Origin of the sequence: Hydrogenophaga sp. NFH-34, from assembly GCF_021401345.1 — a bacterium.
Lineage (GTDB): Bacteria > Pseudomonadota > Gammaproteobacteria > Burkholderiales > Burkholderiaceae_C > Hydrogenophaga > Hydrogenophaga electricum.
This window is the reverse complement of the sequence record NZ_JACBGE010000012.1, coordinates 1-57146: the sequence shown is the minus strand read 5'-3', so window position 1 is coordinate 57146 and position 57146 is coordinate 1. Positions and strand designations below refer to the sequence as shown.

At 65.9% G+C, this 57146-nt stretch carries 51 protein-coding genes, 1 tRNA gene and 1 pseudogene (1 of these 53 running past the window's edge); 38 read left to right on the top strand and 15 right to left on the bottom strand.

Annotated elements, in window-relative coordinates; all coding sequences use genetic code 11:
• Nucleotides 1–577: the 3' portion of a porin gene (locus L0977_RS13020; protein WP_234265286.1), read on the top strand. It extends 311 nt beyond the left edge of the window; the window shows 577 of its 888 coding nt (coding positions 312–888); its start codon lies off the left edge, out of view; it ends in the stop codon at nt 575–577.
• A gap of 304 nt (nt 578–881) precedes the next feature.
• Nucleotides 882–1790: a porin gene (locus tag L0977_RS13015; RefSeq protein WP_234265285.1), complete on the top strand. Its 909-nt coding sequence runs from the start codon at nt 882–884 to the stop codon at nt 1788–1790.
• Between the two features lie 92 nt (nt 1791–1882).
• Here L0977_RS13015 and L0977_RS13010 read toward each other — a convergent pair whose 3' ends face one another.
• Entirely contained in the window at nt 1883–2215 is a 333-nt protein-coding gene (locus L0977_RS13010; protein ID WP_234265284.1) for a ComEA family DNA-binding protein, read from the bottom strand.
• 251 nt (nt 2216–2466) lie between these two features.
• On the opposite strand from L0977_RS13010, the gene L0977_RS13005 reads away from it, so the two are divergent.
• The 8 genes from L0977_RS13005 (at nt 2467) to L0977_RS12970 (ending at nt 11774) form a co-directional block, all read left to right on the top strand.
• A complete protein-coding gene (locus tag L0977_RS13005; protein ID WP_234265283.1) occupies nt 2467–3183 on the top strand; it encodes a DUF3047 domain-containing protein in 717 nt (238 codons plus the stop codon).
• Between the two features lie 136 nt (nt 3184–3319).
• Nucleotides 3320–4891 carry an ABC transporter substrate-binding protein gene (locus L0977_RS13000; RefSeq protein ID WP_234265282.1) on the top strand — a complete coding sequence of 524 codons (1572 nt, stop codon included), beginning with the start codon at nt 3320–3322 and terminating at the stop codon, nt 4889–4891.
• Nucleotides 4892–4956: 65 nt separating this feature from the next.
• A complete protein-coding gene (locus L0977_RS12995) occupies nt 4957–5937 on the top strand; it encodes an ABC transporter permease (RefSeq protein ID WP_234265281.1) in 981 nt (326 codons plus the stop codon).
• A gap of 54 nt (nt 5938–5991) precedes the next feature.
• The gene (locus L0977_RS12990; protein ID WP_442786635.1) at nt 5992–7203 is read left to right on the top strand and encodes a M20 aminoacylase family protein; all 1212 of its coding nucleotides are present in this window, start codon (nt 5992–5994) and stop codon (nt 7201–7203) included.
• Between the two features lie 33 nt (nt 7204–7236).
• Complete coding sequence (locus L0977_RS12985) at nt 7237–8808, top strand: ABC transporter substrate-binding protein (protein ID WP_234265279.1); 1572 nt, start codon at nt 7237–7239, stop codon at nt 8806–8808.
• A gap of 62 nt (nt 8809–8870) precedes the next feature.
• A complete protein-coding gene (locus tag L0977_RS12980) occupies nt 8871–9782 on the top strand; it encodes an ABC transporter permease (protein ID WP_234265278.1) in 912 nt (303 codons plus the stop codon).
• Nucleotides 9783–9786: 4 nt separating this feature from the next.
• Entirely contained in the window at nt 9787–10776 is a 990-nt protein-coding gene (locus L0977_RS12975) for an ABC transporter ATP-binding protein (protein ID WP_234265277.1), read from the top strand.
• Nucleotides 10773–11774 carry an ABC transporter ATP-binding protein gene (locus tag L0977_RS12970; RefSeq protein ID WP_234265276.1) on the top strand — a complete coding sequence of 334 codons (1002 nt, stop codon included), beginning with the start codon at nt 10773–10775 and terminating at the stop codon, nt 11772–11774. Before L0977_RS12975 ends, L0977_RS12970 begins: the two co-directional genes overlap by 4 nt.
• 264 nt (nt 11775–12038) lie before the next feature.
• Here L0977_RS12970 and L0977_RS12965 read toward each other — a convergent pair whose 3' ends face one another.
• On the bottom strand, nt 12039–12887 hold the full coding sequence (locus tag L0977_RS12965) for a MurR/RpiR family transcriptional regulator (RefSeq protein WP_234265275.1): 849 nt from the start codon (nt 12885–12887) through the stop codon (nt 12039–12041).
• A gap of 64 nt (nt 12888–12951) precedes the next feature.
• On the opposite strand from L0977_RS12965, the gene tal reads away from it, so the two are divergent.
• Nucleotides 12952–13899, top strand: a complete 948-nt coding sequence (gene tal, locus L0977_RS12960; protein WP_234265274.1) for a transaldolase — start codon at nt 12952–12954, stop codon at nt 13897–13899.
• Between the two features lie 9 nt (nt 13900–13908).
• Here the strand turns inward: tal and mnmD are convergent, their stop codons facing one another.
• The 3 genes from mnmD to groES form a co-directional block, all read right to left on the bottom strand.
• On the bottom strand, nt 13909–14484 hold the full coding sequence (gene mnmD / locus L0977_RS12955) for a tRNA (5-methylaminomethyl-2-thiouridine)(34)-methyltransferase MnmD (protein ID WP_234265273.1): 576 nt from the start codon (nt 14482–14484) through the stop codon (nt 13909–13911).
• Between the two features lie 305 nt (nt 14485–14789).
• Nucleotides 14790–16427: a chaperonin GroEL gene (gene groL, locus L0977_RS12950; RefSeq protein WP_234265272.1), complete on the bottom strand. Its 1638-nt coding sequence runs from the start codon at nt 16425–16427 to the stop codon at nt 14790–14792.
• 45 nt (nt 16428–16472) lie between these two features.
• Nucleotides 16473–16763 carry a co-chaperone GroES gene (groES, locus tag L0977_RS12945; RefSeq protein WP_234265271.1) on the bottom strand — a complete coding sequence of 97 codons (291 nt, stop codon included), beginning with the start codon at nt 16761–16763 and terminating at the stop codon, nt 16473–16475.
• Between the two features lie 386 nt (nt 16764–17149).
• Here groES and petA point away from each other — a divergent pair, with 386 nt between their 5' ends.
• The 5 genes from petA to L0977_RS12920 all read left to right on the top strand — a co-directional run bounded on the left by petA (nt 17150) and on the right by L0977_RS12920 (nt 24606).
• Nucleotides 17150–17764: a ubiquinol-cytochrome c reductase iron-sulfur subunit gene (gene petA / locus L0977_RS12940; protein ID WP_234265270.1), complete on the top strand. Its 615-nt coding sequence runs from the start codon at nt 17150–17152 to the stop codon at nt 17762–17764.
• 87 nt (nt 17765–17851) lie between these two features.
• Nucleotides 17852–19282: a cytochrome c oxidase accessory protein CcoG gene (gene ccoG / locus L0977_RS12935; protein WP_234265269.1), complete on the top strand. Its 1431-nt coding sequence runs from the start codon at nt 17852–17854 to the stop codon at nt 19280–19282.
• A 168-nt stretch (nt 19283–19450) separates the two neighbouring features.
• Nucleotides 19451–20227 carry a translesion DNA synthesis-associated protein ImuA gene (gene imuA, locus L0977_RS12930; protein WP_234265268.1) on the top strand — a complete coding sequence of 259 codons (777 nt, stop codon included), beginning with the start codon at nt 19451–19453 and terminating at the stop codon, nt 20225–20227.
• Nucleotides 20178–21470 carry a Y-family DNA polymerase gene (locus L0977_RS12925; RefSeq protein ID WP_234265267.1) on the top strand — a complete coding sequence of 431 codons (1293 nt, stop codon included), beginning with the start codon at nt 20178–20180 and terminating at the stop codon, nt 21468–21470. The genes imuA and L0977_RS12925 overlap by 50 nt, the downstream gene beginning before the upstream one ends.
• Nucleotides 21454–24606: an error-prone DNA polymerase gene (locus L0977_RS12920; protein WP_234265266.1), complete on the top strand. Its 3153-nt coding sequence runs from the start codon at nt 21454–21456 to the stop codon at nt 24604–24606. The genes L0977_RS12925 and L0977_RS12920 overlap by 17 nt, the downstream gene beginning before the upstream one ends.
• Here the strand turns inward: L0977_RS12920 and L0977_RS12915 are convergent.
• Nucleotides 24557–25276 carry a Crp/Fnr family transcriptional regulator gene (locus L0977_RS12915; protein ID WP_234265265.1) on the bottom strand — a complete coding sequence of 240 codons (720 nt, stop codon included), beginning with the start codon at nt 25274–25276 and terminating at the stop codon, nt 24557–24559. The two genes, L0977_RS12920 and L0977_RS12915, sit on opposite strands and share 50 nt — an antisense overlap.
• Nucleotides 25277–25404: 128 nt before the next feature.
• Between L0977_RS12915 and L0977_RS12910 the strand changes: the two genes are divergently transcribed.
• The gene (locus tag L0977_RS12910) at nt 25405–25896 is read left to right on the top strand and encodes an Mpo1 family 2-hydroxy fatty acid dioxygenase (RefSeq protein WP_234265264.1); all 492 of its coding nucleotides are present in this window, start codon (nt 25405–25407) and stop codon (nt 25894–25896) included.
• Nucleotides 25893–26552, top strand: a complete 660-nt coding sequence (locus tag L0977_RS12905) for a hypothetical protein (RefSeq protein WP_234265263.1) — start codon at nt 25893–25895, stop codon at nt 26550–26552. Before L0977_RS12910 ends, L0977_RS12905 begins: the two co-directional genes overlap by 4 nt.
• Here L0977_RS12905 and L0977_RS12900 read toward each other — a convergent pair.
• Nucleotides 26527–27000 (bottom strand): EVE domain-containing protein, encoded by a 474-nt coding sequence (locus L0977_RS12900; protein ID WP_234265262.1) that lies wholly within the window; start codon nt 26998–27000, stop codon nt 26527–26529. The two genes, L0977_RS12905 and L0977_RS12900, sit on opposite strands and share 26 nt — an antisense overlap.
• Nucleotides 27001–27091: 91 nt before the next feature.
• Between L0977_RS12900 and L0977_RS12895 the strand changes: the two genes are divergently transcribed.
• A complete protein-coding gene (locus tag L0977_RS12895; RefSeq protein ID WP_234265261.1) occupies nt 27092–28288 on the top strand; it encodes a Bcr/CflA family efflux MFS transporter in 1197 nt (398 codons plus the stop codon).
• Nucleotides 28289–28444: 156 nt separating this feature from the next.
• Nucleotides 28445–29023 (top strand): DUF2889 domain-containing protein, encoded by a 579-nt coding sequence (locus L0977_RS12890; RefSeq protein ID WP_234265260.1) that lies wholly within the window; start codon nt 28445–28447, stop codon nt 29021–29023.
• Between the two features lie 52 nt (nt 29024–29075).
• On the opposite strand, the gene L0977_RS12885 is transcribed toward L0977_RS12890, so the two are convergent.
• Together L0977_RS12885 and L0977_RS12880 are read right to left on the bottom strand one after the other, a co-directional pair.
• A tRNA-Pro gene (locus L0977_RS12885) sits at nt 29076–29152 on the bottom strand.
• A gap of 64 nt (nt 29153–29216) precedes the next feature.
• Nucleotides 29217–30146, bottom strand: coding sequence for a polyprenyl synthetase family protein (locus tag L0977_RS12880; protein WP_234265392.1), 930 nt, complete (start codon nt 30144–30146; stop codon nt 29217–29219).
• Between the two features lie 329 nt (nt 30147–30475).
• Between L0977_RS12880 and rplU the strand changes: the two genes are divergently transcribed.
• From rplU to proB, 4 genes are all read left to right on the top strand, one after another.
• Nucleotides 30476–30787, top strand: a complete 312-nt coding sequence (gene rplU / locus L0977_RS12875) for a 50S ribosomal protein L21 (RefSeq protein ID WP_234265259.1) — start codon at nt 30476–30478, stop codon at nt 30785–30787.
• Between the two features lie 13 nt (nt 30788–30800).
• A complete protein-coding gene (gene rpmA / locus L0977_RS12870) occupies nt 30801–31061 on the top strand; it encodes a 50S ribosomal protein L27 (RefSeq protein WP_234265258.1) in 261 nt (86 codons plus the stop codon).
• A gap of 120 nt (nt 31062–31181) precedes the next feature.
• Entirely contained in the window at nt 31182–32246 is a 1065-nt protein-coding gene (gene cgtA / locus L0977_RS12865) for an Obg family GTPase CgtA (RefSeq protein WP_234265257.1), read from the top strand.
• Nucleotides 32247–32274: 28 nt separating this feature from the next.
• A complete protein-coding gene (proB, locus tag L0977_RS12860) occupies nt 32275–33438 on the top strand; it encodes a glutamate 5-kinase (RefSeq protein WP_234265256.1) in 1164 nt (387 codons plus the stop codon).
• 58 nt (nt 33439–33496) lie between these two features.
• Here proB and L0977_RS12855 read toward each other — a convergent pair whose 3' ends face one another.
• Nucleotides 33497–34165: an RNA pyrophosphohydrolase gene (locus L0977_RS12855; RefSeq protein WP_234265255.1), complete on the bottom strand. Its 669-nt coding sequence runs from the start codon at nt 34163–34165 to the stop codon at nt 33497–33499.
• 188 nt (nt 34166–34353) lie between these two features.
• Here L0977_RS12855 and L0977_RS12850 point away from each other — a divergent pair, with 188 nt between their 5' ends.
• Together L0977_RS12850 and L0977_RS12845 are read left to right on the top strand one after the other, a co-directional pair.
• Complete coding sequence (locus L0977_RS12850) at nt 34354–36099, top strand: proline--tRNA ligase (protein WP_234265254.1); 1746 nt, start codon at nt 34354–34356, stop codon at nt 36097–36099.
• Nucleotides 36100–36119: 20 nt separating this feature from the next.
• Nucleotides 36120–36776: a lytic transglycosylase domain-containing protein gene (locus tag L0977_RS12845; protein ID WP_442786634.1), complete on the top strand. Its 657-nt coding sequence runs from the start codon at nt 36120–36122 to the stop codon at nt 36774–36776.
• A gap of 24 nt (nt 36777–36800) precedes the next feature.
• Here L0977_RS12845 and L0977_RS12840 read toward each other — a convergent pair whose 3' ends face one another.
• The 5 genes from L0977_RS12840 to hemA all read right to left on the bottom strand — a co-directional run bounded on the left by L0977_RS12840 (nt 36801) and on the right by hemA (nt 41655).
• Nucleotides 36801–37808: an AAA family ATPase gene (locus L0977_RS12840; protein WP_234265253.1), complete on the bottom strand. Its 1008-nt coding sequence runs from the start codon at nt 37806–37808 to the stop codon at nt 36801–36803.
• A 177-nt stretch (nt 37809–37985) separates the two neighbouring features.
• The gene (gene grxD, locus L0977_RS12835) at nt 37986–38309 is read right to left on the bottom strand and encodes a Grx4 family monothiol glutaredoxin (RefSeq protein WP_234265252.1); all 324 of its coding nucleotides are present in this window, start codon (nt 38307–38309) and stop codon (nt 37986–37988) included.
• Between the two features lie 61 nt (nt 38310–38370).
• Entirely contained in the window at nt 38371–39216 is an 846-nt protein-coding gene (gene prmC / locus L0977_RS12830) for a peptide chain release factor N(5)-glutamine methyltransferase (RefSeq protein ID WP_234265251.1), read from the bottom strand.
• Nucleotides 39213–40310, bottom strand: coding sequence for a peptide chain release factor 1 (gene prfA, locus L0977_RS12825; RefSeq protein WP_234265250.1), 1098 nt, complete (start codon nt 40308–40310; stop codon nt 39213–39215). The genes prmC and prfA overlap by 4 nt, the downstream gene beginning before the upstream one ends.
• Before the next feature lie 73 nt (nt 40311–40383).
• On the bottom strand, nt 40384–41655 hold the full coding sequence (hemA, locus tag L0977_RS12820; protein WP_234265249.1) for a glutamyl-tRNA reductase: 1272 nt from the start codon (nt 41653–41655) through the stop codon (nt 40384–40386).
• Between the two features lie 147 nt (nt 41656–41802).
• Between hemA and L0977_RS12815 the strand changes: the two genes are divergently transcribed.
• The 12 genes and pseudogenes from L0977_RS12815 to L0977_RS12760 form a co-directional block, all read left to right on the top strand.
• Nucleotides 41803–42057, top strand: coding sequence for a hypothetical protein (locus tag L0977_RS12815; RefSeq protein ID WP_234265248.1), 255 nt, complete (start codon nt 41803–41805; stop codon nt 42055–42057).
• A 90-nt stretch (nt 42058–42147) separates the two neighbouring features.
• Nucleotides 42148–46038: a DUF3683 domain-containing protein gene (locus L0977_RS12810; protein WP_234265247.1), complete on the top strand. Its 3891-nt coding sequence runs from the start codon at nt 42148–42150 to the stop codon at nt 46036–46038.
• 13 nt (nt 46039–46051) lie between these two features.
• Nucleotides 46052–46468, top strand: coding sequence for a gamma-butyrobetaine hydroxylase-like domain-containing protein (locus L0977_RS12805; RefSeq protein WP_234265246.1), 417 nt, complete (start codon nt 46052–46054; stop codon nt 46466–46468).
• Nucleotides 46469–46502: 34 nt separating this feature from the next.
• Nucleotides 46503–47234 carry a bifunctional demethylmenaquinone methyltransferase/2-methoxy-6-polyprenyl-1,4-benzoquinol methylase UbiE gene (ubiE, locus tag L0977_RS12800; RefSeq protein ID WP_234265245.1) on the top strand — a complete coding sequence of 244 codons (732 nt, stop codon included), beginning with the start codon at nt 46503–46505 and terminating at the stop codon, nt 47232–47234.
• A 343-nt stretch (nt 47235–47577) separates the two neighbouring features.
• Nucleotides 47578–47988 (top strand): annotated as a pseudogene (locus L0977_RS25695) (Tim44 domain-containing protein); the annotation flags it as partial.
• 31 nt (nt 47989–48019) lie between these two features.
• The gene (locus tag L0977_RS12790) at nt 48020–48634 is read left to right on the top strand and encodes a ubiquinone biosynthesis accessory factor UbiJ (RefSeq protein ID WP_234265243.1); all 615 of its coding nucleotides are present in this window, start codon (nt 48020–48022) and stop codon (nt 48632–48634) included.
• On the top strand, nt 48631–50199 hold the full coding sequence (gene ubiB, locus L0977_RS12785; protein WP_234265242.1) for a ubiquinone biosynthesis regulatory protein kinase UbiB: 1569 nt from the start codon (nt 48631–48633) through the stop codon (nt 50197–50199). The genes L0977_RS12790 and ubiB overlap by 4 nt, the downstream gene beginning before the upstream one ends.
• A 144-nt stretch (nt 50200–50343) precedes the next feature.
• A complete protein-coding gene (locus tag L0977_RS12780; RefSeq protein ID WP_234265390.1) occupies nt 50344–50664 on the top strand; it encodes an FmdB family zinc ribbon protein in 321 nt (106 codons plus the stop codon).
• Nucleotides 50665–50678: 14 nt separating this feature from the next.
• Nucleotides 50679–51350, top strand: coding sequence for a DUF502 domain-containing protein (locus L0977_RS12775; protein ID WP_234265241.1), 672 nt, complete (start codon nt 50679–50681; stop codon nt 51348–51350).
• Between the two features lie 47 nt (nt 51351–51397).
• Nucleotides 51398–53191 carry an aspartate--tRNA ligase gene (aspS, locus tag L0977_RS12770; protein WP_234265240.1) on the top strand — a complete coding sequence of 598 codons (1794 nt, stop codon included), beginning with the start codon at nt 51398–51400 and terminating at the stop codon, nt 53189–53191.
• Between the two features lie 67 nt (nt 53192–53258).
• Nucleotides 53259–53726, top strand: coding sequence for a dihydroneopterin triphosphate diphosphatase (gene nudB / locus L0977_RS12765; protein ID WP_234265239.1), 468 nt, complete (start codon nt 53259–53261; stop codon nt 53724–53726).
• A 229-nt stretch (nt 53727–53955) separates the two neighbouring features.
• Nucleotides 53956–57146 (top strand): DUF4347 domain-containing protein (locus tag L0977_RS12760; RefSeq protein WP_234265238.1); only part of this gene is annotated, 3191 nt, incomplete at its 3' end.

Sequence of the window (57146 nt, the reverse complement as noted above, 5' to 3'; positions counted from 1 at the left end):
GGGTCGCCAGTACACCGTGGGCTTCAACACCTCCATCGGTTACATGCCTTCCACCTACACCAGCGCTCAGATTCGTTCGGGCCTGGGTTTCAATGGCGTGGGCTCGCGTACCGATGCACAGATCCGCTACATCTCCCCGAACTTCGGTGGCGTGCAGGCTCACATCGCCACGCAACTGAAGGGTAACGCTGAAAACGCGCTGACCGAATTCGCTGTCACCTACGGCAATGGCCCGGTCAAGGCTGCTCTGTACACCAGCAAGACCAAGAACACCGATGGCAACAACGTGGCTCTGAACGGTAGCTACGACTTCGGTTCCTTCATGGTGGCTGCTGGCTATGTGGACAAGGCTGGCGACAACACCGGCAAGGGTGCCTGGATCCACCTGGGTTCCACCTTTGGTGCCTTCTCGCCCTACATCCAGTTCGCCAAGAACAACGACAACGATCAAGACACGATCGAAGTCGGTTCGCGCTATGCCCTGTCCAAGCGCACCGCTGCTTACTTCCACGTGAGCAACAACAGCGATGCTCCCAAGAAGAGCCTGCTGGCCATTGGTCTGGACCACAACTTCTGATTCTCCAGGCCAGGTATGACCTGGCTTGTGAAATCGGCTCAAACCCCGCAGCCCAGGCTGCGGGGTTTTTTTGTGCGCCATGTTCGCAAGAGCGGGATGGGGCAGAGCGCCATCTCCCCGATGAAATGCACAAATTTGGTGCGTTCCGTGTGTTGTCTCATCAAGGCAACACTCTGCGAACTGTTGTGGTGATTTACAGGGAAAACCCTTGGGAAAGACGCTGCAGCCAGTACGATCACCCAGTGAGTTCAATCTCATCGGATTCGTACCCCCGGATCTGAAAATCAACTTGAAGGAACTTGTCATGAAAAAGTCTCTGATTGCTCTGGCTGTGCTGGCTGCCTCCGGCGCCGCCATGGCCCAGTCTTCCGTCACCCTCTACGGTATCGCTGACCTGGCCGTGGTCAAGGAAAAGGGCGAAAGCGCCACGATGGCTTCGGGCGGCGTGAGCGGCAGCCGCTGGGGTCTGAAGGGCTCCGAAGATCTGGGTGGTGGTCTGAAGGCCAACTTCACCTTTGAACAAGGCGTGGACCTGACCTCGGGTGCTGCCAGCGGTTTCAACCGCCAAGCTTGGGTGGGCCTGAGCGGTGGTTTCGGTGAAGTCAAGCTGGGCAAGACCTGGAACGCCTACGACGACATCGTCGGTGCGACCAGCCCCCTGTTTGACTCGTCCTACCTGACGACCAACAACTTCGCTCAGAGCTACGCTCTGGAAGCTGGTAACCCCAACAAGGGCGTCTACTACGCGACCCCCAGCTTCGGTGGCGTGAGCGGTGCCGTGAGCACCACCTTCAAGGAAGGTGATGACAACGCCCGCGTGAACGCCTTCCACGTCAAGTACGAAGGTGGTCCGGTGTTCGTCGGCTTCGCCTACGAACAACAGAAGTCCGATCTGGGTGACCTCAAGCTGTCTCGCCTGCAAGGTTCCTACGACCTGGGCGCTGCCAAGCTGCTGGCCTCTTATGGTCAAGTCAAGGACCTGAGCAAGGACTACACCCTGGGCGTGGACGTTCCCCTGTCTGCCGCTCTGACCCTGTCTGCAGGCCTGACCCAGACCAAGATCGACGGTACCGACCTGAAGCCGGGCACCGTGGGCGTGGCTGTGAACTACTCCCTGTCCAAGCGTACCAGCGTGTACACGGGCTTCAACAAGGACAACAAGGATGCTGGCGACGGCAACCGCTTTGCTCTGGGCCTGAAGCACACCTTCTGATAACGGCTGCGGCCATCATGGCCGCTGTCTGATATCAAAAAAACCCCCGAGGGCTTTGGCCCTCGGGGGTTTTCTTTTGCCGCTGTAAGTTTTCAGGGTTTGGTTGTTTTCTCGCTCGGCTTGTTGGTAGACACCTTGGCAGTGCTTGCGGCGTCCGTGCCCTTGAAGGCTTGTCCATTCACGGTCAGGCCTTCGTCCGACAGCTTGGTGGCCCGTTTGGTGCCGATCCCCGGGACCCGCTGGATGAAGTCGGCCCAGTCCTTGAACTTGGCGCTTTTTCGCTGTTCGACAATTTTGGCCGAGGTGCTGGGGCCGATGCCTTTGATGCTGTCCAGATCGGCAAGGGCTGCGTCGTTGACATCAACGGCGGCGAGTGCGTTGAGTGAGATGGCCAGCGTCAGGGCCGATAGGATGCGTTTGAGCATGATTTCCTCCTTGTGTTGAAGATGCCTGGGGGGATTCCCATAAACGGTGTGTGACAGCGTGACCGTTGCACCGATCTTGCGGGGCTGGTTGGGCGGCGCGCATCCCCCATTTGGGGTAGTCTGGGCATACAAATCGATACACTGTGATATCCGTCGCGTTGTTGGCGTGGCCGGTCGATCAAAAAGAGGGGGCGTGAATGCGTGGATGGGCGTGGGCGTTGTGGATGGCCTTGCTGGCAGGATGCGGTAGCTTGGCTGTCGAGGATGGGACACAACCGGTGGGAACCGGTCAGGCCGTTTCAAGGGGCGGGGCTTCGAAGGCGCTTGCACAGCGCCTGTTGCAGACGCCGGCCTCGGTGCCCTGGGAGCCCTTTGTGCTGCCAGGCAAGACGTTTGTGCCATTCGAAGTCGCAGAGGTCGATGGGCGCCCTGCGCTTCAGGTCCAGGCGCAAGCATCGGTGAGCATCCTGCGTCAGCGTTTTGATGTCCCGCTTCAGCATCTGGGAGCGATGAAGTTTTCCTGGCGTGTCGATGGCTTGCCGCTGGATGCGCGGCTTTCCGAGGCAGACCGGGAAGATGCGCCGGTGCGCATTCTTTTGGCGTTCGACGGCGACAAGTCGCGGTGGTCTGCGCGGCAACACCGTCTTTCCGAGATGAGCCGCCTGTTGACAGGCGAGCCGCTGCCGTATGCAACCTTGATGTATGTGTGGAGCCCGCATGACGCGGCGGATACGGTGGTGGTGAATCCCCGATCGGACCGTGTGCGCAAGCTGGTGGTCGAGACCGGAGACGCGCGGGTCGGGCAATGGGTGGATTACCGGCGCGATGTGCGGGCGGACTTCATCCGGGTATTTGGCGAGGAGCCTGGTCCGTTGTTGGCCGTGGCTTTGATGACCGACACCGACAACACCCGCAGCCAGCTGACGGCGTGGTATGGGGCGCTTCGGTTGGAGTCCCCTTTGCCTTGAGCGTCCGTTTGCGGCGGATGGTGTGTCCGTGAGGCGCTGTGCGTTTGGGGTGATCAAGGTTCGGGTTACTCCCCTACGGAGAGTGGGAACGGATGTTGCATATTGCTTTGACCACGACTTGATTCAGGTGCCAACAATGAAACTTCGTCTGATTGTTTGGGTGGGCGCTTTGGCGCTGGTGTCCGGAGTGGCGCATGCCAAGACCTTCAAGTGGACCAGTGCCAGTGACATTCCGACCTGGGATATCCATTCCCAGAACAACGCCTTGGCCAACGGGGTGCATGCGTCGGTCTATGAGTCGCTCGTCTACTACAACAGCCGAACCTTCAAGCCGGAGCCTGTGCTTGCCACGGCCTGGAAGCAGCTCACGCCGACCCAGTTGCGCCTGACGCTGCGCAAGGGGGTCAAGTTTCATGATGGCGCCGATTTCACGGCGGATGACGCGGTGTTCTCGATCCAGCGGGCGATGGCCAAGACGTCGAACTTCGGTGTCTATGCCCAGGGCATCGACCGGGTGGTGAAGGTGGATGCGCACACCATCGACATCTTCACCAAAGACCCCAATCCGGTGCTGCTGAACCAGTTGACCGAATTGCGCATGATGAACAAGGCTTGGGCCGAAAAGAACCGCTCGGTCGAGCCCAAGGACATCAAGACCCAGGACGAGAATTTTGCCCACCGCAACGCCAATGGCACGGGGCCCTTTGTGCTCAAGGAATGGCAGCCCGACCAGAAGCTGGTGCTGACCCGAAACCCGAGCTGGTGGGGCAAGGCCGACACCAACGTGACCGAAGTGGTGTACACACCGGTCAAAGCCGTGGCGACGCGGATGGCGGCGTTGCTGTCGGGTGAAGTGGACTTCGTGCTGGACCCGAGCCCGCAAGATCTGCCGCGTGTGCGCCAGGACAGCAAGCTGAAGGTGATCGATGGCATTGAAAACCGCACCATCTTCTTCGGCATGGACCAGTTCCGCGACGAACTTCCGGGCAGCAACATCAAGGGCAAAAACCCCCTGAAAGACCAGCGCGTGCGCAAGGCGCTGTACCAGGCCATTGACATCAACACCATCACGCGGGTGACTTTGCGAGGCCTGGGGCAGGCCACAGGGGCCCTGGTGGCGCCGCAGGTCAACGGCTGGACCGAAGGCGTGCACAAGCGCTATCCGTACGACGTGGCGGCTGCGCAGAAACTGCTGGCTGATGCGGGTTACAAGGACGGGTTCGAGGTCGACTTCGCCTGCCCGAACAACCGCTACATCAACGACGAAGCCATTTGCCAGGCGGTGGCCGCGATGTGGGCCAAGATCGGCGTGAAAGCCAAGCTTCGCACGCTGCCGCTGGTGACCTATTTCCCCATGATCCAGCGGTATGAGGCGAGCATCTACATGCTGGGCTGGGGCGTTCCCACCTTCGATGCGCTCTACAGCCTGCAGTCGCTGGTGCGCTCGGTGGGGGCGGGCGGCGACGGCAACTACAACGTGGGCCGTTACAGCAACCCGCAGATGGATGCGCTCGTGGAGCGTACCAAGAAGGAAACCGACCTGAAACTGCGCACGGAACTGCTGACCAAGGCGCTGCAGCTGCAGAACGACGATGTGGCGCACATCCCCTTGCACAACCAGGTGATTCCGTGGGCGATGAAGAAGAACATCGACGTCGTGCACCGCGCGGACAACCGGCTCGACTGGCGGCTGATCAAGGTCAACTGATTTCGCCAATGCCACCATGGGGGCCTCCGAAAGCGTCGGTCGCCCCCATTCCGTTTGGGTGACCGATGCTTGCATTCATTCTCCGCCGATGGGTCCAGGCCATGATCGTCATGGTCAGTGTGGCCTTCATCGCCTTCATGCTGTTTCAGTATGTGGGCGACCCGGTGGTGTTCCTGCTGGGGCAGGACGCCACGCCCGAACAGGTCCGTGAACTGCGGTCGGCGCTGGGCCTTGACCAGCCCTTTTTCGTGCAGTTCTGGCATTTCCTGGTCAATGCGGCGCAAGGCGAGTTCGGCCTGAGCCTGCGTCAGGGGGCCAAGGTGTCGCGCCTGATTGCCGAGCGCTTTCCGGCCACCCTCGAACTGGCCCTGGTCGCGGCACTGCTTGCGCTGGTGGTGGGCATTCCGATGGGGGTTTACGCAGCGCTCAAGCGGGGCACCTTCATCAGCCAGGTGTTCATGACGATTTCACTGCTGGGCGTTTCCTTGCCGACCTTTCTGATCGGCATCCTGCTGATCCTGGTGTTTGCCGTGCAGCTGGGCTGGTTTCCGAGCTTCGGCCGCGGTGAGGTGGTGAACCTGGGCTGGTGGAGCACGGGGCTGCTCACAGCCAAAGGCTGGCACCACATCACCTTGCCGGCGATCACGCTGGCGATCTTCCAGCTCACGCTGATCATGCGGCTGGTGCGGGCCGAGATGCTGGAGGTGCTGCGCACCGACTACATCAAGTTCGCCCGCGCCCGCGGGCTGACCAACCGGGCCGTGCATTTCGGGCACGCGCTCAAGAACACGCTGGTGCCGGTGATGACCATCACGGGCTTGCAACTGGGGGGGCTGATCGCTTTTGCCATCATCACCGAGACGGTGTTCCAGTGGCCGGGCATGGGGCTGCTGTTCATTCAGGCCGTGACCTTTGCCGACATCCCGGTGATGGCGGCCTATCTGTGCCTGATTGCGCTGATCTTCGTGGTGATCAACCTCATCGTCGATCTGCTGTATTTCGTGGTCGATCCCCGGTTGCGTGTCGAGAAGGGTGGAGGGCATTGAGATGACCAAGCGGCCTGATCCGCGGCCGGTGTGCCCAGCATGGTGGCGATGCTGATGCCCCGCTACAAAGCCCACGGGCGTGCCTTTGCGCACATCACCGAGTTTCATCCGGCGCTGACGGCGCTGCGGCGGGAGTTGCATGCCCACCCCGAGCTGGGCTTCGAAGAGCATTTCACCGCTGCGCGGGTGGTGGAGTCGCTCAAGGTGTGTGGTGTTGATGAAGTGCACACCGGTCTGGGCAAGACCGGTGTGGTGGCGGTGATTCATGGCCGCCAGCGCAGCAGTGGGCGGATGCTCGGACTCCGTGCCGACATGGACGCCTTGCCCATGAGCGAACACAACGATTTCGCCTGGCGTTCCAAACGGGCCGGCCTGATGCACGGCTGTGGCCATGACGGGCATGTGGCGATGCTGATCGGCGCCGCCCGCTATCTGGCCGAAACCCGCCACTTCGATGGCACGGCGGTGCTGATCTTCCAGCCGGGGGAGGAGGGCTTCGCTGGTGCCAAGGCGATGATTGAAGACGGGCTGTTCGAGCGCTTTCCGGTGCAGTCGGTTTATGCCATGCACAACTGGCCGCAGATGCGACCAGGCACGGTGGGGATCAACCCGGGGCCGATGATGGCCTCGGCCGACCGAATCACCATCGACATCACCGGCAAGGGCGGGCACGGCGCGCACCCATATGCGACGGTGGACCCGGTGCTCGTGGCGGCCCACATCATCACGGCGGTGCAGAGCATCGTGTCCCGCAATGTGCGGGCCATCGACAGCGCCGTGATCAGCTTGTGCGCCATGCAGGCAGGCGATCCGGGCGCTTTCAGTGTGATTCCGGGCACGGCGCGGCTGGTGGGGACCGTGCGCACTTTCAGCGCCGAGGTGCAGGCCATGGTTGAAAAGCGGCTGCACGAAGTGTGCTCCGGGGTGGCGCTGGGTCTGGGGGCGACCGCCCACCTGAGCTACGAACGCATCTACCCTGCCACCATCAACACGCGTGCGGAAGCCCGCTTCGCCACCGAGGTGGCGCAGAAGCTGGTGGGTCACGACCACGTGGACCGGCAGATGGATCCCAGCATGGGCGCGGAGGACTTTGCCTTCATGCTGCAGGTCAAGCCCGGCGCGTATCTGCGTCTGGGTCAGGGCGGTGAAGGTGGGTGCTTTCTGCACAACAGCCGCTACGATTTCAACGACGAGGTGCTGCCGCTGGGTGCTGCCTTGCACGCCGGCCTGGTCGAGCAAGGCCTGCCGCTGCCGGAGGCCGCCTGAGGGCAGGTCATGGCTTTTCGAAAGGAGCGATCGATGAAGTTCTCTCTGACCCTGGCGGCCGGCCTGGTGCTGGCCTTGGGCGTGGCCACGGCACAGGCCCAGACCGTGCGTATCGGCAACCAGGGCGATGCGCTGTCGATGGACCCGCATTCGCTCAACGAGTCGCTGCAACTGAGCGTGACGGGCAACGTCTACGAGGGCCTGGTGGGGCGCGACGCCAACCTGCAACTGGTGCCCCTGCTGGCCACGGCCTGGAAGCAGACCTCGCCCACCGTCTGGCGCTTCGAGTTGCGCAAAGGCGTGAAATTCCACGACGGCAAGCCCTTCACGGCCGACGACGTGCTGTTCAGCTTTGCCCGCGCGGCGGGCGATGGCTCGGACATGCGCAGCTACACCAACGACATCCAGGCGGTGCGCAAGGTCGGTGATCACGTGGTCGAGGTCGAAACCAAGGCCCCATTTCCCATCCTGCCCGACGTGCTTTCGCTCCTGTACATCATGAGCAAGACCTGGTCTGAGGACAACCAGGCGACGCGGCCGGTGGATCGGCGCAAGGGCATCGAGAACGCGGCGTCGTTCCGCGCCAATGGCACGGGCCCGTTTCGGCTGCGTGAGCGGCAGCCCAATGTGAAGACCAGCTTCGTGCGCAACGGCAGCTATTGGGGGCGCATCGAAGGCAATGTGGTCAACGTGGAGTACACCCCCATCGGCAGCGACGCCACCCGTGTGGCGGCGCTGCTGTCCGGCCAGGTGGACGTGATCGAGCCCGTGCCGCTGCAAGATGTGGCGCGCATCAATGCCAGCGGCAAGTCCAGGGTGATGCAGGGGCCGGAGCTGCGGACCATCTTTCTGGGCATGGACCAGAAGCGCGACGAGCTGCTGTATTCGAGCGTGAAAGGCAAGAACCCGTTCAAGGACCGCCGCGTGCGCCAGGCCTTCTACCAGGCCATCGATATCCAGGGCATCCAGCGCACCGTCATGCGTGGCGCCTCGCGCCCGACGGCCCTGATGGTGGGGCCGGGCATCAACGGCTACGACGCCGCACTCGACAAGCGCCTTCCATACGACCCCGACGCCGCGCGCAAGTTGCTGGCCGATGCCGGCTACAAGGATGGCTTCGAAGTCACGATGAACTGCCCCAACGACCGGTACGTCAACGATGCGGCGATCTGCCAGGCGGTGGCCGCCAATCTGGCGCGGGTTGGGGTGAAGATCCATTTGCAGGCCGAGACCAAGGGCACCTACTTTCCCAAGATCCTGCGGCGCGACACCAGCTTCTACATGCTGGGCTGGACGCCGGGCACTTACGACGCACACAACCCCCTGAATGCGCTGATGCGCTGCGTGGATGACAAGGGCAGCGGCCAGTTCAACCTGGGCGCCTATTGCAACCCGAAGGTGGACGAGCTGACCCTGAAGATCCAGTCCGAAACCGACAAGGCTCGGCGCGACGCCATGATCCAGGAGGTCTTCAAGCTGCACGCCAACGACATCGGGCATCTGCCCCTGCACCAGCAGGCACTGGCCTGGGGTGTGGCCAGCAACGTGCAACTGGTGCAACTGGCCGACAACTTCATGCCCTTCCGTTTCATGTCGGTGAAATGACCGAGGGCTGCCGGTAGGCAGGCCCTCCGTTTTGTCCGCGATTTTTTCCACCCACGAAGCCTGTGATCAACACCCTGCGCCGTTGGCTCGACAGCGATGTCGGCCACAGCTTCCGCTCTTCCCCGACCGCCGTGTTCGCGGCGCTGATCGCTCTGGTCTGCGCGCTGGGCGCCGTGTTCGCGCCATGGCTGGCGCCGCACAACCCTTTTGACCTGGCCACGCTGGAGCTGTCCAATGCTCGTCTGCCGCCGGCATGGAGCGAGGGCGGCACCTGGTCGTTTCCGTTCGGCACCGACGATCAGGGCCGCGACATCCTCTCGGCGCTGATGTATGGCGCACGCATTTCGTTGGCGGTGGGGCTGGCGTCGGTGGTCCTGTCCGTGGTGATCGGGGTGTCCTTCGGGTTGCTGGCCGGTTTTCTGGGGGGCTGGGTCGACAGCTTCCTCATGCGTCTGTGCGACGTGATGCTGTCCTTTCCCGCGATCCTGGTGGCCTTGCTGATCGCCGGCGTGGGGCGGGCGCTGTTTCCCCATGCGCACGACACGCTGGCCTTCGGGGTGCTGATCCTGTCCATCACGCTCACGGGCTGGGTGCAGTACGCGCGCACGGTGCGCGGCTCGACGCTGGTCGAGCGCAGCAAGGAATATGTGCAGGCCGCGCGCGTGACCGGCGTGGCGCCGCTGCGCATCATGCGGCGCCACGTGCTGCCCAATGTGCTGGGGCCGGTGCTGGTGCTGGCCACCATCCAGGTGGCCACCGCCATCATCACCGAGGCCACGCTGTCGTTCCTGGGTGTGGGGGCGCCGCCGACTTCACCCTCGCTGGGCACGCTGATCCGCATCGGCAACGACTACCTGTTCTCCGGCGAATGGTGGATCACCATCTTCCCCGGGGTGATGCTGGTGCTGATCGCGCTGTCCGTGAACCTGCTGGGCGACTGGCTGCGCGACGCCCTGAATCCCAAACTCCGCTGACCCGATGAGCCTGCTGCAAGTCAAGAACCTTGTCGTCGAGTTTCCGCACCGGCGCGGCACGCTGCGCGCGCTGGACGACATCTCTTTCGACATCGCGCCCGGTGAGATCCTGGGCGTGGTGGGCGAGTCCGGCGCCGGCAAGTCGCTCACCGGGGCGGCCATCATCGGTTTGCTGGAGCCCCCCGGTCGCGTGGCCTCGGGCCAGATCCTGCTGGAGGGGCGGCGCATCGACAACCTGCCGCCCGAGCCCATGCGCAAGATTCGGGGGCGCCAGATCGGTGCCATCTTCCAAGACCCGCTGACCTCGCTCAACCCCTTGTATTCGGTGGGGCGGCAGCTCATCGAAACCATCACCACCCACCTGCCCGTGAGCCCGGCCGAGGCGCGCCAGCGCGCCATCCAGTTGCTCCGCGACACCGGCATTCCGGCGGCCGAACAGCGCATCGACCACTTTCCGCACCAGTTCTCGGGCGGCATGCGCCAGCGTGTGGTGATTGCCCTGGCGCTGGCGGCCGAGCCGCGCCTGATCGTGGCCGACGAGCCCACCACCGCGCTGGACGTGTCGATCCAGGCGCAGATCATCACCTTGCTCAAAACCGTCTGCAAGGAGCGGGGGGCGGCCGTCATGCTGATCACGCACGACATGGGCGTGATCGCCGAAACCTGCGACCGCGTGGCGGTGATGTACGCCGGCCGGATCGCGGAAATCGGCCCGGTGCACCAGGTGATCAACCAGCCGGCCCACCCGTACACCAAGGGCCTGATGGCCTGCATTCCCGACATGGAGGCCGACCGCGAACGCCTGCACCAGATCGATGGCGCGATGCCGCGCCTCAACGCCATTCCGCCCGGTTGTGCCTACAACCCGCGCTGCGATCGCCGCTTCGATCGCTGCCACGCGCAGCGCCCCGAGCTGATGGCCGCGGGCGCCACGCGCGCGGCCTGCTGGCTGCACGACGCGGCCAGCGTGCAGGCGGTGGGAGAGGCAGCATGAGCACCTCGACACCGCTGGTGCAGGCAACCGACCTGGCCAAGACCTTCGATGTGTCGGCGCCCTGGCTCAACCGTGTGCTCGAACGCCAGCCGCGCCAGTGGCTGCGGGCGGTCGACGGGGTGAGCTTCGACATTCCCAAAGGCCAGACACTGGCGCTGGTGGGCGAGTCGGGCTGTGGCAAAAGCACCGTGGCGCGCCTGCTTGTGGGCCTGTACGAACCCACGCGGGGCGGCTTCATTTTCGACGGGCAGGACGCACACGCGGCCTTCAAGACGCCGCAGGGGCGCCAGTTGCGCAAGCGCATCCAGATGATTTTCCAGGACCCCTATGCCAGCCTCAACCCCCGCTGGCGGGTGGAAGACATCATTGCCGAGCCGTTGCGCGAACACGGGGTGCTCAGCGATGCCGTGGCGCTGCGTCAGCGGGTCGAGGAATTGCTGCATTCCGTCGGCCTGTCGGCGCAGGACCGGGCGAAGTACCCGCACCAGTTTTCGGGCGGGCAACGCCAGCGCATCTCCATCGCACGCGCACTGGCCACGCAGCCGGAGTTCCTGGTCTGCGACGAGCCGACTTCGGCGCTGGACGTGTCGGTGCAGGCGCAGGTGCTCAACATCATGAAAGACCTGCAGCGCCAGCAGGGGCTGACCTACCTGTTCATCAGCCACAACCTCGCGGTGGTGCGGCATGTGAGCGATCAGGTGGGCGTGATGTATCTGGGGCGCCTGGTCGAGCTGGCCGACAAGCAGACCCTGTTCAGCCAGCCACGCCACCCCTACACGCGCATGCTGCTGGACGCGATCCCGAAGATGCACGACACCGGTCAGGCGCGCACGCCGGTGCAGGGCGAGGTGCCCAACCCGCTGAATCCGCCACCCGGCTGCGCGTTCAACCCGCGTTGCCCGCATGTGAACGAGCGCTGCCGCGTGGAGCGTCCTTCGTTGCAGACCATCGGCGGCGTGCGCATCGCGTGTCACGCGGTCGAGGAAGGCCGGATCTGACGGGGGCTTCCAGCGTTCAGCCGGGTGGGCGTTGGCACGGACGACGGGCACTCCCCTCCGCGAATGTCCCCCGGCCCGCTGCGCGGGCCTCCTCCTTTATTTCGCTGCGGGGAGCGCCCGTCGTCCTCTGGTGTGGGCGGCGCGCGGGCTCCCAGTCAAGAGATGCCGTGGAACCGGCTCTGCCGGGCCACAGGTATCGTCCCCCTCTGGGGGAAGACGCGAAGCGGCGCAGGGGGCCGCATAAGCTGTGCGCAACGCGCACGCTTATGCGTACCTTTTACTCCGCAGGTTGTTCTTCATTTCCTTGAGCAGCGGCTGCAGCTTGGTGCCCCCGATGCGCAGCGCCAGGCAGGTGGCCATCACGTCGATGATCATCAGGTGCATCAGGCGCGAGGTCATGGGGCTGTAGCGGTCGTAGCCCTCGGGGTGGTCGGCCGCGAGGTGGATGTGGCCGGCGGCGGCCAGCGGCGAGCCGCTGGCGGTGACCGTGATGACGGTGGCGCCGTGCTTGCGCGCGATGTCGGCCGCATCCATCAGGTCGCGCGTGCGGCCCGAGTTGGAGATGATCACCACGCAGTCGCCCGGGCCCAGCAGCGAGGCGCTCATCACCTGCATGTGGCCGTCGCTGTAGGCGATGGCGTTGATGCCCAGGCGGAAGAATTTGTGCTGGGCGTCCTGGGCCACGATGCCCGAGTTGCCGGCGCCGAAGAATTCGATGCGGCCGCGCTTGCGGTAGGTGTCCATCAGGGCATCCACCGCCTTTTCGATGGCGTGCGTGGACGCGTCGTTGCGGTACTTCAGGAAGGCGGCCACGGTGTTGTCGATCACCTTGACCATCACGTCGCTGACCTTGTCGTCCACGTCCACGCTGCGGTGGATGAAGGGCACGCCTTCGCTGACATTGCCCGCCAGTTTGAGCTTGAAGTCCGACAGGCCGTCGTAGCCCATGCTGCGGCAAAAGCGCACCACAGTGGGTTTGCTCACATGGGCGCGATCGGCCAGCTCGGCCACCGGCAGGCTGGCAAAGCTGCGCGGATCGGCCAGAACGAGCTTGCCCACGCGCTGTTCGGCGGGGGCCAGGGAGGGCAGCGAGGCTTTGATGCGATCCAGCATGGCGGCGACAAAGGCGGAGAGTTACATGAAATGGTGAAACCGAATTACACCCGATAATGACCGCATGAACCAGCTCGATGCCCTCAAACAGTTCACCACCGTGGTCGCCGACACGGGCGACTTCCGTCAGATCGCGGCCTACGCCCCGCGCGACGCGACGACCAACCCGTCGCTGGTGCTCAAGGCGGTGCAAAAGCCCGAATACGCGCACCTGCTGCAGGAAACCGTGGCCCGTTACGGGTCGCAGGGGCTGGACGAGACCATGAACCGCCTGCTGGTGCGTTTTGGCATCGAGATCCTGCAGCACATTCCCGGGCGCGTCTCGACCGAAGTGGACGCGCGCCTGAGTTTCGACACCGAGGCCACGGTCTCGCGCGCGCGCCGCATCATCGACCTCTACCAGGGCGAGGGCGTGCACGTGGACCGCATCCTGATCAAGATCGCCTCGACCTGGGAAGGCATCCAGGCGGCGGCGCGGCTGGAGCGCGACGGCATCCACACCAACCTTACGCTGCTGTTCAGCTTCTGCCAGGCGGTGGCCTGCGGACAGGCCAAGGTGCAGCTGATCTCGCCCTTCGTCGGCCGCATCTACGACTGGTACAAGAAGCAGGCCGGCGCTGCCTGGGACGAGGCCGCCATGGCGGGTGCCAACGATCCCGGCGTGCAGTCGGTGCGCAACATCTTCAATTTCTACAAGAAGCACGGCATCGCCACCGAGGTCATGGGCGCGAGCTTCCGCAACGTGGGCCAGATCACCGCGCTGGCTGGGTGCGACCTGCTGACCATCAGTCCGGACCTGCTGGCCCAACTGGCGGCCACGGAGGCCCCGTTGTCGCCGGCTCTCGACGCCGAGGCGGCGCGGTCGCTGGACACGCCGTTCGTGACCTACGACGAGGCCGGCTTCCGCTACGCGCTCAACGAGGACGCGATGGCGACCGAAAAACTGGCCGAAGGCATTCGCGCCTTTGCCGCCGACACCTTCAAGCTCGAAGCCCTGATGAAGGCGGCCTGAGTCCGCCGTTCACCGCGTTGGCGCCGCAGGCTGCTTGCGCGCCACCAGACAGTGGCGCTTCGGGGGCAGCCCGTCGCGCTTGACCACGGAGAAGCCGGCCGCCGTGAGGGCCCGCCGCACCGAACCGGCCACGCACCAGGTGGCCAGCGCCGCACCCGGCCGGGCCAGCCGGCCCACCGACTGCATCAAAGCGGGTGACCACATGGCGGGGTTGAGCGGAGGGTCGAAGCCGTCGAGAAACACCGAGTTCACGCCAGGCTCCATGGCCTGCAGCGCGGGCAGGGCGTCGCCTTCGCGCAGCCGCAGGCGAACCGCGCCACCGGCATCGAGTCGCAGCTCACCCCGCTGGCGCAAGCGGGTCCAGCCGGTCGCCAGTGCCTCCGCCAGCGCGTGCAGGTCGGGAAAAGGGCGGGCTGCGCGACGCAGATCGTCGGCCGTGGGCACAAAGGCTTCGGTGGCGTCGTAAATCAGCGTCGCGGGCCGTTGCGGATCGCGTTGCCAGAGCTGCCAGGTGGCGAGGAAGTTCAGGCCCAGGCCGAAGCCGTTTTCGAGCACGCGCCACTGTGTGGCGCCGCACCAGGCCATGCCCGCCTGCGGGCGCCATCTGCCGCGCACAAGCCGCAGCCGGCCAGGAACACGTAGCGGGCCTGCGCCAGTCCCCCCAGGCCGTCGATGCCTTCATTGCGGTAGCGGTCCCCGAAGCGGACGCTGACCGGGGCGCCCTGCGCGTCCCAGGCGACGGGCGAATCGGCGGCCGGGTTGAAGGGCGACGGGTTTCATGGCTTCTGCGGGCGGGTTCTGGGGGGATCCCCAAAAAGAAACCCCGCGAGGATATCGCGGGGTTTCGAGGCAGGCATCGGGGCGGGGCGCCCCGATGTGCAGTCGGGCAATTACATGCCCATGCCGCCCATGCCACCCATGTCGGGCATGGCCGGTGCCGGGGAGTCGTCCTTCGGTGCTTCGGCGACCATGCACTCGGTCGTCAGCATCAGCGAAGCCACGGAAGCGGCGTTCAGCAGGGCGGTGCGGGTCACCTTGGTTGGGTCCAGGATACCCATTTCGATCATGTCGCCGTAGGTGTCGTTGGCGGCGTTGAAGCCGAAGTTGCCCTTGCCTTCCAGCACTTTGTTGATCACGACCGAGGGTTCGCCACCGGCGTTGCCCACGATTTCGCGCAGGGGGGCTTCGATCGCCTTCAGGACCAGCTTGATGCCGGCGTCCTGGTCGGGGTTGTCACCCTTGATGGCGCCAGCGGACTGCTTGGCGCGCAGCAGGGCCACGCCACCACCGGCCACGATGCCTTCTTCCACCGCAGCGCGGGTGGCGTGCAGGGCGTCTTCCACGCGGGCCTTCTTTTCCTTCATCTCGACTTCGGTGGCGGCACCGACCTTGATGACGGCCACACCGCCGGCCAGCTTGGCCACGCGCTCTTGCAGCTTTTCGCGGTCGTAGTCGCTGGTGGCTTCTTCGATCTGGATGCGGATTTGCTTGACGCGGGCTTCGATGTCAGCGGCAGCGCCGTTGCCGTCGATGATGGTGGTGTTTTCCTTGCCCACTTCGATGCGCTTGGCTTGGCCCAGGTCGGCCAGGGTCACCTTTTCCAGGGTCAGGCCGACTTCTTCGGCGATGACCTTGCCGCCCGTCAGGATGGCGATGTCTTCCAGCATGGCCTTGCGGCGGTCGCCAAAGCCAGGGGCCTTGACGGCGACAACCTTCAGGATGCCGCGGATGGTGTTGACCACCAGGGTCGCCAGGGCTTCGCCTTCGACGTCTTCGGCAATGATCAGCAGCGGACGGCCGGCCTTGGCCACGGCTTCCAGCGTGGGCAGCAGGTCACGGATGTTGCTGATCTTCTTGTCGAACAGCAGGACGAAGGGGTTGTCCAGCAGGGCGGCCTGCTTTTCGGGGTTGTTGATGAAGTAGGGCGACAGGTAACCGCGGTCGAACTGCATGCCTTCCACGACATCCAGCTCGTTGCTCAGGCTCTTGCCGTCTTCGACGGTGATCACGCCTTCCTTGCCGACCTTGTCCATCGCGTTGGCGATGATTTCGCCGATGGAGGCATCGCTGTTGGCGGAGATGGAGCCGACTTGCGCGATTTCCTTGGAGGTGGTGGTGGGCTTGGAGGCCTTCTTCAGCTCGGCGATCAGGGATTCGACAGCCCGGTCGATACCGCGCTTCAGATCCATCGGGTTCATGCCGGCGGCCACGTACTTCATGCCTTCGCGCACGATGGCCTGGGCCAGCACGGTGGCGGTGGTGGTGCCGTCACCGGCGTTGTCAGAGGTCTTGGAAGCGACTTCCTTGACCATCTGGGCGCCCATGTTCTGGAGCTTGTCCTTGAGTTCGATTTCCTTGGCCACGGACACACCGTCCTTGGTCACGGTGGGGGCGCCGAAGGAGCGCTCCAGCACCACGTTGCGGCCCTTGGGACCCAGGGTGGTCTTGACCGCGTTGGCCAGGATGTTCACGCCTTCGACCATGCGGGCGCGGGCTTCACCGCCGAAAACGACGTCTTTTGCTGCCATGTTGATTTCTCCGGATTCAGTAAATGGGGATGGATGAGGGAAGGTTTACTTCTCGACGACGGCGAACAGGTCGTCTTCCTTCATGACCAGCAGTTCATCGCCATCGACCTTGACGGTCTGGCCGCTGTACTTGCCGAACAGCACACGGTCGCCCACCTTCACGCTCAGGGCCTTGGTTTCGCCCTTGTCGTTGGTCTTGCCAGGTCCGACTGCCAGCACTTCGCCTTGATCGGGCTTCTCGGCAGCGGCGTCAGGGATGACGATGCCGGAGGCGGTCTTGGTTTCGCTGTCAATGCGCTTGACGATCACGCGATCGCCGAGAGGACGAAGGTTCATTGCATCTCCTGAAAGGATAGAGAAGGGTTGTTATGCCGACGGAAGGCACCGCGGACCGGTGCCTCTTCGTGACTGGGAGCGGGTGTTAGCACTCAACTCCAGCGAGTGCTAATCATAAGGGTGGTCTGCGGCGTTTTCAAGGGCGGGCGCCGCGATTCTTTTGAGGCCCGCATCCGGGCGGGTCTGGCACGGGTGGGCGTGACCGGCATCGGCGCCATCGTGCCAGTGCTGGACTGCCAGAACTGACATATTTGGCAGTTTTGGGGCGGAGGTCGCCAGCCGTGTTTCCGCACCGGCTGGACCGGGCGTTGATTTCCCTCAGGATTTTCCAGCGTTGCCGACTGGCATATTTTTTGGAAAAGAAGCGGTGTTTCAGGAGAACCGCCATGACACACGCCGCTTTGCCTCTGCCACCCGTTTTGCCCGATGCCGAGCGCCGGACCTGGCTTCTGACCACTGGCGCCATGGGCGTGGCGGCCACCGCCGCCGTGGCCGTCCCGCTGGTGTCCAGCCTCGCACCCAGCGAGCGTGCCAAAGCCCAGGGCGCGAGCGTGGAGGTGGACATCAGCGGCCTGGCGCCGGGTGAGATGGCCACAGTCGAATGGCGTGGCAAGCCAGTGTGGATTTTGCGGCGCACGCCCGAGATGCTCGCCGCGCTGGAGCGCACGGCCGATCTGGCCGATCCGGCGTCGAAGAAGGACCAGCAACCGGCCTACGCCACCAACACGGCCCGTTCGATCCAGCCCGAGGTGTTCGTGGCCGTGGGGATCTGCACGCACCTGGGGTGCTCGCCGGTGACGCTGCCGGCGGGAACCGCCAACCCCAGCGTGCCGGCCGACTGGCAGGGCGGCTTTTTCTGCCCGTGCCACGGCTCGACTTTTGACTTCGCGGGGCGGGTGTTCAAGAACAAGCCCGCGCCAACCAACCTGGAGGTGCCGCCGCACCGCTTCCTGGCGGACAACCGGCTGCTGATCGGTGAAGACGGCAGCGGCGCGGGGTGACACCCGCGCACAGGCAGTGCATGATGCCCGGACAGGACAGTCTTGTCCGGTCCGGGCAAGGTCTCTCATAAAAATCGCCACGAACCCATGAATACCTTGAGCAACGCGCCCACGACCGGCCACGGGGCCGATGAGCCCGATGAGGTCGAGATCTCCCTGTACGAGTCGCGCAAGAAAATCCAGCCCCGCGCGGTCAGCGGTACGTTCGCCAACTGGCGCTGGGCGCTGGTGTGGCTGACCCAGATCCTGTTCTACGGGTTGCCCTGGCTCAACTGGAACGGTCGGCAGGCGGTGCTGTTCGACCTGCTGTCGCGCCGCTTTTACCTGGGCGGGCTGGTGCTGTACCCGCAGGACTTCATCTACCTCACCGGTCTGCTGGTGATGTCGGCGCTGTCGCTGTTCCTGTTCACGGCGGTGGCCGGGCGCCTGTGGTGCGGTTACGCCTGCCCGCAGACGGTCTACACCGAGATCTTCATGTGGATCGAGCGCAAGATCGAGGGCGACCGTGCCGCCCGCATCCGGCTCGACAACGCCCCCCTGTCGGCGGGCAAGTTCGCGCGCCGCGCGGGCAAGCATGGCGCCTGGATTCTGTTCGCGCTGTGGACGGGTTTCACCTTCGTGGGTTATTTCACGCCCATCCGCGCGCTGGGCATGGAGGTGCTTGCCGGGGCCCTGGGCCCGTGGCAGACCTTCTGGATCTTCTTCTACAGCTTCGCCACCTACGGCTTCGCCGGCATCATGCGCGAACAGGTCTGCAAGTACATGTGTCCCTATGCGCGTTTCCAGAGCGCCATGTTCGACAAGGACACGCTCATCGTCACCTATGACACGGCCCGGGGCGAGCCCCGTGGTTCGCGCGGCAAGAAGGTCGATCCGAAGGAGAAAGGGCTGGGGGCCTGCGTGGACTGCACTTTGTGCGTGCAGGTCTGCCCGACCGGCATCGACATCCGCAAGGGCCTGCAGTACGAGTGCATCGGCTGCGGCGCCTGTGCCGATGTGTGCGACGAGGTGATGGACAAGTTCGGCTACGAGCGCGGGCTGGTCAAGTACTCGACCGAAAACGCCATGACCGGTGGCTGGAGCAAGGCGCAGATCATCCGCCGCGCGCTGCGCCCGCGGGTGCTCGTCTACGCGGCCGTGCTGGCCACGATCGCCGTGGCGGTGGGGGTGAGCCTGTACCTGCGCGTGCCGATGAAGGTGGACGTGATCCGCGACCGCGGCGCGCTGGCGCGCATGGTCGAATTCGGGCGCATCGAAAACGTCTACCGCCTGCAGGTGATGAACGCCACCGAAACCGAGCAGCAGGTGCATCTCACGGTCGAAGGCCTGGAAGGCATCACCCTCGCATCCGAACCCCAGGTGAGCGTGTTGCCGACCGAGGTCCGCACCCTGGCCGTGCGTGTGCAGGTGCCGCCCGGCATCGACAGCGGCTCGCACCCCATCCTGTTCCGCCTGCAGTCGCAGAACGACCCGGCCATCCACCTCGAAGAAAAGACCACCTTCCTGGTGCCCCGCTGAGCCCCGACGGGGCCGGGTCCGGCGCGCTGAACGGGATGGGGATTTCAAACAAAATACTGTACATAAAAACAGTATTTGGCCTATCATCTGGGCACCATGCTATGCCCTTCCTGCCGGCGGGAGACGCCCGAGTCTGCCGCCGTTTCTGTCTCTGAGCGCCCGTCTCCTGTGGCCGACCTCTGCGACCGGCTGGCCCCGGCCGTGGCGCAGACGCTCTGGCGCGGCGACCAGTTGGGCCGCGCCGCGGGCTTGTCCGTGCGGGCCAGCGGATTCGCGGCGCTGGACGCGGAACTGCCCGGTGGCGGCTGGCCCTGCCAGGGCGTGACCGAACTGCTGTGCGCGCAGGCCGGCACGCTGGAATGGCGCCTGCTGGCGCCTCTGTGGCGCCGTCTTTCGGTGGACGGGCTGCCGGTGGTGCTGGTCGCGCCGCCGCATCGCCCGCACGCGCCGGGCTTGCGCGCCCTGGGGCTGGATGAACGGCAATGGGTCTGGATCGACGCCGAGGCCTCGGCCCAGCGCCTGTGGGCGCTGGAGCAATTGCTGCGTTCGCGCGCGTGCGGCGCCGTGCTGGCCTGGCTGCCCCAGGTGCGCGCAGCCCAGGTGCGGCGCCTGCAGGTGCTGGCTGCCGGCGCGCGCGGGCCGGTGTTTCTGTGCCGGCCCGCGCGCGCGGCGCAGGAGTCGTCGGCAGCGCCCCTGCGGCTGGCGCTGCAGCCCGGAGCGGGTTGGACACTGCAGGTGGATCTGATCAAACGCACCGGGCCGCCGCTGGCGCGTGCCCTGGTGCTGGAGGCGGTGCCCGGCGGGCTGGACGGGGTGCTGCCCGCCCGCTTGCGATCGCCCGCCGAAACGCCGGCCGCGCCGGTGCCCCGAACCTTGCCTGTGCCGGAGTGGCCCCATGTGGTGGTGCGCCCTGTTGCCCGAGACCTGCGGCCCCTGCCCCATTGACGCCGCCGGGCTGGCCCTGTGGGCGCTGCAGTTCACGCCGCGCGTTGCGCAGGTGGAGGCGGCCGTGGTGATGGAGGTGTCGGCCTCGCTGCGCCTGTTCGGCGGGGCCGCAGCGCTGGCCGGGCGCGTGCGCGAAGGGGCGGCGGTTTTCGGGGCCGTGCGCCTGGCCTGGGGTCCCAACAGCCTGGCGGCCCTGGCGCTGGCACGCACCGGGCAGGCATGGGTCGATGGCCGGACGCTGGCCGATCAACTGGACGGTCTGCCCCTGCAGGCACTCGCGGCTGCGGCCCCTCACCGAGCGGCGCTCGGGCGCATGGGCTGCACCTCGCTGGGCGCTTTGCGTCGCTTACCGCGTGCGGGCGTGGCCCGGCGGTTCGACGCCGGACTGCTTGAGTCGCTGGACCGGCTCTACGGGCAGCAGGCCGAGGCACACGAGTGGCTGCGGGTGCCCGAACACTTCGATGCGCGGCTGGAGCTGGCCTACCGTGTCGACACCGCGCCCGCCTTGCTGGCGGGTGCCCAGCACCTGCTGCAGGCCCTGGCGGGCTGGCTGAGCGCGCGCCAGGTCGGCATCACCGCGTTCACCCTGCACTGGGCCCACGACGCCCTGCGCTCGCGGGCGGCGGGCGAAGGCGACAGCGTGACCGTGCGCACGGCCGAAATCACGCGCGACCCGGTGCACCTGGGTCGCCTGCTGGCCGAACACCTGGGGAAGACGACCTTGGCGGCGCCGGTCGGCGATTTGCGGCTGGTGGCCCACGAATGCCAGCCGCTGCCGGGCGCCAGCGCGTCGTGGCTACCCGAAGACGCCACCGACGGCGAGCCCCTGCCGCGTACCCTGGAGCGCCTGGCCATCCGGCTGGGGGCCGGGCGCGTGGTGCGCCCCGTGTTGCGCGAAGACCATCGGCCCGAACGCATGACCGACTGGGTGCCCGCGAACCGGCCCCTGGGCGCGGCACCCCGGGGGGACGCACCCTCCGGGCCGCAGCCGGGTTTTCTGCGGGCCGAGCCCTTGCGCCTGCTGGTGCTCAACCACCGGCCGCACTACGGGGGCGAACTGCAGCTGTTGCTGGGGCCGCAGCGCGTCGAGGCCGGTTGGTGGGACCGCGACGAAGCCCGCGGCGAACACGGCCACACGGCGCGCGACTACTGGGTCGCACGCTCGCCCCGGGCCGGCGTGCTCTGGATATTCCAGACTCGCGATGCCGAACCCGCGTGGTACCTCCATGGCTTCTTCGCCTGACGTTCACGACCCGGCGCTGCCGGCGTTGCCCGACTGTGCCGAGCTGCTGTGCAGCTCCAACTTCAGCTTCCTGCGTGGCGCCAGCCATGCCGAGGAACTGGTGGCGCGCGCGAAGGCGCTGGGCTACCGGGCCCTGGCCATCACCGACGAATGCTCCATGGCCGGCATCGCGCGGGCGCACGTGGCGGCCCGCAAACACCGGTTGCCGCTCATCGTGGGCAGCCAGTTCCGGGTGGAGGCGGACCGCGGGGAGGGTGAGGCGTTCACGTTCGTGCTGCTGGCCACGAGCCTGGAGGGCTATGGCAACCTGTGCGAATTCATCACCCGCCTGCGGCTGGCGGCGGCCAAAGGCCATTACCGGCTGCGCCGCCGCGACATCGATCCGAAGGCGCTGGCCGACTGCCTGGCGCTGGCGGTGCCGCCCAGGGGCGCCCCACAGGCCCACACGGACGCCATCGCCCGCTGGCTGCTCGGTGCCTTCACGGGGCGTTGCTGGCTGGGCGTGACGCAATTGGGGCGGCTGGACGACGAGCTGCATCTGCAGCGCCTGCGTCAGGCCAGCGCGCTCACCGCCGTGCCGCTGGTGGCGGTGGGCGACGTGCTCATGCATGTGCGCTCGCGCAAGCCGCTGCAGGACGTGCTGACCGCCATCCGCGTCGGCCGGCCGCTGACCGAATGTGGCTACGCGCTCGCGCCCAATGCCGAGCAGCACCTGCGTACCCGCGTGCGGCTGGCGCAGTGCTTCCCGCGCGAGCTGCTGGCCGAAACCCTGCGCGTGGCCGAGCGCTGCGCCGGCTGGTCGCTGGACGAGCTGCGCTACCAGTACCCCGATGAGGGGGTACCGCCCGGTCAAACCCCTGCCAGCCATTTGCGCGCCCTGGCGCTGGCCGGGGCTACCGAGCGCTGGCCGGGCGGGGTCGCGCCCGGGCTGCGCGCGCAGATCGAACACGAACTCGCGCTCATCATCGAACTGGGCTACGAGCACTACTTTCTGACCGTGCACGACATCGTCGCCTTTGCGCGTTCGCAGGGCATCCTGTGCCAGGGGCGCGGCTCGGCCGCCAACAGCGTGGTCTGCTACTGCCTGCGCATCACCGAGGTGGACCCCGGGCGGGCTTCGGTGCTGTTCGAGCGTTTCATCTCGCGCGAACGCAACGAACCGCCCGACATCGACGTCGATTTCGAACACGAGCGGCGCGAGGAGGTCATCCAGTACCTCTACCGCCAGTACGGCCGCGAGCGCGCCGCGCTCACCGCCACCGTCATCAGCTACCGCCCGCGCAGCACGGTGCGCGACGTGGGCAAGGCGCTGGGTTTTGATGACACCGCGCTCGCCGCCCTGTCCAGCGGCTACCGCTGGTGGGACGAGGACGGTCTGGCCGACACCCGCTTGCGCGAAGCCGGGCTGGACCCGGACAGCCTGGCCGTGCGGCAACTGGCCACGCTGGTGAAGCAGTTGCTGGGTTTCCCGCGCCACCTCTCGCAGCACACCGGGGGCTTCGTGCTCACGCGCGGGCCGCTGGCGCGGCTGGTGCCGATCGAGAACGCGTCCATGCCCGAGCGCACCGTGATCCAGTGGGACAAGGACGACCTTGATGCCATGGGCCTGCTCAAGGTCGACGTGCTGGCCCTGGGCATGCTGACGGCGCTGCGCCGTTCGCTCGATTTCATCGGCCAGTGGCGCGGCGCCCCCCTGCGGCTGGAGGACATCCCCGACCGCGACGCGGCCACTTACGACATGATCTGCGCCGCCGACACCATGGGGGTGTTCCAGATCGAAAGCCGCGCGCAGATGAGCATGCTGCCGCGCTTGCGGCCGCGTGTGTTCTACGACCTGGTGATCGAGGTGGCGCTGGTGCGGCCCGGCCCCATCCAGGGGGGCGCGGTGCATCCCTACCTGAACCGGCGCCAGGGCAAGGAAGCCATTGACTACCCCAAGGGGCTGGAAGCGGCGCTGCACCGCACGCTGGGCGTACCGGTGTTCCAGGAGCAGTGCATGCAGATCGCCATGATCGCGGCCGATTTCACGCCGGGCGAAGCCGACGCGCTGCGCCGTGCCATGGGCGCGTGGCGGCGCACCGGGGGCCTGGGCGCTTACGAACACCGCCTGATCGATGGCATGACGCGCAACGGCTACCCGCTGGACTTCGCGCAGCGCGTGGTCGAACAGGTGAAGGGGTTTTCGAGCTACGGCTTCCCCGAAAGCCACGCCGTCAGCTTCGCGCTGCTGGTGTACGACAGCGCCTGGGTCAAGCGCCACCACCCGGCCGAATTCCTGGCCGCGCTGCTCAACAGCCAGCCGCTGGGTTTCTACACGCCCAGCCAACTGGTGCAGGACGCGCGGCGCCACGGTGTCGAGGTGCGGCCGGTGGACGTGTGCCACAGCGACTGGGACTGCACGCTGGAGCCGCGTGCCGACAGCCCCAAACCCGCCGTGCGCCTGGGCTTGCGGCTGGTCGAGGGGCTGTCCCGGACGGTGGCTTTTCGCCTCATGGCGGCACGGGCCGAGGGTGTGCCCTGGGTCGATGCCGAAGACCTGGCCCTGCGCGCCGGCCTCGACCAGGCCGATCTGCAGCACCTGGCCGCTGCCGACGCGCTGCGTTCGCTCAGCGGCCACCGCCGCCAGCAGATGTGGGATGCCGCCGGCCTGCGCGCGGCGCCTGCGCTGCTGCGCGGCAGCCCGGTGAACGAGGTGGCGCTGGCCCTGCCCGAAGCGCCCGAAGGCGAAGCCATCGTCTGGGACTACGCCAGCCTGGGCCTCACGCTGCGCCGTCATCCGCTGGCGCTGCTGCGCGAGCGCCTGCAGGCGCGCCGCTTCATGACCGCGGCCGACCTGCGCGCCGCACCCGACGGCCGCCTGGTGCGCGCCTGTGGCATCGTCACCGGCCGGCAGCAGCCCGAAACCTCCAAGGGCGTGGTCTTCGTGACCCTGGAAGACGAAACCGGCGTGGTGCAGGTGATCGTCTGGCGCGCGCTGCGCGAACGCCAGCGCCACGAACTGACCCGCTCCCGCCTGCTGGCGGTGTACGGTGTCTGGCAGCGCGAAGGCGAGGTCTGCAACCTCATCGCCGGCCGGCTGGAAGACCTCACCCCATGGCTGGGCCGGCTGGCGCCGCAGAGCCGGGATTTCCATTAGCGCCGAGCAGCTCGATCTCGCCATAGTGCAGGCACAGCCGGCCGCCGGCCTCCAGGGTTTTGAGGGCCTTGTTGATGCTCTGGCGGCTCACGCCCAGCATCTGGGCCAGCGCCTCTTGCGACAGGCGGATGTGCCGGCGTGGCGTGTCGCGGCTGTCGTAGCCCCGGGCCACCAGTTGCAGGCGCCGCCAGACGCGCTCTTCCAGCGGCAACTGGGCCAGTTCCTCCAGCGCGACGAAGAGCACGCGCAGCTTGCGGCAGGCCAGGCGTGCCATGTCGCGCCACACCGCCGGGTGTCCTTCCAGCCAAGCCAGCAGCGGCCCGCGCGGCACGAGCAGCACCTGCGACGGCCCGTCGGCGACGGCATCGTGTGTGCGGGGCTGTTCGTCGATGAGCGAGATTTCACCGAACCACTGGTAGGGCTCCAGCCAGGCGAGCAAGCTGCTGTGGCCTTCGGCGTTGAGGGCACCGATGCGCAGCGCGCCAGCGACCACGCAGCACAGGCCGTCGGCCTCGCCGCCGCGCGCGAACAACGATTCGCCAGCGGCCAGGTGCCGGATGCGGGCCAGCCGCAGCAACTCGCTCTGCAGCGCCGGGTCGCAAGCGCTGAACCATTCGTCGCTGGACAGGGCGGTGTGCAGACCGGGTGGCGCTGGGGTTGGGGGCGGCATGGGCGGGTCGGGGATTTCCCGCGGAAGCGGGGGAAGGACGCAGGCTTTGTCGAAATTTTGACAGACGCATCCTGGGCGTTTCGCGCATGCTCGCGCCCCTTGCCACCCACCACAACCAGGAGACGACCATGGACCGAGCCACCCGCCATCTGATGGAATACGCGCGCTACCACCGCGACCCACGCAACGTGGCCACCCATTTCATCGGCATTCCCCTCATCGCGTTCGGCATCGCCGCGCTGCTGACCCGCTGGCAGGTGGACGTCGGGGGCTGGCGCCTGGGGGCCGATACCGCCGTCTGGGCGTTGACGGCGCTGTGGTACCTGCGGCAAGGCCGCTGGTCCCTGACGGCGCCGACCATCGTGGTATTGGGTGGCTTGGTGCTGCTGGTGCAACCCCTGGGGGACGTGGCCACCCCGCTGTGGCTGGCCTGGGCGTTGGGCAGCTTCGTTGTGGGCTGGGTGTTCCAGGCCGTGGGGCACGTCTGGGAAGGGCGCAAGCCGGCATTCTTCGACGACGTGCGTGGCTTGCTGGTGGGGCCGCTGTTCCTGGTGGGTGAGATCGCGGTGGCGCTGGGGCTTCAGCCGGGCCTGCGCGAACAGCTCAAGGGGCAGGCATGACAACCTGGACGACACAGGACACGCAGCGCGGGCGCGATGGCGCATGGGTGCTGGCGCTCGGGGGTGCCAGTTTGCTGGCGGTCTTTGCGGCTGCGGCCTGGACGCGCGGCTGGGCGCTGTTTTCTCTGCTGCCCCCAGGCGGCGGGGTGGCCGATGTGCTGCCCACGCAGCGGGAAGACCTGCACCGCACGTTCTTCACCATCTGGGCGTCGCTGCTGCTGGCGGCGCCCGCCCTGGCGCTGCTGCCGCTGGCGTCGCGGTCGGCCGTGGCGGCGCGGGTCTGGCGCATCTGCTGGACCGCGTCGCTGCTGGTCTTTGCGGTGCACTTCTACTGGGCGGTGGTGGTGATTTTCGGCAACGACTGGCAGCGGGTGCTGAACACCCCGCGCGTGAGCGCACCGCGACTGGACACGGTGTTCGCGCTGTGGTGGTGCGTCGACGTGCTGCTGGCCTGGACGGTGCGGCCGGGGGCGCTGTGGGTGCGCGTGCAGCGCGCTGGCGTGCACCTGCTGGCCTTCGTGCTGTTTTTCATGGGAGCCGCACGCGAAGGGGAACTGCCGGTGTCGCGCGCCCTGGGCTGGGGCTTCACCGCCGTGGTCGTGCTGGGCCTGGTGGCCTGGGCGTGGCGGCTCAGGCGCCCAGCAGGCGCTCGGTGATGAAGCGCCAATGCGCCGCGCTGACCGGGGTGATCGACAACCGGTTGCCGCGTTGCAGGATGGTCAGGTCGGCCAGCTCGGACGTGGCGCGCAGTTCGGGCAGGCCGATCAGCCGGGTCTTTTGCAGCGCCTGCACATCCAGCAGCAGCCAGCGCGGGGCTTCGGGTGGGGATTTCGCATCGAAGTAGGGTGATGCCGGGTCGAACTGGGTCGGGTCCGGCCGGGTGCCGGAAGCCACGCGCGCCAGGCCCGCGATGCCCGGCTCCGGGCAACTGGAGTGGTAGAACAGCACGCCGTCGCAGACCTGCATCGCATCGCGCATGAAGTTGCGTGCCTGGTAGTTGCGCACACCCGTCCAGGGCACGGTGGCGCCGGGGGCGGCCAGCGCGTCGTCGATCGAGCACTCGTCGGGCTCGGACTTCATCAGCCAGTACCGGGGTTCGTTCATGTCCTCATCTTATCGGGGGCTTGGCCGGGAGCGACACGCGGCCGCAGGCCGGGCGGTTAGCCTATAGGGTTTCCGACTGTTCCCTGTGCCCATGAATGCTGCTGCTCATCCGCCCGCCGGCGGCTGGCTGATCGTCAATTTGCTCGCGCAACTGGCGTTCGGTCTGCTGGCCATGACCATCTGCCTGCCCTCGATGCAGGAATGGGGGGCGCTGTTCGGAGCCAGCCAGGCCGCGGTGCAGCTGACCTTCAGTGGGTATGTGGTCACCTACGGCTCGATGCAACTGCTTTATGGGCCGCTGTCCGACCGCATCGGGCGCAAGCGGGTATTGATGTTCGGTGTTGCCCTGGCGGGTGGCGCCTCGGTGATGGCTGCGCTGATGGACAGCCTGACCGGCCTCATCGTGGCCCGCGTGCTGCAAGGGGCTGGTTGTGCCGCCGGTATGGTGGTGGGGCGGGCGCTGGTGCAGGATCTTTTTGCAGGCCCGCAGCGCATCAAGGTGATGGCGTTTGTGGGCATGGCGCTGGGGGTGTGCCCGCCGCTGGCCACGATCGTGGGAGGACAACTGCACGTGCGGCTGGGCTGGCAGGCCAACTTCTGGGTCATGGCGGTGCTGGCCGCCGTGCTGTTCGTGGCGATCTGGCGCGGCCTGCCCGACCGGCGCCCGGTGCAAGACACGGAAACCCACTGGCTGCGCGCCATGGGCCGCGCGTACGCCCGCTTGCTGGCCGAACCGGGGTTTGTGCTGTCGGTGTCCATTCTGGCCATGACCACCGCCACTTTCTACGCCTTTCTCGGTGCGGCGCCGATCGTGCTGGGCGCTTACGGGGTTGGCCCCGATGGCATCGGCTACTACATCATGGTCGTGCCGTGTGCCTACATCGTGGGCAGCTTTCTGGCATCGCGGCTGGTGCAGCGACTGGGCGACCGCCCGCTCATGCGGGCCGGCCAGGCGCTGACCGTGGGGGGCATCGGGCTCATGCTGGTGCTCGCGCTGGCCGGCTGGAACACCGCCCTGGCCTTTGCGCTGCCGCTGCTGCTGCTGGGTGTGGGGCATGGCCTGGTGGTGCCGCCGGCACTGGCGGGCACGGTCGGTTTGGTGCCTGCCCTGGCGGGCGCAGCGGCAGCCGTGGCGGGCTTGTCGCAGCAACTGACCGGCGCCCTCGGGGGCTTTGTGGTGGGGCTGGTCCCGCACCACGGTGCCAGCAATCTGGGCTGGCTGATGCTGGTCCTGGCGCTGACCGGCGCAACGGCGCAATGGCGGTTGCACCGGCGACGCGCGGTCTGATCGCGCGCGCTTCTGCGCGGTAGGGCCCTGGTCCGGCGCGCAGCGTTCCGGGGTGTCAGGCGTGAGCGCGCGTCGCTTGTGCTGCAGCCGTTTCCCGGCGGGTCGATGACAATCGGGCAGGGGCGGCCAGCCCCTTCTTTTGTCTGGAGTCCTGCCTTGCCCTTGCCCGATCCCCAACCCCGCCGCCCCATGCACACCCGCCGCGTCGAATACCGCGGCTTTTTGCGTGACGACGGGTGGTGGGACATCGAGGGGGAGTTGCACGATTCCAAACCGCATGCCTTCGAGATCGAAGGCGAGGGTCAGTGGGCGCCCGGCGAGGCGATTCACCACATGCGCATCCGGCTGACGGTGGACGACGCCATGGTGATCCGTGATGTGGCCGTCAGCATGGATGCACACCCGCACGATCCCTGTCCACAGGCCATGCCTCCAATGCAGCGTCTGGTGGGCGAAACGCTGGGCAAGGGCTGGCGCAAGACCATCGAGCGCCATCTGGGTGGGATCGAGGGTTGCACGCATTTGCGGGAGTTGCTGTTCAACCTGGCGACCGCCGCTTTCCAGACCCGCTCGGCCTCGTTTGCACCACCAGCGGACGGCCGCCCACCCATGCATCTGGGCCAATGCAAGGCCTGGGATTTTGCGGGGCCTGTGGTGGAGAAGGTGTATCCGATGTTCTTCCGTCCGGCAGTGTTTGAGGCACCGGCCGCAGACGCACCGAACCCTCAGACCTGAGGGCCAGCCCGCTGCTGGCGGGCGCGTTGTGCAAGGGGAAGAATAAAGAATCTGGTCGGGGTGAGAGGATTCGAACCTCCGGCCTCTACGTCCCGAACGTAGCGCTCTACCAGGCTAAGCTACACCCCGATGGGTCTGTTGACCAATCGCCGGCAACCGTTGCAGTTGCCTTGAACTCTTTCCGTTTGACCGGTCAGGAGCGCCGCTCCAAAAGTCCAGCCGCTAATTGTAGCAAAGCTTCGCGGTACTCGTTGGCGGGAAGTTGTTGGGCCGCATCAATGGCCCGTTGGGCTTCGGCCTCGGCGCTGCTGCGGGCGGCATCGAGTGCCCCGGTTTCCCGCACGATGGCCACGATGGTGTCGAGGTGTTCGGTGTCGCCTTGTTCGATGGCCGCATGGATCATCTGGCGCTGGGCGTCGGTGCAGCGGCGCAGGGCGCAGATGATGGGCAGCGTGACCTTGCCTTCGCGCAGATCGTCGCCCAGGTTTTTGCCCAGTTCGGCGGGATCGCCTTCGTAGTCGAGTACGTCGTCGATCACCTGAAACGCGGTGCCCAGCGCCTGGCCATAGGTGGCGCAATGCGCTTCGGTGGCCGCATCGGCGCCGACGAGGATGGGTGCGAGCCGGGCGCTGGCCTCGAACAGCTTGGCCGTCTTCGAGCGGATCACGCGCAGATACGCTGCCTCATCGAGCGAGGAGTCGTGCATGTTCATCAGCTGCAGCACTTCGCCTTCGGCGATCACATTGGTGGCTTCGGCCAGCACCTGCATCACACGCATGTTGTTCACATCCACCATCATCTGGAAGGCGCGCGAGTAGAGAAAGTCGCCCACCAGCACACTGGCTGCGTTGCCAAAACGTTCGTTGGCCGTCTCGCGTCCCCGGCGCAGGGTGGACTCGTCCACCACGTCGTCGTGCAACAGGGTGGCGGTGTGAATGAACTCGACCACGGCGGCCAGGGCGTGCCGGTGCGGGTGGTCGACTGCCAGGGCACCACCGACCAGCAGCAGGAGGGCTGGGCGCAGGCGTTTGCCGCCAGCTGAAATGATGTATTGGGCCACTTCCTTGACCAGCGGCACATCGGACGTGAGCCGTTCGTTGATCACCTGGTCCACCCGTTGCATGTCTGGCCGGATGAGTTCGAGGGGCGAAACGGTGGAAGGACTGGCAGCGGTCAAGATGGAGCCTGTGGCGGTGGCGAGGGAAGGGACAACCGGAAATTATAGGAACGCGCCCGATGCGCGGCACAAAGTGGGTGCAGGGGTGGGGGTCGGCGGGCGGTGAGGCGCTGTCCGGGGCCGGGTTGCTTGATTTTTCAGCGATTCCGGTATAGAATCATGGGCTCGGTGGAAGTTCGTCTACCGGGTTTTTGAGGACATTCGGGTGCATCGCCGACCAAGGTTTTCTGACCAAGGTCCGGGGCAGGCGCTCGGATTCATTCCAAGAGGTTCCTATGTACGCGGTCATAAAAACCGGTGGCAAGCAATATCGCGTCGCTGCCGGCGAAAAAATTAAAGTAGAACAGATTGCTGCGGAAGTGGGCCAGGAAATCGTGATCGACCAGGTTCTGGCCGTCGGAAACGGCGCTGAACTGAAGGTGGGCACGCCCCTGGTCTCCGGCGCAACGGTCAAGGCCACGGTGGTGGCGCACGGTCGTGGCGACAAGATTCGCATCTTCAAGATGCGCCGTCGCAAGCATTACCAGAAGCGCCAAGGTCACCGTCAGAATTTCACCGAGCTGCAGATCGCTTCGATCGCTGCCTGAGGAGTAATTTGAAATGGCACAGAAAAAAGGCGGCGGCTCTACGCGAAATGGGCGCGATTCCAAGCCCAAGATGCTCGGTGTGAAGGCTTTCGGTGGCGAACTGGTGAGTGCCGGTTCCATCATCGTGCGTCAGCGCGGCACCAAGTTCCACCCCGGCACCAATGTCGGCGTGGGCAAAGACCACACCCTGTTTGCCACGGTGGACGGTCACGTGACCTTCGCCGTCAAGGGCGCCCTGAACCGCCACGTCGTCAGCATCACGCCTGCGGTGTGATGTGCTGGTTCCGGAAGGCGGTGAAATCCGCCGGACGGGCCGACGACAGGTGGGCATCAGCCCTGTGGAAAGGCCCGCTGCTTGCGGGCCTTTTGCGTTCTGTTCTTCCGGGATTCCATCATGAAATTTGTGGACGAAGCCACCATTGACGTCGCGGCTGGCGACGGCGGCAACGGCTGCGCGTCGTTCCGCCATGAGAAGTACAAAGAGTTCGGCGGCCCCGACGGCGGTGACGGTGGCCGGGGTGGTCACGTGTTGGCGCTGGCCGATTCGAACTTGAACACGTTGGTCGATTTCCGCTACACGCGCCGCTTTGAGGCGCAGCGCGGCGAGCACGGTAAGGGCTCCGACATGTTCGGCATCAAGGGCGACGACATTGTGCTCAAGATGCCGGTGGGCACCATCATCAGCGACGCCGAAACGGGCGAAGTGCTGCACGAGCTGTTGCAGCCCGGGGAGTTGATCACCATTGCCAAGGGCGGTGATGGTGGCTTCGGCAACATGCATTACAAGAGTTCGACCAACCGGGCGCCGCGCCAGAAAACACCCGGCTGGCCCGGCGAGCGGCGCGCGCTCAAGCTCGAACTCAAGGTGCTGGCCGATGTGGGCCTGCTGGGCATGCCCAATGCCGGCAAGTCGACACTGATCGCGGCCGTGTCCAATGCGCGGCCCAAGATCGCCGATTACCCCTTCACGACGCTCTACCCGAACCTGGGAGTGGTGCGGGTCGGGCCGGAAAAGAGTTTTGTGGTGGCCGACGTGCCTGGCCTGATCGAGGGCGCCTCGGAGGGGGCCGGGTTGGGCCATCAGTTCCTGCGCCATCTGCAGCGCACACGGTTGCTGCTGCATCTGGTCGATGTGGCGCCCTTCGACGAAGCGGTTGATCCGGTGCAACAGGCCAAGGCGATCGTGGGCGAGCTCAAAAAATACGACGCCGAGCTGTATGCCAAGCCGCGCTGGCTGGTGTTGAACAAGCTCGACATGGTGCCGGCTGACGAGCGCGCGGCGCGCGTCAAGGACATCGTCAAACGCCTGCGCTACAAAGGGCCTGTGTTCGAGATTTCGGCGCTGACCCGTGAGGGGTGTGAGTTCCTGGTGCAGAAAATCTACGAGCACATCGCGAAGGTGCACGAAGCCGCGCAACCGCACGTGGAGGTCGATCCGCGTTTTGCGGGCAACCCCTGAGACCCGACAGCGACAAGGTTCATCCGACATGGCCGATCAGGCAACTATCGCGAACGACCTGGCGGCCGTGCCGTCAGTGGTCAAGACCGCGCAGCGCATCGTGGTCAAGGTGGGCTCCAGCCTGGTGACCAACGAAGGGCGTGGACTGGACGAAGAGGCCATCGGCCATTGGAGCCGTCAGCTCGCAGCGCTGGTGGAGCAGGGGCGCGAGCTGATCATGGTCAGCAGCGGCGCGGTGGCCGAAGGCATGAAGCGCCTGGGCTGGCGCACCCGGCCGAAGGAAATCAACGAACTGCAGGCCGCCGCGGCCGTGGGGCAGATGGGGCTGGTGCAGATGTACGAGACCAAGCTGCGCGAATGCGGGGTCGGCAGTGCCCAGGTGCTGCTCACGCATGCGGACCTCGCTGATCGCGAGCGCTACCTCAACGCCCGCTCCACGCTGCTGACCCTGCTGCAATTGGGGGTGGTGCCGGTCATCAACGAGAACGACACCGTCGTCAACGACGAAATCAAGTTCGGCGACAACGATACCCTGGGGGCGCTGGTGGCCAATCTGGTCGAGGCCGACGTGCTCATCATTCTGACGGACCAGAAAGGCCTGTACACCGCCGATCCGCGACGCGATCCGGCGGCCACCTTTGTGCATGTGGCGCGCGCAGGCGATCCGCAGCTCGAGGTCATGGCCGGTGGCGCCGGCTCGGGCATCGGCACCGGCGGCATGATCACCAAGATCCTGGCGGCCAAGCGCGCGGCCGGCTCGGGGGCATCCACGGTGATCGCCTGGGGGCGCGAACCCGATGTGCTGCAGCGCTTGTGCGAGGGCGAAGCCATTGGCACCTGTCTGGTGGCGCAGACGGCCAAGCTGCAGGCACGCAAGCAGTGGATGGCTGATCACCTCAAGCTGCAGGGTGCCGTGACCGTCGACGACGGCGCGGCCAGCAAGGTCGTCGGTGAAGGCAAGAGCCTGTTGCCGATCGGCATGACAGGTGTGGAAGGTGAGTTTTCGCGCGGCGACGTGATCGCGGTGCGCGACACCCGCGGGGTGGAAATCGCGCGCGGCCTGGCCAACTACGCCAGTTCGGAAGCGCGGCTGCTGTGCCGGAAATCGTCAGCGGAGTTCGAGCGGCTGCTGGGCTATGCGGCCGAGCCCGAGATGATTCACCGCGACAACCTGGTGCTTTCGCGTCCCTGAATCGGATGGCGCTTCAGGTGCCCGCTCAGGGTGTCTGAGCGGCGCCTGAGGTGTCTCATCAATGCGTGTCGGGTATCGGTGTGATCGATGGGGTCTGCTGCGACCGTTGAGGGTCGGGCTCGAAGCAGGCGCCGGGAGGGAGCTCCATGCACAGGGGCTGCATGAGCGGTTCGGGCAAGACCGCTTCGGCGCAAGCGTGATCGACCGACAGGCGTTGCCGGCTGCCCCCGCGCAGATAGCGGTTGCGGCTGTCCTGCCGGGGCAGGTAGCGGGCCAGTTCGGTGAGCGCCATTTCGTAGACGCCCCGTTTGAATTCGACCACCACATCCAGTGGGACCCAGTAGTCGTTCCACCGCCAGGCATCGAACTCGGGGTGGTTGGTGGCGCGCAGGTTGAGATGCCAGTCCTGAGCGACCAGCCGCAGCAGATACCAGATCTGTTTCTGCCCTTTGTAGTGACCGCGCGCCTCCCGGCGAATGAAGCGGTCCGGCACTTCGTAGCGCAACCAGTCCCGCGTACGGGCCACGATGTTCACGTGTTCGGGCCTGAGCCCCACTTCTTCGTGCAACTCCCGGAACATGGCTTGCTCGGGGCTTTCGCCCCGGTCGATGCCACCTTGCGGAAATTGCCAGGAATGGGAGCGGATGCGCTTGCCCCAGAACACCTGATTTCGCTGGTTGAGCAGAATGATGCCGACATTGGGCCTGAAGCCTTCTCTGTCAAGCATAATCGACCCCAAATTTTTGAACTGTGACGATTATGCATCGCGCATGACGACTTGCGTACCCTGTGCGGGGGGCCTGCTCCGCCAATGCCGGGTAAATACCGATCCCGCTGCGAAACCTTGATGTCAAGGGTTTCGCCATCCCGAACCACCCACGTTTTCCCATCTGGCCGCCCAGGGGCGGTGTGTCCATGAAAGCCTCTCAGTTCTTCATTTCCACCCTCAAGGAAGCTCCCGCCGATGCCGAGGTCGTCAGCCACCAGCTCATGACGCGCGCCGGCATGATCAAGAAGCTGGGTGCCGGTATTTACAGCTACATGCCCATGGGGCTGCGCGTGATCCAGAAGGTGGAAAAGATCGTGCGCGAGGAGATGAATCGCGCCGGGGCGGTGGAGCTCACCATGCCGGTGATCCAGCCGGCTGAGTTGTGGCAGGAGACGGGGCGCTTCGACAAGATGGGACCGGAGTTGCTCCGCATCCAGGACCGCCACGAACGCCATTTCGTCGTGCAGCCGACCAGCGAAGAGGTTGTGACCGATATCGCGCGCCAGGAATTGCGCAGCTACAAGCAACTGCCCAAGAATTTCTACCAGATCCAGACCAAGTTCCGCGATGAACGCCGCCCGCGCTTCGGCCTGATGCGGGGCCGCGAGTTCATCATGAAGGACGCCTATTCCTTCGACCGCGACGAAGCCGGCGCCAAGGCCAGCTACCAGGTGATGGCGGCCGCCTACCGCCGCATCTTTGACCGCTTCGGGCTGCGTTACCGCGCGGTGGCGGCCGACAGTGGTGCCATCGGGGGCGACCTGTCGGAAGAATTCCAGGTGATCGCAGCCACGGGAGAGGACGCCATCGTCTATTGCCCGAACAGCGACTACGCAGCCAATATGGAAAAGGCCGAGGCGCTGGCGCCGGCCGGCCCGCGCCCGGCGGCGGCCAATGCGATGACCAAGACGCCCACGCCGGGCAAGAGCACCTGTGCCGACGTGGCCGAACTGCTGGGTGTGCCACTCGCCACCACGGTCAAATCGCTGGTGCTCGCCACCGACGAACTCAACGAGGCCGGCGAGGTGACGGGCAGCCAGGTCTGGCTGCTGCTGCTGCGTGGCGATCACGACATGAACGAAGTGAAGGTGGGCAAGGTGCCGGGCCTGGACAAAGGTTTCCGCTTCGCCACCGTGCCCGAAATCGAGGCGCACTTCGGCTGCAAGCCGGGCTATCTGGGCCCGATCGGCCTGAAGCAGCCTTTGACGATCGTTGCCGACCGCGAAGTGGCGGTGATGGCCGACTGGATCTGCGGTGCCAACGAGGTCGACTTCCACCTCACGGGTGTGAACTGGGGGCGTGATCTGCCCGAACCCGCACTCGTGGCCGACATCCGCAACGTGGTCGAGGGCGATCCGTCGCCCGACGGCCAGGGCCTGCTGGCCATCGAGCGCGGCATCGAGGTGGGCCACGTGTTCTTCCTGGGCACCAAATACAGCCTGGCCATGAACGCCACCTTTCTGGCCGAAGACGGCAAGCCCAAGCATTTCGAGATGGGCTGCTACGGTATTGGTGTCACCCGTTTGCCGGCTGCGGCCGTGGAACAGAACCACGACGAGCGCGGCATCATCTGGCCCGATGCGATCGCGCCGTTCACCGCGGTGGTTTGCCCGGTGGGGGCGGACCGCAGCGAAGCGGTGAAGGCCGCGGCCGACGATCTGTACCAGGGCCTGCTGGCCCTGGGGGTGGACGTGATCCTGGATGACCGGGGCGAGCGCCCGGGCGCCATGTTCGCCGACTGGGAACTGATCGGTGTGCCGCACCGCGTGACCATCGGTGACCGCGGTCTCAAGGAAGGCGTGCTGGAGTACCAGCACCGCCGCGATGCGGCAGCGTCCAAGGTGCCTGTTGGGGACGCCCTGGCCTTCGTGCGGGAGCGCCTGGGCGTTTGATCGTTCGAAGGGTCGCACGCATGGAGCCGGATTCGCGTTGCTCGCCGGGCTGGCGTCGCCGGGACTGTCTGCTCGGCAGCGTCGGGTGGCTGGGGGGGGTCGCGTTGGCTGCTTATCCCGGGGCTTCCCGGGCGGGTGGGCAGGTTGAGGAACCACTGGCCGATTCGGTGCGTTCTGCACTGAGTGCGGCCATCGCCAACACGGCGCCACCGGTGCCCGAATTCACGGACATTGAACGGCGCCTGTCCTACCTGCGCTGGCTGGGGGCCATGGGCGACCGGTTGCAGCGGCGCAAGCCCGATTTCCAGACGCGGATCGATTTTCTGCAGACGGTCTGGTACGAGTCGAAGCGGGCGGGGCTGGACACCACCCTGGTGCTGGGCCTGATCCAGGTCGAAAGCGCTTTCCGCAAGTTTGCGATCTCGAGTGTGGGCGCGCGCGGCTACATGCAGATCATGCCGTTCTGGGTGCGCCTGATCGGCGATGGTGACGCCGGCAAGCTGTTCCACATGCAGACCAACATCCGTTTCGGCTGCGTGATCCTGCGCCACTACCTGGAGCGCGAGCGCGGCGACACGTTCATGGCGCTGGGGCGCTACAACGGCAGCCGGGGCAAGGCCGCTTACCCGAACGCGGTGTACGCGGCGGCCCGCCATTGGGTGCACGGCGACACCTGAAGGCGGTCGCGCCCGGCCGCAGTCTCACTGCACGAAGCCGATCCGGGCCTTGCCGGTGCCCGCACGGGGCAGGTCGCCGGGCTCCACGTTGAACCGGTTGTCCAACCGGGCGTTGCCGAAGGCGGTGACCAGGGCTCGGCGCATTTCGCGCGGTGCCAGGGCGGCCAGTTGGTCCAGCACATCGTCGGGCGGATCGGCGTCGAAACGGCGTCCCCAGTCGTGTTCGGCGCGGATCGACTGGTACAGGTGCCCGGCGATGCGCCGGGCCGCGTCGGGGCAGGGTGGCTGGATCTCGAACACGTTCATCCGGTTCAGGATGGGTTCGGGGATGTGGCGTTCGTCGTTGGCGGTGGTGATCCAGATCACCTGGCTGGCATCGATGGGCACTTCGGCGAATTCGTCCACGAAGTGCTGCGCCGTGTCGTGTTCGAGCAGGCTGTAGAGCGCACCGAGTGGGTCGTATTGCGCGTCGCTGCTGGCCTTGTCGATCTCGTCGACCACGATCACCGGGTTGGCGTATTCGCCGTCCACCAGGGCTTCGAATACCTTGCCGGGCTTGGCGCCTTTCCATTGCGAGGACGACCCCGAGAGCAGCCAGCCGGCGGTCATGCTGCTCATCGGCACCAGGCTCATGCCGGTGCCCAGCAGGTCGGCAATCTGCCGCGCGAAGTGCGTCTTGCCCACGCCGGGTGGGCCCAGCAGCAGGATGGGCGTGACCTCCAGGCTGTCGCGGCTGTCCTGGCTCAGTGCCACGTGGCGCTTCACATCGTCGAGCACCTCGCCGAAATTGGGCAGCAATTCATACAGCGGCGCCATGTCGGGCACACCGGAGGGTTTGACGGCAAACCGTTGCGGGCCGCGTTCGAGCATGCGCTGGTAGGTGCTGCGCAGGCCTTCGTGTTCGCGCTCGGTGCCGCTGGACTGGAGCTTGACCAGCCGGCGCTCGACATCGTCGGCGCGGTAGACGCTGCGCATCTGCGCGATCGGCAAGGGGATCGCGGGTGAGGACGGGACCAGGCTGTGTGAGCTCAAGGCGTTCTCCTGCGTGACGAAAACGGGAAACCCGAATTCATTCAAGCACAAGCCGTGCCGGCTCTCAAGCCCGGTGATCCCCGATGGACGGTTCGCCTGCGCGCTGGTGGATGGGCGCATCACGCCCAAAAACAAACAGCCGCCCAAGGGCGGCTGTCGGCGGGGCGAAAGGGACGGTCAGGCCTGACCGGTGATCACTTTTTGCAGTTCACCCGACTCGTACATTTCCATCATGATGTCCGAACCGCCGATGAATTCGCCCTTGACGTAGAGCTGCGGAATGGTGGGCCACTGGCTGTAGTCCTTGATGCCCTGGCGCACTGCGTCGTTTTCGAGCACGTTGACGGTGGTGAGCGACTTGGGGTCCACGCCGCAGGCTTTGAGGATCTGCACCGCGCGGCCGGAGAAGCCGCACATCGGGAAGCTGGCGCTGCCCTTCATGAACAGCACGATGTCGTGGGATTTGACCAGTTGGTCGATCTGGCTTTGCACGTCGCTCATGGTCGTAGGTTCCGTGTGGGTTGGGGCGGGCCGGCACCGGGTGGCTGGCCGGAAATCCGGATTATCGCGCGAGCGGCCAGCGCCCGCCGGTGCAGCGCTCGATGCCCGCGAGGTCGGTACGGCTGCTGACGGTTTCGAAGCCCCGGTCGCTGAGCAGGGCGCGCACGGCGGCGGCCTGGTCGTAGCCGTGTTCGAGCAGCAGCCAGCCGCCGGGGTGGAGCGCGCCGGGTGCGGTGGCCACGAGGTGGCGGATGTCGTCCAGCCCGTCGGGGCCGGCCGTCAGGGCCGACAGCGGCTCGTGGGTCAGTGCCGCCAGGTGCGGGTCCGCCTCGGCAATGTAGGGCGGGTTGGAGACGATGAGGTGAAAGCGCTCGCCCGGCACAGCGTCCAGCCAGTGACCGAGGCGCCAGCGCACCGGCAGGCCTAGGCGCTGGCCATTGGCGCGGGCCTGCGCCAGGGCGGCTTCGCTGGCGTCGGTGGCGGTCAGCTCGGCCTGTGGTGCGTGGGTGCCCAGCGCCAGGGCGATGGCTCCGCTGCCGGTGCCGAGATCGAGCACGCGCGTGGGCTGGGCTGGCGCAGCATCGGTCGGGAGCAAGGACAGCGCCCATTCGACCAAGGTTTCGGTGTCGGGCCGCGGCACGAGCACGCCCGGGCCCACCTGCAGGTCGAGCCCGAAGAAGGCCTTGTGCCCCAGCAGATAGGCCACGGGTTCGCCGGCCTGGCGCCGTTGCAGCAGTGCGGTCCACACGGTTTGTGCTGCCTCGGGCAGGACGTCTGCGTCGTGGGCGATGAGCCAGGCGCGGTCATGGGGCGAACGGCCCAGCGCGTGCAACAGCAGGATCTGGGCGTCCAGGCGGTCCAGCCCGAGCCGGGCGGCAGAGGCCAACGCTTCGGCGAGCGTCGTCATGCCTGGCTTTCGAGCGCGGCCAATTGTTCGGCGCCGCGCGCCACCTGCAGCGCGTGGATGACGTCGCCCAGGTCGCCCTCCATCACCTGCAGCAGCTTGTAGAGCGTGAGGTTGATGCGGTGGTCTGTCAGGCGTCCTTGCGGGAAGTTGTAGGTGCGGATGCGATCGCTGCGGTCGCCGCTGCCGATCAGGCCCTTGCGCGTGGCGGCTTCGCTGGCGGCGCGCTCGCTGCGTTCTTTTTCCTGCAGGCGTGCGGCCAGCACCTGCAGCGCCTTGGCCTTGTTGCTGTGCTGGCTGCGACCGTCCTGGCATTCGGCGGTGAGGCCGGTGGGCAGGTGGGTCACGCGCACCGCCGAATCGGTCTTGTTGATGTGCTGGCCGCCGGCGCCGCTGGCGCGGAAGGTGTCGATGCGCAGTTCGGTCGGATTGAGTTTGACGGCTTCGGCTTCGTCGGGTTCGGGCATCACGGCCACGGTGGCGGCGCTGGTGTGGATGCGGCCCTGGGTTTCGGTGGCGGGCACGCGCTGCACACGGTGGCCACCGGATTCAAAGCGCAACTGGCCGTACACGCCGGGCCCGGCGCCGCCCGGGTTGCTGATGAGCAGCACCACTTCTTTATAGCCGCCCAGTTCGCTCGGCGATTCGCTGACGATCTCGGTGCGCCAGCCCTGGCTGTCCGCGTAGCGGGTGTACAGGCGCGCCAGATCGCCCGCAAATAGCGCCGATTCGTCGCCCCCGGTGCCGGCGCGGATTTCCAGGAAGGCTGCGCGTTCATCGTCCGGATCGCGTGGCAGCAGCAGGCGCTGCAGCGCCTCGTTGAGCTGCGCCATCTCGGCTTCGGCGGCCTGCACCTCTTCGCGCGCCATGTCGGCCATGTCGGGATCGGTCAGCAGTTCCTGGGCGCTGGTCCGGTCGGCCTCGCGTTGCAGGTAGCGGTTGAATGCGTTGACCCGCTCGCTGGCGTCGGCGTGTTCGCGGCTGAGCGTCCGGAAGCGCTGCAAGTCGCTGACCACGTCGGGGGCGGAGAGCAGCGCGTCCAGCTCGTGCAGGCGGGCGCGCTGGCGGTTCAGGGTGTCGCGGACAAAGGGTTTCACGGCAGCGGGAGCGGGTGAGCGGGAAGACCGCACGCTCTGGAGGCGCGCGGACCGGGCGGAGCGGCTAGCGCCGCTAGGACTTTTCGCGCAGGAAGAGGCGCGAAACCGCTTGCGCCGTGTGGGCGCGGGATTCGGCGTCGCCCGTGTGCAGCTCGGCCAGGGTGCCGTGCAGCATCTTTTGCGTCAGGCCTTTGGCCAGGGCTTCGAGCACCGCGTCCACCGGCTCGCCCTTGGCCAGCAGCCGGCGCGCGCGCGCCATTTCGGCCTGGCGCCAGGCGTCGGCCTGGGCGTTGAGTTGCTGGATCAGCGGCACGACACCGTTGGCCGGATCCCGCTGCTGCATCCAGTGCATGAAACTCAGCACCCCGGCGTCGATGATGGCCTCGGCCTGCGCCACGGCGGCCTGCCGGTTGTCCTTGCCCGTCTGCACCACGCCGGCCAGGTCGTCCACGGTATAGAGGTACACGTCGGACAGGCCCTTGACCTCGATCTCGATGTCGCGGGGCACAGCCAGATCGACCATGAACATGGGGCGGTGACGGCGCTTTTTGAGCGCCCGCTCGACCGCGCCCAGACCAATGATCGGCAGGGTGCTGGCGGTGCAACTGATCACCGCATCGAATTCGTGCAGCCGTTCGGGAATCTCGGCCAGGCGCATGACTTCGGCGCCAAAGCGGCTGGCCAGCTTTTCACCACGCTCCAGTGTGCGGTTGGCGATGGCCATGGCCTTGGGGGTCTTGGCGGCGAAGTGGGTGGCCGCCAGTTCGATCATCTCGCCGGCCCCGACGAACAGCACGCGGATGTCCTTGAGGTCTTCGAAGATCTGCGACGCCAGCTTGACGGCGGCCGCCGTCATGCTGATCGAGTGCGCGCCGATCTCGGTGGAGGTGCGCACCTGTTTGGCCACCGAGAACGAGCGCTGGAACAGCTGGTGCAGTGTGGTGCCCAGCGCACCGGCTTCGTCGGCGGCGCGCACGGCGTCTTTCATCTGGCCAAGGATCTGCGCCTCGCCGAGCACCATGCTGTCCAGGCCGCTGGCGACGCGGAAGGCATGCCGGGCTGCGTCGTCTTCGCGCAGGATGTAGGCGTGGTCCTGCAACACGTGCGGGCTCACGCCACCGGTCTGGGCCAACCACTGCAACGTGGGTTCCACCGCCGACTGGTCCCCAGCGCCATAGAGTTCGGTGCGGTTGCAGGTCGACAGCAGGGTGGCCTCGGCTTGAAGGGGCAGGCTGGTGCGGTAACCCGTGAGGGCGGGCTGGATCTGGTCGATGGCGAACGCAAAACGGCCCCGCAGATCCAGCGGAGCCGTTTGGTGATTGATGCCGAGTGCCCAGACAGCCATGAAGGGGATTATAAAATTCCAGCGCCCCCGCTGCCGTGGGCGCGCGCCGCCTGTTGATGCGGATGGCCTGCGAACGCGCCTTGTGCGAGGCGCCCCGCTTTTTCTCTGCCGGCTTTTGACCTTTCCGCTGCGGTGAACTTTATCGCCTTGATCCTTCATCTTGCGAACTTCGTGGCGCCTGCCCTGGTGGTGGGTCTGCTGCTCTGGGGAGCGCCACGCCTGAAGCCCGGGGCGCGCCGTGGCCGCTGGGGGGCGCGGCGCGAACTGCTGGCGCAGTGGGGGCTGGGCACGGCGGTGTTGCTGTCCGGCCTGGTGGTTTTTGGGCGCGATGGTGTGATGGTCACGTATGCCGCGCTGGTGCTCTTCCAGGGCAGTCTGGCCTGGTGGGCACGTCGCGCCTGACGCCTGCGGCGCCAGTATCCGCCGCAGGGGTGTGTGATTGGGGCCTGCGGTACCATCGCAGGTTCAGCTTTTGTTGCTGGCCCTCGCCCCATGAACGCCCCGACTCCGCTTCCGCTGCTGGAAACCACGCTCGACGATTCGCCCCGTCTGCGTGAGATTCCGTACAACTACACCTCTTTCTCGGATCGCGAAATTGTGCTGCGTCTGCTGGGCTCCCGGGCCTGGGGGCTGCTGGACGACTTGCGCGGCGAGCGGCGCACCGGGCGATCGGCCCGCATGCTCTACGAGGTGCTTGGCGACATCTGGGTGGTCCAGCGCAACCCCTATCTGCAGGACGACCTGCTCGACAACCCCAAGCGGCGTGCCGCGCTGGTCGAAGCGCTGCACCACCGGCTCGGTGAGGTGCAGCGCCGCCGCACACCCCAGGACGATCCGGCGCGTGACGCGCTGGTGGGTGAGTTGCTCACGCTGGCCCACGCGGCCGTGGACACCTTTGCCCACTCGTTCGAAGAGATGGCCACGCTGCGCCAGCGCACGAACCGCGTGCTGCGCAAGCTGACCGCCAAGGACAACATCAAATTCGACGGTCTCTCGCGCGTGTCGCACGTGACCGACGCGACCGACTGGCGCGTGGAATACCCGTTCGTGGTGCTCACGCCCGACACCGAGGCCGAGATGGCGCACCTGGTGAAGGGCTGCGTCGAACTGGGTCTGACCATCATCCCGCGCGGGGGCGGCACCGGCTACACCGGCGGCGCGATCCCGCTGACCTGGAAGAGTGTGGTCATCAACACCGAGAAGCTCGAAGCCATGACCGAGGTCGAGCACGTGGCCATTCCCGGCCACGCGCAACCGGTGGCCACGGTGTGGACCGAAGCCGGCGTGGTCACGCAGCGCGTGGCCGATGCGGCCGAACGGGCGGGCTTTGTGTTCGCGGTCGATCCCACGTCGGCCGAAGCCTCGTGCGTGGGCGGCAACATCGCCATGAACGCTGGTGGCAAGAAGGCCGTGCTTTGGGGCACGGCGCTGGACAACCTGGTGAGCTGGCGCATGGTCACGCCGCAGGCCGAATGGTTAGAAGTCACACGCCTGGACCACAACCTCGGCAAGATCCACGATGCCGAGGTGGCGACCTTCGAACTCCGGTACTTTGCCGCCGACGGCAAAACGCCGCTGCGCACCGAAACGCTGGCGATTCCCGGCTCGACCTTCCGCAAGGAAGGCCTGGGCAAGGACGTGACCGACAAGTTCCTCAGCGGTTTGCCGGGTATCCAGAAAGAAGGCTGTGACGGCCTGATCACCAGCGGCCGCTGGGTGGTGCATCGCATGCCCGACCACACCCGCACCGTGTGCCTGGAGTTCTTCGGCAATCCCAAGGACGGTGTGCCCTCGATCGTTGAGATCAAGGACTTCATGTTTGCCGAGCAAAAGCGCAGCGGGACGCTGCTGGCCGGCCTGGAACACCTGGACGACCGCTACCTCAAGGCCGTGGGCTACGCGACCAAGAGCAAACGGGGCACGCTGCCCAAGATGGTGCTGATCGGCGACATCGTCGGCGACGATGCCGATGCCGTGGCGCGCGCCACCAGCGAAGTGATCCGCATGGCCAACGGCCGCAGCGGCGAGGGCTTCGTTGCCATCAGCGCCGAGGCGCGCAAGAAATTCTGGCTCGACCGCAAGCGCACCGCAGCCATCAGCAAGCACACCAACGCTTTCAAGATCAACGAAGACGTGGTGATCCCGCTGCCGCGCATGGGCGAATACACGCTGGGCATCGAGCGCATCAATATCGAACTGTCGTTGCGCAACAAGCTCAAGCTGTGCGATGCGCTGGAAGCCTTTTTTGCCAAAGGCAACCTGCCCCTGGGCAAGACCGACGACGCCAACGACCTGCCCAACGCCGAGTTGCTGGAAGATCGCGTGCAACAGGCCCTGGCCAAGGTGCGTGAGGTACGCGCCCTGTGGGCTGGCTGGCTGCGCGATGTCGACAGCCTGTTCCCGCAACTGCAGGACCATTCGTTGCGCGCGAGCTGGAAGACGCAGATCCGTGTGCCGCTGCAGCAGATTTTCACCGGCGCGGCCTTTGCCCCGATCCTGGCCGAATGCAATGCCATTCACAAGCGTGTGCTCAAAGGTCGCGTCTGGGTGGCGCTGCACATGCACGCGGGCGACGGCAATGTGCACACCAACATCCCCGTCAACAGCGACGACTACGAGATGCTGCAGACCGCCCACGAGGCGGTGGCCCGCATCATGGTGCTGGCGCGGGGCCTGGATGGCGTGATCTCGGGCGAGCACGGCATCGGCATCACCAAGCTGGAATTCCTGACCGACGACGAGCTCAACCCCTTTGCCGCCTACAAGGCGAAGGTCGATCCCGAGGGTCGCTTCAACAAGGGCAAACTGCTGCGCGGTGCCGCGCACCAGGCGCTGGTGGCGGGCGATGCCAGCGTGCGCCAGGCCGACCTGGCCAATGCCTACACGCCCTCGTTCGGCCTGATGGGGCACGAGTCGCTGATCATGCAGCAGAGCGACATCGGCGCCATCGCCGATTCGGTCAAGGACTGCCTGCGCTGCGGCAAGTGCAAACCTGTCTGCGCCACGCACGTGCCACGCGCCAACCTGCTCTACAGCCCGCGCAACAAGATCCTGGCGACTTCGCTGCTGATCGAAGCTTTTCTGTACGAAGAGCAGACGCGCCGTGGCATCAGCATCAAGCACTGGGAAGAGTTCGAGGACGTGGCCGATCACTGCACGGTCTGCCACAAGTGCCTGTCTCCCTGCCCGGTGAAGATCGACTTCGGCGACGTGTCGATGAACATGCGCAACCTGCTGCGCAAGATGGGCCAGAAGAGCTTCCGGCCCGGCAATGCGGCGGCCATGTTCATGCTCAACGCGACCAATCCGCAGACCATCAAGCTGGTGCGCTCGGCCATGGTGGACGTGGGTTTCAAGGCCCAGCGCCTGGCCAACGACGTGCTGCGCCTGGCGGCGAAGAAGCAGACGTCGGCCCCGCCGGCCACGGTGGGCACCGCGCCGGTCAAGGAACAGGTCATCCACTTCATCAACAAGAAGATGCCTGGTGGTCTGCCCAAGAAGACGGCGCGCGCGTTGCTCGATATCGAGGACAAGGACTACGTTCCCATCATCCGCAATCCGCAAGCCACCACGGCCGAGACGGAAGCGGTGTTCTACTTCCCCGGCTGCGGCTCCGAGCGCCTGTTCAGCCAGGTCGGCCTGGCCACCCAGGCCATGCTCTGGCATGCGGGCGTGCAGACCGTGCTGCCGCCGGGATATCTGTGCTGTGGCTATCCGCAGCGCGGCAGCGGCCAGTTCGACAAGGCGGAAAAGATCATCACCGACAACCGGGTGCTGTTCCACCGCGTGGCCAACACGCTGAACTACCTGGACATCAAAACGGTGGTGGTGAGCTGTGGCACCTGCTACGACCAGTTGCAGGGTTACGAGTTCGAGAAGATCTTCCCGGGCTGCCGCATCATCGACATCCACGAGTACCTGCTGGAAAAGGGCATCACGCTGCCGGCGGGGCAGGGCGGTTACCTGTACCACGACCCGTGCCACAGCCCGATGAAGTTGCAGGACCCGATGAAGACCGTCAAGGCCCTGGTGGGCGATGGCGTCATCAAGAGTGAACGCTGCTGCGGCGAAAGCGGCACGCTGGGCGTGACCCGGCCGGATATCTCCACGCAGATCCGCTTCCGCAAGGAAGAAGAGGTGCGCAAGGGCGAAGCGGCCCTGCGCGCTGCGGGCACCGTGGCACCGCAGGCCAACGTCAAGATGCTGACCTCTTGCCCGAGCTGCCTGCAGGGCCTGAGCCGCTACACCGACGACTTGCAGAACGGCTTGCTGGAGGCCGACTACATCGTGGTTGAAATGGCGCGCCAGATCCTGGGCGAAAGCTGGCTGCCTGAATACGTGGCGCGTGCCAACCAGGGTGGCATCGAGCGCGTCCTGGTCTGACCCGAGGATCGCCATGGCTGGACTCACACCGAACACCCCGACGCCCCAGGACATCACCGTGCATGGCGCCTCTCGCGTGCTGGAGGTGCTGTTTTCCGATGGCCAGACCTTCCGCATCCCTTTCGAGCTGATGCGGGTGTGTTCGCCGTCGGCCGAAGTGCAAGGGCATGGCCCGGGTCAGGCAACCCTGCAGAGCGGCAAGCGCGACGTGCAGATCGTGGCGCTGGAGCCGGTGGGGCACTATGCGGTGCGGCCGACGTTTTCCGATGGGCACGATTCCGGCCTCTTCACCTGGGAATACCTGTACACGCTGGGTGCGCGGCAGGACGCGCTCTGGCGCGACTACTTGCAGCGTCTGGCCGATGCGGGGCTGGATCGGGATGCCCCCATGCCGACGGCGGGCGGGCACGCCTGCGGCCACCACCACTGAACCCGACCGTCAAGGATTCACGGAGAACCACCCCATGGCCACCACCCACTTCGGTTTCGAAACGGTCGACGAGCGGGAAAAAGCGCAGCGTGTGCGCGGCGTGTTCGATTCGGTCGCGTCCAAGTACGACGTCATGAACGACCTGATGTCGGCCGGCTTGCACCGGGTCTGGAAGCGTTATGCCATCACCGTGGCCCGTCCTCGGGAGGGTGACCAGGTGCTCGACATTGCGGGCGGCACCGGCGACCTGTCGATGGCGTTCGCCCGCCGGGTGGGACCCTCCGGGCGTGTGGTGCACACCGACATCAACGAGGCCATGCTGCGCGAGGGGCGCAACCGCCTGCTGGACAACGGGCTGGTGTTGCCGACGATGGTCTGTGATGCCGAAAAGCTGCCGTTTGCGTCCGAGTCCTTCGACATCGTGTCGGTGGCGTTTGGTTTGCGCAACATGACCCACAAGGACCAGGCCCTCGCCGAGATGCGGCGCGTGCTCAAGCCGGGGGGGCGCTTGCTGGTGCTGGAGTTTTCCCGGGTCGCCAAGCCTTTGGAGAAGGCGTATGACTGGTACTCGTTCAACGTGCTGCCGAAATTGGGCCAACTGGTTGCCGGGGATGCCGAGAGCTACCGCTACCTGGCGGAGTCGATCCGCATGCACCCGGACCAGGAGGGCTTGCGCCAGATCATGAAGAACGTGGGCTTCGGCCATGTGGACGTGCACAACCTCAGCGGCGGCATCGTCGCGTTGCATCTGGGTATCAAGTGTTGACACCGCGGCCCGGGAGGGCGCCGGCGGGACAGGAAAGGACAAGGAAGGGCATGCAAGGGGGTATTCGATGAGCGCCGAATCGTCGTGGCTGTGGTGGCTGGCACTGGTGGGGGTTGTGTTGGTGGCCGTGGTGCTGGGGGCTCGGCGGCGTCTCAAGGCCGCTGCGCCGATAGCGCAGCCGTCGGGACCCATTCCGGCCGATCAGGTGACGCCGGTGGCACCCCGGGGCTACAGCCCGAAAAACGTCGGCAACGACGCGTCGGCGCGCCCGTGGGAGAGCGCCGCGTATGCCCCGGTCGATGCGGCGGCGCCCGTGGTGGCTCCCGCGCTGGAACGCCGCTCGCCCGACGGTTTCGATGAAGCCGATTTCCTGTCCACGTCCAAAGCCAACTTCCTGCACCTGCAATCGGCCTGGGACCAGGCCGATCTGGCCAGCCTGCGCGCCATGATGACCGATGGCATGCTGGAGCAGATTCGCCAGCGCATGGAGACGGCCATTGCGGCCCGCCAGCCTGCGGAGGCCGATGACCGGTCGACCGCGCCGTCCGCACGCACCGAGGTGGTGATGCTCGAAGCGCGCCTGCTGGGCATCGAGGAGATGGCGGACGCGTGGCTCGCCAGCGTCGAGTTCTCGGGCCTGATGCGCGAAGACCTCTCAGCCGGCCCAAGCCCGTTCCGGGAAATATGGGACATCACCCGGCCGCGTCACACCGAAGGCGGGTGGCTGGTGGCCGGGGTGCAGGCGCTGCGCTGAAGCGCCCGGCTTATCCGTCAGAATCGAGGGCATGAACGACGCCCATTCCCCTTCGCCGGCTGCGGCCGGCGCTTCGCCTTTGTCTGCGCTGCAATCCCTGCTGGGAGTGCTGAAGCCCCCCGAATGGGTGGTGGATGAGGTACAGAACCGTGTGGTGCTTTTCCTCAATCATGTGCTGGGGCAGGAGCCGCAGGCGCAGGATCGCCTGCGGCGCCACAAAGGCAAGCCGGTGCGGCTGCAGTGGGGTGCGGTGCACCTGACGCTGGCCGCCACCGCCGCTGGGCTGGTCGAGCGCCTCCCGGCCGCAACGGCTGCCGAACTGACCGTGACCCTCACCCAGACCTCGCCGCTGGGCTTGGCGCGCGAGCTGGCGCAGTCGCTGGCCAGCGGCCACAAGCCCGGTGTCGATATCCAGGGCGACGTGCAACTGGCGGCGGAAGTGGCCTGGCTGGTGGACAACGTGCGCTGGGACGTGGAGGAAGACCTTTCGCAATTCGTCGGCGACGCGGCGGCACACACGCTGGTGGGCATTGCATCGACGGTGGCGCGAGGCCTGAAGGCTTTCGTGGCGCGTGTGCCTGGCCGCAGCGGGGGCGCTTCGCCAGCCGCTCCCAGCGAAACCGGCACCGACGGGCCTGCCGCATGAGGCGGCTGTTTCGTGGCGCTTTCATCCTGTGGGTGGCGCTGCGCCATGGGCTGGACGAGCTGCTGCTGTCGAGCTTCCCGCATCCACTGGTTCGGGGGCTGACCCGCCTGGTGACGATCGGGCGCAAGCTGGATGCGCCGCGCGGTCAGCGCCTGCGCGAAGCGCTGGAGCGCCTGGGTCCGATCTTCGTGAAGTTCGGGCAGGTGCTGTCCACCCGCCGCGACCTGTTGCCGCCCGATATCGCCGACGAGTTGGCGCATCTGCAGGACAACGTGCCGCCGTTTCCGAGTGCGGTGGCGGTGGCGACCATCGAGCGCGCCTTCGGCCAACCGCTGGAGGCCCTGTTTGATCACTTCGAGCACACGCCCGTGGCCAGCGCGTCGATCGCGCAGGTGCACTTCGCCACGCTGAAGGCCGGCCGCCACGCCGGGCGGGAGGTGGCGGTGAAGGTGCTGCGCCCGAACATGCTGCCGGTGATCGAAAAAGACCTCTCGCTCATGCGCATGATGGCCGGCTGGGTGGAGCGCCTCTCGGCAGACGGCCGGCGCCTCAAACCGCGCGAGGTGGTGGCCGAGTTCGACAAGTACCTGCACGACGAGCTCGACCTCATGCGCGAAGCGGCCAATGCGGCCCAGTTGCGCCGCAACATGGCGGGGCTTGATCTGGTGATGATCCCGGAGATGTTCTGGGACTTTTGCCACACCGAGGTGATGGTGATGGAGCGCATGCGCGGCCTGCCCATCAACCGGGTGGACGATCTGCGGGCGCGAGGCGTCGACATCCCGAAGCTGGCGCGCGACGGCGTGACCATCTTTTTCACCCAGGTTTTCCGCGACGGTTTTTTCCATGCCGACATGCACCCGGGCAACATCCGGGTCAGTGTGGATCCGGCCACCTTCGGGCGCTACATCTCGCTCGATTTCGGCATCGTCGGTACGCTCACCGAGTTCGACAAGGAATACCTGGCGCAGAACTTCACGGCGTTTTTCCGGCGCGACTACAAGCGTGTCGCCCAGTTGCACATTGAAAGCGGCTGGGTGCCGCCCGAGACCCGGGTCGACGAACTCGAGTCGGCGATCCGGGCGGTGTGCGAGCCGTACTTCGACCGTCCGCTTCGCGAGATCTCCCTGGGCATGGTGCTGATGCGGCTGTTCCAGACATCGCGGCGTTTCCAGGTGGAGATCCAGCCGCAACTGGTGCTGCTGCAGAAAACCCTGCTCAACATCGAGGGGCTGGGGCGCGAACTGGACCCGGATCTGGATCTCTGGGCGACCGCCAAACCCTTTCTCGAAAAGTGGATGGTCGACCAGATGGGGCCGCGCAAGCTGTGGCAACAGCTCAAGGCCGAAGCGCCGCAGTACGCCAAACTGCTGCCGGCCTTGCCACGGCTGCTGCACGATCGTCTGCGGCAGCCCGGTGACGGCGTGAGCCGCGCGGAACTGCAGGCCCTGTTGGCGGAGCAGAAACGCACCAACCGCCTGTTGCAGGGCATCATCTACGGCGGTATCGGCTTCGTGCTGGGGCTGATCGTCACCCAGGTGCTGCTGCGCATCCGTCTCTGGTGACCGGTGCGGGATAAAAGTCTGGGGGCCCTTGACGGCCTGGGCAAGCGCCCCAAACTATAATGCCCGGTTTTGTTCAACTTCCCTGTCCGGCACCACGGGGCGCCCGCTGTCTGCGCCGGAGAGGTGTTTTCCACCGTTCACGCCATGCCGATCTATGCCTACAAGTGCGAGTCCTGCGGCCATGCCAAGGACGTTCTGCAGAAAATCTCCGACGCACCGCTGACCGATTGCCCCGCTTGCGGGGCGGCGACCTTTCGCAAGCAGCTGACGGCGGCCGGTTTCCAGCTCAAGGGCTCGGGCTGGTACGCCACCGATTTCCGTGGCGGAGCCAGTGCATCCGGCGCGGCCGCCGCCTCGACCGGCACCGCCGCTGAGGGTGCCGCCGCTGCCGCGCCGTCCTCGTCGGAGACCCCGGCCAGCCCCGCGCCGTCCACGCCCTGTGGTGGCTCCTGCGCCTGCCACTGAGACCCACGGCATTTATGGCTGCCTTGCGCAAGTGGCTGTTGTCCGGGCTTCTGGTGCTCGTGCCCCTGATCATCACCCTCTGGGTGCTCGACTGGGTGGTGTCCACTCTGGACCAGACCTTGCGCATCCTGCCGGCCAGCTGGCATCCTGACCAACTGCTTGGTTTTCACCTGCCCGGTCTGGGCGTGATCTTTGCCCTCGGGGTGCTGCTGTCCATCGGTGCCCTGGCATCCAACATCATCGGTTCCAGGCTGGTGAACTGGTGGCATGCACTGCTGCACCGGATTCCGGTGGTTCGCTCGATCTATTCCGGCGTCAAGCAGGTGTCGGACACGCTGTTTTCGGAAAAGGGCAATGCTTTCCGGCAGGCTTTGCTGATCCAGTGGCCGCAGGAGGGCATGTGGACCATTGCTTTCCTGACCGGTGCACCGGGTGGTGAAGTCCAGGCACATCTGCGAACCGGGCATGGCCCCGGTGGCGCCGGCGACGAGTTCATCAGCGTGTACGTGCCGACCACCCCCAACCCCACCGGGGGCTACTTCGTGATGGTGCGCAAAAGCGCCTGTGTGGAGCTGCAGATGTCGGTGGACGAGGCCCTGACCTACATCGTCTCCATGGGTGTCATCGTGCCAGGGGGCAAGAAACCCCCGCAACCTGGCGCCTCTTCGCCTGTTCCCCTTACCTGAGCCGATCCGGCCGCCCCGTGCGGCCCTCTGTTGAAAGAAGCAATTCCATGGCCATGCGCTCCCACTACTGCGGTCTGGTGACCGAAGCCCTGATGGGCCAAACCGTTTCGCTGTGCGGCTGGGTCAACCGCCGTCGCGACCACGGTGGGGTGATCTTCATCGACCTGCGTGACCGCGAAGGTTATGTGCAGGTGGTGTGCGATCCGGACCGCCCCGAGATGTTCAAGGTGGCCGAAGATGTGCGCAACGAGTTCTGCGTGCAGGTCAAGGGCCTGGTGCGTGCCCGCCCTGAAGGCACGACCAACGACGGCCTCAAGAGCGGCAAGATCGAAGTGCTGTGCCACGAGCTGATCGTGCTGAACGCCTCGGTCACGCCGCCGTTCCAGATGGACGACGACAACCTGTCGGAGACCACGCGCCTCACGCACCGTGTGATGGACCTGCGCCGCCCGGCCATGCAGCGCAACATGATGCTGCGCTACAAGACCGCCATTCAGGTGCGCAATTTCCTGGACAAGGAAGGTTTCATCGACATCGAGACGCCCATGCTGGGCAAGAGCACGCCCGAAGGCGCGCGCGATTACTTGGTGCCCAGCCGCGTGCACGACGGCCAGTTCTTTGCGTTGCCCCAGTCGCCCCAGCTCTACAAGCAGATGCTGATGGTGGCTGGCTACGACCGCTACTACCAGATCACCAAGTGCTTCCGCGACGAAGACCTGCGTGCCGACCGGCAGCCCGAGTTCACCCAGATCGACTGTGAGACCTCGTTCCTGAACGAAGAAGAAATCCGTGCGATCTTCCAGCGCATGATCACCGAGGTGTTCAAGACCCAACTGGGGGTGGACCTGGGCGAGTTCCCGATCATGACCTTCCAGGAGGCCGCCTACCGCTTTGGCTCCGACAAGCCGGACCTGCGTGTCAAGCTCGAATTCACCGAGCTGACCGAGGTCATGAAGGATGTGGACTTCAAGGTTTTCTCCGGCCCGGCGACAACGCCCGGTGGCCGCGTGGTCGCGCTGCGTGTGCCCGGTGGCGCCCAGATCTCGCGTGGCGAGATCGACCAGTACACCGAGTTCGTCAAGATCTATGGCGCCAAGGGACTGGCCTGGATCAAGGTCAACGAGGTGGTCAAGGGGCGCGACGGGTTGCAATCGCCCATCGTCAAGAACATCCACGACGCGGCCATCGCCGAGATCCTCCAGCGCACCGGCGCCCAGGACGGTGACCTGCTGTTCTTCGGTGCCGACAAGACCAAGGTCGTCAACGATGCCATCGGCGCACTGCGCCTGAAGATCGGCCACAGTGAATTCGGCAAGAAGAGCGGTCTGTTCGAAAGCCGCTGGGCGCCGCTGTGGGTGGTGGACTTCCCGATGTTCGAGCACGACGAGGAAGAAGACCGCTGGGTGGCCGTGCACCATCCTTTCACCAGTCCCAAGGATGGCCACGAGGACCTGATGGACACCGATCCGGGCAAGTGCATCGCCAAGGCCTACGACATGGTGCTCAACGGCTGGGAGCTGGGCGGCGGTTCGGTGCGGATCCACCGCGCCGATGTGCAGAGCAAGGTCTTCAGCGCGCTCAAGATCGGCGAAGAAGATGCGCGCGCGAAGTTCGGCTACCTGCTGGATGCTCTGCAGTACGGTGCGCCGCCGCACGGTGGCCTGGCCTTTGGCCTGGATCGCCTGATCACCCTGATGACGGGCGCCGAATCGATTCGCGACGTGATCGCTTTCCCCAAGACCCAGCGTGCCCAGGACCTGCTGACCCAGGCACCCAGCACGGTGGACGAGAAGCAGTTGCGCGAGCTGCACATCCGGCTGCGCAACCCGTCGCCGGTCTGAGGGGCGGCCGCTTCTTTTCTTCAGCAGCAAGGCGCCCTTCGGGGCGCTTTCTTTTTTGGGACGGGCTGTGGCGACCAATTCATCACAACGTGCGCACAAGATTCCACAGTCGGTGCTGGTGGTGATCCACACGCCAGCGCTCGAAGTGTTGCTGATTGAGCGTGCCGAGTCGCCAGGTTTCTGGCAATCGGTGACGGGTTCCAAAGACGCTGTCGAAGAGCCTTTTGAAGAGACGGCCATGCGGGAGGTGGCCGAAGAAACCGGGCTGGACGGTCGGGCGCCAGGGCATCGGTTGAGCGACTGGTGTCTGGAAAACGTCTACGACATTTACCCCGAGTGGCTGTACCGGTACGCCCCGGGGGTGACCCGCAATGTCGAACGGGTCTTTGGCTTGTGCATTCCTCGCGCGGTTCCGGTGACCTTGAGCGCGCGCGAGCACCGGGACCAGATCTGGCTGCCCTGGCGTGAGGCGGCCGATCGCTGTTATTCGTTTTCCAATGCGGAAGCGATCCTCCTGCTCCCCAGGTTTTCCTGACTCTGTGTTTGTTTACAGCCTGCGGTGTGGGTGCTGTGAAAAGGCCCGACGCGCCGAGTGTGGTCTTTGTCGCCCATCTGGAGGCACTGCATGTGGAGTATTCGCGGTTCTGCCGTGTTTTTTCCGCTACCAGTTAAGGTTCGGGAAATTTTTTGTTACGCTCCAAGATCGGTCCTGTAGTTCCAAGTAACTATTTTCGGACGCTGTTGGATACCACTTACCCATTCGCATGAACAAGTCATACAAGTCGATCTGGAACGAAACGCTGGGGACCTATGTGGCGGCCGCTGAAGTGGCGTCGTCGAGTGGTCGCAAGGTGTCCTCCGGGCGTCGTGCCCGGCGTGCACCAGCCCGGGCGTTGGTGGGGCAGCAACTCGCGCTGGAGCAGCGGATCGTCTTTGACGCCGCGGTAGCGGCCACCGTGGTCGATACCCAGGAGGCTTCGGCACCTGCCGCCGACCCGGTGCCGGTGGTGGAAGAGGTCCATGTGACGGAGGCGCCGGAGCCAGCCGCCACGCCGGTGGCGGCCACCGACACGGAGGAGAGCTCGGTGCCAGCTCCCACCGCGGCCCCCACCTCGACGACGCAGACCGACGCCCCCGACACCGCGAACGCTGGGACGGAAACGGGGGGCGATGCCGATGTCGACCCTGATGCCGTGGCGGAGGTTTCCGAGGCCGACGGGGACGACACGACGACGGACACGACCAGTCCGGCGTCGGCGGCTGGCGCGGCTACCGATGGGGACGCGGATGTCGACGCTGGCGACGATGTCGATGCGTTGAGCGAAACCGATCTGGCCGCGGTGGATGCCCCGGCAGAGCGGGTGGAAATCATTTTTGTCGATTCGGTGGCCAAGGACATCGTGCCGGAACTGAGCTGGCACCCGGGTGAAATCTACGTTCTGGACGCCGACCGCGACGGTGTCGAACAGATGGCCGAAATCCTCAATGGCCGCACCGGTGTGGATGCCATCCACATCATCAGCCATGGCACGGCGGGCTCGCTGGAGCTGGGCAACACCAAGCTGGATGCCCAGTCGCTCGAGGACGAGCATGCGGACGAGATGGCGATCATCGCCGCCTCCCTGTCCGAGGGGGCAGACCTCCTGCTCTATGGCTGCGATGTGTCGTCCACCGAAGCGGGGCTCAACTTTGTCAATCTGCTGGCGGAGGCCACCGGGGCCGATGTGGCGGCATCGAACGATGACACCGGTTCCGAGGCGCTGGGTGGCGACTGGGTGCTGGAAACGCGGGTCGGGGGTGAGATCGAAACCACCGTGATCACCGCTGAGCAATGGGCGGGCGTGCTGACGCCTGTGACCACGGGTGCCGGCGCCATTTTGGCGGCTTCGGGCATGAGTATTTACAGCATCGACGTGACCACGGGCAAGGCGACCTTGCTGACGACGGTGCCCAATTCGGTCGGCGGTGTGACGCTGTCGACATCGGATGGCCTGAACTCGCTGGCGGTGGACCAGGCCAACGGGCTGCTGTATTACGTTTCCAACACGGGCAACAACGCCAACCGGGCGCTGTTTGCCTACGATCTCATCAACAACACCCACATTCTGATCGCCAGTGACTTGACCAGCTCTGGCGTGGTGGTGGGGGATCGGGGTGTGGGGAGCGGCGGGGCGGTTTTTGCCAACGGTTCGCTCTACCTGGGGGTCGAAAACAACAATGGTGGTGGCGGTTCGTCCACCGCCGCCGACGATGCCATCTACCGCATCAACTTGGCCAGCGATGGCCGCTCGGTGACCAGTGCGTCGCTGCTGGTGGGCAGCATCGGTAGCAACGATTGGGGGGATCTGGGCTACGACCCTGCCAGCAACACCATCCTCAGTATCCAGACGGGCAGCGTGGTGCGTTACAACGCCACCACCGGTGCGCAGGTGAGCTCGACGACCTTGTCGGGCAACCCCACCCAGGCCAGCACGGGTCAGAACGATACGGTGTATCTGGTCGGAGGTTCGGGCGTGATCCGGACATACGACCCGTCCACCGGAACGATGGGAACCGCTGTCAACATCACGACGGCCAGCGGTTCGATCGGCTCCATCAACGATGCCGCGGGCTGGGTTCCGCCCACGGGCACGATCGGGGATCTCGTCTTTGCAGATGCCAATGGCAATGGCGTGCAAGACGCTGGTGAGGTCGGCATTGCCGGCGTGACGGTGGCGTTGTACGACGACGTCAACAACGACGGGGTGGTGGATGCCAACGACCGGTTGCTGGGGACGGCCACCACCGATGCCACCGGGAAGTATGAGTTCACCGGCGTGCTGCCGGGCAACTACATTGTTCGCGTGACCGATACCGGCAATGTGTTGGGCACCGGTGCGGTCTACACCACGCCTGGGGGAGCAACCAATGCCACGGTGGATATCACCCAGGTCGGTGCGAGCAATCTGAATGCCGACTTTGGGATCAGCAGGGCGCCGGTGAATACCGTGCCTGGTGCGCAGAACACCCCTGAAGATTCGCCGCTGGTTTTCAATGCAGACAATGGCAACGCGTTGTCGGTGGCAGACCCAGACGGAGGCACGCTCACCGCCACGGTGCAGGTGACGAACGGCACCTTCACACTGGGATCGACCAGCGGGGTGACGGTTTCAGGCAACGGGTCCGGCAGTGTGGTCCTCACGGGCTCGGCGTCGGCGATCAACGAGGCCCTGACCAACGCCTACTACACCAACACCCCGGACTACAACGGGTCGGCCCAACTGACCATCACCACCAGCGACGGTCGCGTCGCCTACCAGGACGTTGACACCGTGGCGATCACGGTGTCGCCGGTGGCTGATATCACCAATGACAGTGCCATCACCCAGGTGAACACGCCCGTCACGATCGACGTGTTGGCCACCGACAGTTTTGAAGGAACGCCCCAGATCACGGCCATCAATGGCAGTGCCATCACCGCGGGCGGTGCGGCGGTGGCTGTCAGTGGCGGCTCTGTGGTGCTCGGGCTGGATGGGCGATTGACCTTCACGCCCACCACCAACTCCACCGCTGACTCCTCGTTCACCTACACCGTGACCTCGGGTGGCGTGACCGAGACGGCCCAAGTGACGGTGGTGGTCAATGCACCGCCGGTGCTGGAAGACCCGAACCCGGGTGATCCGGAAAGTCCGGAAGTGGACCCGACGGACCCGACCAACCTGATCGTGCCGGCGGTGGACGGCACGCAAGTGACGGTGGACCTGGATGACTACTTCAGCGACCCGAACCCGGGCGACGTGCTGACGATCACGCCGGACCTGAGCAGCCTGCCGCCTGGGGTGGAGGCCGAGTACAACCCGAGCACGGGCGTGCTGACGGTGACGCCGCCGGTGGACAACAACGGCCCGATCGTGATCCCGGTGACGGTGAACGACGGTCAGGGTGGCACGTTCGAAGGCACGATCACGATCGAGCC

What these genes read in the sequence shown, in the direction of transcription:
- L0977_RS13015 (WP_234265285.1), top strand. Translation starts at nt 882, where the DNA reads ATGAAAAAGTCTCTGATTGCTCTGGCTGTGCTGGCTGCCTCCGGCGCC.
- L0977_RS13010 (WP_234265284.1), bottom strand. Translation starts at nt 2,215, where the DNA reads ATGCTCAAACGCATCCTATCGGCCCTGACGCTGGCCATCTCACTCAAC.
- L0977_RS13000 (WP_234265282.1), top strand. Translation starts at nt 3,320, where the DNA reads ATGAAACTTCGTCTGATTGTTTGGGTGGGCGCTTTGGCGCTGGTGTCC.
- L0977_RS12995 (WP_234265281.1), top strand. Translation starts at nt 4,957, where the DNA reads ATGCTTGCATTCATTCTCCGCCGATGGGTCCAGGCCATGATCGTCATG.
- L0977_RS12990 (WP_442786635.1), top strand. Translation starts at nt 5,992, where the DNA reads ATGCCCCGCTACAAAGCCCACGGGCGTGCCTTTGCGCACATCACCGAG.
- L0977_RS12985 (WP_234265279.1), top strand. Translation starts at nt 7,237, where the DNA reads ATGAAGTTCTCTCTGACCCTGGCGGCCGGCCTGGTGCTGGCCTTGGGC.
- L0977_RS12975 (WP_234265277.1), top strand. Translation starts at nt 9,787, where the DNA reads ATGAGCCTGCTGCAAGTCAAGAACCTTGTCGTCGAGTTTCCGCACCGG.
- L0977_RS12970 (WP_234265276.1), top strand. Translation starts at nt 10,773, where the DNA reads ATGAGCACCTCGACACCGCTGGTGCAGGCAACCGACCTGGCCAAGACC.
- L0977_RS12965 (WP_234265275.1), bottom strand. Translation starts at nt 12,887, where the DNA reads ATGCTGGATCGCATCAAAGCCTCGCTGCCCTCCCTGGCCCCCGCCGAA.
- tal (WP_234265274.1), top strand. Translation starts at nt 12,952, where the DNA reads ATGAACCAGCTCGATGCCCTCAAACAGTTCACCACCGTGGTCGCCGAC.
- mnmD (WP_234265273.1), bottom strand. Translation starts at nt 14,484, where the DNA reads ATGGCCTGGTGCGGCGCCACACAGTGGCGCGTGCTCGAAAACGGCTTC.
- groL (WP_234265272.1), bottom strand. Translation starts at nt 16,427, where the DNA reads ATGGCAGCAAAAGACGTCGTTTTCGGCGGTGAAGCCCGCGCCCGCATG.
- groES (WP_234265271.1), bottom strand. Translation starts at nt 16,763, where the DNA reads ATGAACCTTCGTCCTCTCGGCGATCGCGTGATCGTCAAGCGCATTGAC.
- petA (WP_234265270.1), top strand. Translation starts at nt 17,150, where the DNA reads ATGACACACGCCGCTTTGCCTCTGCCACCCGTTTTGCCCGATGCCGAG.
- ccoG (WP_234265269.1), top strand. Translation starts at nt 17,852, where the DNA reads ATGAATACCTTGAGCAACGCGCCCACGACCGGCCACGGGGCCGATGAG.
- L0977_RS12925 (WP_234265267.1), top strand. Translation starts at nt 20,178, where the DNA reads ATGTGGTGGTGCGCCCTGTTGCCCGAGACCTGCGGCCCCTGCCCCATT.
- L0977_RS12920 (WP_234265266.1), top strand. Translation starts at nt 21,454, where the DNA reads ATGGCTTCTTCGCCTGACGTTCACGACCCGGCGCTGCCGGCGTTGCCC.
- L0977_RS12915 (WP_234265265.1), bottom strand. Translation starts at nt 25,276, where the DNA reads ATGCCGCCCCCAACCCCAGCGCCACCCGGTCTGCACACCGCCCTGTCC.
- L0977_RS12910 (WP_234265264.1), top strand. Translation starts at nt 25,405, where the DNA reads ATGGACCGAGCCACCCGCCATCTGATGGAATACGCGCGCTACCACCGC.
- L0977_RS12905 (WP_234265263.1), top strand. Translation starts at nt 25,893, where the DNA reads ATGACAACCTGGACGACACAGGACACGCAGCGCGGGCGCGATGGCGCA.
- L0977_RS12900 (WP_234265262.1), bottom strand. Translation starts at nt 27,000, where the DNA reads ATGAACGAACCCCGGTACTGGCTGATGAAGTCCGAGCCCGACGAGTGC.
- L0977_RS12895 (WP_234265261.1), top strand. Translation starts at nt 27,092, where the DNA reads ATGAATGCTGCTGCTCATCCGCCCGCCGGCGGCTGGCTGATCGTCAAT.
- L0977_RS12880 (WP_234265392.1), bottom strand. Translation starts at nt 30,146, where the DNA reads ATGCAACGGGTGGACCAGGTGATCAACGAACGGCTCACGTCCGATGTG.
- rplU (WP_234265259.1), top strand. Translation starts at nt 30,476, where the DNA reads ATGTACGCGGTCATAAAAACCGGTGGCAAGCAATATCGCGTCGCTGCC.
- rpmA (WP_234265258.1), top strand. Translation starts at nt 30,801, where the DNA reads ATGGCACAGAAAAAAGGCGGCGGCTCTACGCGAAATGGGCGCGATTCC.
- cgtA (WP_234265257.1), top strand. Translation starts at nt 31,182, where the DNA reads ATGAAATTTGTGGACGAAGCCACCATTGACGTCGCGGCTGGCGACGGC.
- proB (WP_234265256.1), top strand. Translation starts at nt 32,275, where the DNA reads ATGGCCGATCAGGCAACTATCGCGAACGACCTGGCGGCCGTGCCGTCA.
- L0977_RS12855 (WP_234265255.1), bottom strand. Translation starts at nt 34,165, where the DNA reads ATGCTTGACAGAGAAGGCTTCAGGCCCAATGTCGGCATCATTCTGCTC.
- L0977_RS12850 (WP_234265254.1), top strand. Translation starts at nt 34,354, where the DNA reads ATGAAAGCCTCTCAGTTCTTCATTTCCACCCTCAAGGAAGCTCCCGCC.
- L0977_RS12845 (WP_442786634.1), top strand. Translation starts at nt 36,120, where the DNA reads ATGGAGCCGGATTCGCGTTGCTCGCCGGGCTGGCGTCGCCGGGACTGT.
- grxD (WP_234265252.1), bottom strand. Translation starts at nt 38,309, where the DNA reads ATGAGCGACGTGCAAAGCCAGATCGACCAACTGGTCAAATCCCACGAC.
- prmC (WP_234265251.1), bottom strand. Translation starts at nt 39,216, where the DNA reads ATGACGACGCTCGCCGAAGCGTTGGCCTCTGCCGCCCGGCTCGGGCTG.
- hemA (WP_234265249.1), bottom strand. Translation starts at nt 41,655, where the DNA reads ATGGCTGTCTGGGCACTCGGCATCAATCACCAAACGGCTCCGCTGGAT.
- L0977_RS12810 (WP_234265247.1), top strand. Translation starts at nt 42,148, where the DNA reads ATGAACGCCCCGACTCCGCTTCCGCTGCTGGAAACCACGCTCGACGAT.
- L0977_RS12805 (WP_234265246.1), top strand. Translation starts at nt 46,052, where the DNA reads ATGGCTGGACTCACACCGAACACCCCGACGCCCCAGGACATCACCGTG.
- ubiE (WP_234265245.1), top strand. Translation starts at nt 46,503, where the DNA reads ATGGCCACCACCCACTTCGGTTTCGAAACGGTCGACGAGCGGGAAAAA.
- L0977_RS12790 (WP_234265243.1), top strand. Translation starts at nt 48,020, where the DNA reads ATGAACGACGCCCATTCCCCTTCGCCGGCTGCGGCCGGCGCTTCGCCT.
- ubiB (WP_234265242.1), top strand. Translation starts at nt 48,631, where the DNA reads ATGAGGCGGCTGTTTCGTGGCGCTTTCATCCTGTGGGTGGCGCTGCGC.
- L0977_RS12780 (WP_234265390.1), top strand. Translation starts at nt 50,344, where the DNA reads ATGCCGATCTATGCCTACAAGTGCGAGTCCTGCGGCCATGCCAAGGAC.
- L0977_RS12775 (WP_234265241.1), top strand. Translation starts at nt 50,679, where the DNA reads ATGGCTGCCTTGCGCAAGTGGCTGTTGTCCGGGCTTCTGGTGCTCGTG.
- aspS (WP_234265240.1), top strand. Translation starts at nt 51,398, where the DNA reads ATGGCCATGCGCTCCCACTACTGCGGTCTGGTGACCGAAGCCCTGATG.